At 62.3% G+C, this 56608-nt stretch carries 54 protein-coding genes and 1 pseudogene (1 of these 55 cut by a window edge); 43 read left to right on the top strand and 12 right to left on the bottom strand.

The features are described from left to right. Positions 1 to 200: the end of a Na+/H+ antiporter gene (locus MFF34_RS21795; protein WP_238216395.1), read on the top strand. The gene continues 1447 nt to the left of window position 1, outside the view; only the last 200 of its 1647 coding nucleotides appear in the window; its start codon lies off the left edge, out of view; its stop codon occupies positions 198 to 200. A 264-nt stretch (positions 201 to 464) separates the two neighbouring features. On the opposite strand, the gene dapC is transcribed toward MFF34_RS21795, so the two are convergent. From dapC to map, 3 genes are read right to left on the bottom strand one after another with little or no spacing between them, the layout of a single operon-like run. After that, positions 465 to 1661: a succinyldiaminopimelate transaminase gene (gene dapC / locus MFF34_RS21790; protein WP_186675975.1), complete on the bottom strand. Its 1197-nt coding sequence runs from the start codon at positions 1659 to 1661 to the stop codon at positions 465 to 467. Positions 1662 to 1691: 30 nt separating this feature from the next. Further along, the gene (locus tag MFF34_RS21785; protein WP_238216393.1) at positions 1692 to 4394 is read right to left on the bottom strand and encodes a [protein-PII] uridylyltransferase; all 2703 of its coding nucleotides are present in this window, start codon (positions 4392 to 4394) and stop codon (positions 1692 to 1694) included. A gap of 37 nt (positions 4395 to 4431) precedes the next feature. Further along, on the bottom strand, positions 4432 to 5214 hold the full coding sequence (map, locus tag MFF34_RS21780) for a type I methionyl aminopeptidase (protein WP_027595791.1): 783 nt from the start codon (positions 5212 to 5214) through the stop codon (positions 4432 to 4434). Between the two features lie 346 nt (positions 5215 to 5560). On the opposite strand from map, the gene rpsB reads away from it, so the two are divergent. The 23 genes from rpsB (at position 5561) to ispD (ending at position 31683) form a co-directional block, all read left to right on the top strand. Then, positions 5561 to 6298, top strand: a complete 738-nt coding sequence (gene rpsB, locus MFF34_RS21775; protein ID WP_027595792.1) for a 30S ribosomal protein S2 — start codon at positions 5561 to 5563, stop codon at positions 6296 to 6298. 186 nt (positions 6299 to 6484) lie between these two features. Beyond that, on the top strand, positions 6485 to 7348 hold the full coding sequence (gene tsf, locus MFF34_RS21770; RefSeq protein WP_027595793.1) for a translation elongation factor Ts: 864 nt from the start codon (positions 6485 to 6487) through the stop codon (positions 7346 to 7348). Positions 7349 to 7527: 179 nt separating this feature from the next. Further along, positions 7528 to 8271, top strand: coding sequence for a UMP kinase (gene pyrH / locus MFF34_RS21765; protein ID WP_009686950.1), 744 nt, complete (start codon positions 7528 to 7530; stop codon positions 8269 to 8271). Next, complete coding sequence (gene frr / locus MFF34_RS21760) at positions 8268 to 8825, top strand: ribosome recycling factor (RefSeq protein WP_027595794.1); 558 nt, start codon at positions 8268 to 8270, stop codon at positions 8823 to 8825. The genes pyrH and frr overlap by 4 nt, the downstream gene beginning before the upstream one ends. A 15-nt stretch (positions 8826 to 8840) precedes the next feature. After that, positions 8841 to 9596, top strand: coding sequence for a polyprenyl diphosphate synthase (gene uppS / locus MFF34_RS21755; protein WP_027595795.1), 756 nt, complete (start codon positions 8841 to 8843; stop codon positions 9594 to 9596). Further along, a complete protein-coding gene (locus MFF34_RS21750; protein ID WP_027595796.1) occupies positions 9596 to 10411 on the top strand; it encodes a phosphatidate cytidylyltransferase in 816 nt (271 codons plus the stop codon). The genes uppS and MFF34_RS21750 overlap by 1 nt, the downstream gene beginning before the upstream one ends. Further along, the gene (gene ispC, locus MFF34_RS21745) at positions 10408 to 11598 is read left to right on the top strand and encodes a 1-deoxy-D-xylulose-5-phosphate reductoisomerase (protein ID WP_027595797.1); all 1191 of its coding nucleotides are present in this window, start codon (positions 10408 to 10410) and stop codon (positions 11596 to 11598) included. The genes MFF34_RS21750 and ispC overlap by 4 nt, the downstream gene beginning before the upstream one ends. A gap of 60 nt (positions 11599 to 11658) precedes the next feature. Then, positions 11659 to 13011: an RIP metalloprotease RseP gene (gene rseP / locus MFF34_RS21740; protein WP_099428487.1), complete on the top strand. Its 1353-nt coding sequence runs from the start codon at positions 11659 to 11661 to the stop codon at positions 13009 to 13011. Between the two features lie 70 nt (positions 13012 to 13081). Further along, positions 13082 to 15445: an outer membrane protein assembly factor BamA gene (bamA, locus tag MFF34_RS21735; protein WP_027595799.1), complete on the top strand. Its 2364-nt coding sequence runs from the start codon at positions 13082 to 13084 to the stop codon at positions 15443 to 15445. 44 nt (positions 15446 to 15489) lie between these two features. Further along, positions 15490 to 15993, top strand: coding sequence for an OmpH family outer membrane protein (locus MFF34_RS21730; RefSeq protein ID WP_238216391.1), 504 nt, complete (start codon positions 15490 to 15492; stop codon positions 15991 to 15993). A 1-nt stretch (position 15994) separates the two neighbouring features. After that, positions 15995 to 17050 (top strand): UDP-3-O-(3-hydroxymyristoyl)glucosamine N-acyltransferase, encoded by a 1056-nt coding sequence (lpxD, locus tag MFF34_RS21725; protein ID WP_027595801.1) that lies wholly within the window; start codon positions 15995 to 15997, stop codon positions 17048 to 17050. Positions 17051 to 17163: 113 nt separating this feature from the next. Further along, complete coding sequence (gene fabZ, locus MFF34_RS21720; protein ID WP_003252314.1) at positions 17164 to 17604, top strand: 3-hydroxyacyl-ACP dehydratase FabZ; 441 nt, start codon at positions 17164 to 17166, stop codon at positions 17602 to 17604. Next, positions 17601 to 18377, top strand: a complete 777-nt coding sequence (lpxA, locus tag MFF34_RS21715) for an acyl-ACP--UDP-N-acetylglucosamine O-acyltransferase (RefSeq protein ID WP_238216389.1) — start codon at positions 17601 to 17603, stop codon at positions 18375 to 18377. The genes fabZ and lpxA overlap by 4 nt, the downstream gene beginning before the upstream one ends. A gap of 1 nt (position 18378) precedes the next feature. Then, entirely contained in the window at positions 18379 to 19506 is a 1128-nt protein-coding gene (lpxB, locus tag MFF34_RS21710; RefSeq protein ID WP_238216387.1) for a lipid-A-disaccharide synthase, read from the top strand. A 1-nt stretch (position 19507) separates the two neighbouring features. After that, a complete protein-coding gene (rnhB, locus tag MFF34_RS21705; protein ID WP_238216385.1) occupies positions 19508 to 20131 on the top strand; it encodes a ribonuclease HII in 624 nt (207 codons plus the stop codon). A gap of 187 nt (positions 20132 to 20318) precedes the next feature. Continuing rightward, positions 20319 to 23843, top strand: coding sequence for a DNA polymerase III subunit alpha (dnaE, locus tag MFF34_RS21700; RefSeq protein WP_238216383.1), 3525 nt, complete (start codon positions 20319 to 20321; stop codon positions 23841 to 23843). Between the two features lie 105 nt (positions 23844 to 23948). Continuing rightward, entirely contained in the window at positions 23949 to 24896 is a 948-nt protein-coding gene (locus MFF34_RS21695; RefSeq protein WP_099428491.1) for an acetyl-CoA carboxylase carboxyltransferase subunit alpha, read from the top strand. A 158-nt stretch (positions 24897 to 25054) separates the two neighbouring features. Then, positions 25055 to 26338, top strand: coding sequence for a tRNA lysidine(34) synthetase TilS (gene tilS / locus MFF34_RS21690; protein WP_238216382.1), 1284 nt, complete (start codon positions 25055 to 25057; stop codon positions 26336 to 26338). A 268-nt stretch (positions 26339 to 26606) separates the two neighbouring features. Then, complete coding sequence (locus tag MFF34_RS21685; RefSeq protein ID WP_027595808.1) at positions 26607 to 28235, top strand: CTP synthase; 1629 nt, start codon at positions 26607 to 26609, stop codon at positions 28233 to 28235. Positions 28236 to 28238: 3 nt separating this feature from the next. Then, positions 28239 to 29084 carry a 3-deoxy-8-phosphooctulonate synthase gene (kdsA, locus tag MFF34_RS21680; protein ID WP_027595809.1) on the top strand — a complete coding sequence of 282 codons (846 nt, stop codon included), beginning with the start codon at positions 28239 to 28241 and terminating at the stop codon, positions 29082 to 29084. 154 nt (positions 29085 to 29238) lie between these two features. Further along, complete coding sequence (gene eno / locus MFF34_RS21675) at positions 29239 to 30528, top strand: phosphopyruvate hydratase (protein ID WP_027595810.1); 1290 nt, start codon at positions 29239 to 29241, stop codon at positions 30526 to 30528. 169 nt (positions 30529 to 30697) lie between these two features. Continuing rightward, positions 30698 to 30979, top strand: a complete 282-nt coding sequence (gene ftsB, locus MFF34_RS21670; RefSeq protein ID WP_004375443.1) for a cell division protein FtsB — start codon at positions 30698 to 30700, stop codon at positions 30977 to 30979. Continuing rightward, complete coding sequence (ispD, locus tag MFF34_RS21665; protein ID WP_238216380.1) at positions 30976 to 31683, top strand: 2-C-methyl-D-erythritol 4-phosphate cytidylyltransferase; 708 nt, start codon at positions 30976 to 30978, stop codon at positions 31681 to 31683. The genes ftsB and ispD overlap by 4 nt, the downstream gene beginning before the upstream one ends. A gap of 116 nt (positions 31684 to 31799) precedes the next feature. On the opposite strand, the gene MFF34_RS21660 is transcribed toward ispD, so the two are convergent. Then, the gene (locus MFF34_RS21660; protein ID WP_027595812.1) at positions 31800 to 32696 is read right to left on the bottom strand and encodes a LysR substrate-binding domain-containing protein; all 897 of its coding nucleotides are present in this window, start codon (positions 32694 to 32696) and stop codon (positions 31800 to 31802) included. A 107-nt stretch (positions 32697 to 32803) separates the two neighbouring features. On the opposite strand from MFF34_RS21660, the gene MFF34_RS21655 reads away from it, so the two are divergent. The 8 genes from MFF34_RS21655 (at position 32804) to rpoS (ending at position 39944) form a co-directional block, all read left to right on the top strand. Further along, positions 32804 to 33916 (top strand): S-(hydroxymethyl)glutathione dehydrogenase/class III alcohol dehydrogenase, encoded by a 1113-nt coding sequence (locus tag MFF34_RS21655; protein WP_238216378.1) that lies wholly within the window; start codon positions 32804 to 32806, stop codon positions 33914 to 33916. Positions 33917 to 33924: 8 nt separating this feature from the next. Further along, positions 33925 to 34779, top strand: a complete 855-nt coding sequence (gene fghA, locus MFF34_RS21650; protein WP_238216376.1) for an S-formylglutathione hydrolase — start codon at positions 33925 to 33927, stop codon at positions 34777 to 34779. A gap of 65 nt (positions 34780 to 34844) precedes the next feature. Further along, a complete protein-coding gene (ispF, locus tag MFF34_RS21645; RefSeq protein WP_027595815.1) occupies positions 34845 to 35318 on the top strand; it encodes a 2-C-methyl-D-erythritol 2,4-cyclodiphosphate synthase in 474 nt (157 codons plus the stop codon). Further along, positions 35315 to 36373: a tRNA pseudouridine(13) synthase TruD gene (gene truD / locus MFF34_RS21640; protein WP_238216374.1), complete on the top strand. Its 1059-nt coding sequence runs from the start codon at positions 35315 to 35317 to the stop codon at positions 36371 to 36373. Before ispF ends, truD begins: the two co-directional genes overlap by 4 nt. After that, the gene (gene surE, locus MFF34_RS21635) at positions 36361 to 37110 is read left to right on the top strand and encodes a 5'/3'-nucleotidase SurE (protein ID WP_027595817.1); all 750 of its coding nucleotides are present in this window, start codon (positions 36361 to 36363) and stop codon (positions 37108 to 37110) included. The genes truD and surE overlap by 13 nt, the downstream gene beginning before the upstream one ends. Before the next feature lie 35 nt (positions 37111 to 37145). Next, entirely contained in the window at positions 37146 to 37784 is a 639-nt protein-coding gene (locus tag MFF34_RS21630) for a protein-L-isoaspartate(D-aspartate) O-methyltransferase (RefSeq protein ID WP_172960402.1), read from the top strand. Positions 37785 to 37970: 186 nt separating this feature from the next. Further along, positions 37971 to 38828 carry a peptidoglycan DD-metalloendopeptidase family protein gene (locus MFF34_RS21625; protein WP_099453149.1) on the top strand — a complete coding sequence of 286 codons (858 nt, stop codon included), beginning with the start codon at positions 37971 to 37973 and terminating at the stop codon, positions 38826 to 38828. Positions 38829 to 38936: 108 nt separating this feature from the next. Further along, positions 38937 to 39944, top strand: coding sequence for an RNA polymerase sigma factor RpoS (gene rpoS / locus MFF34_RS21620; protein ID WP_027595820.1), 1008 nt, complete (start codon positions 38937 to 38939; stop codon positions 39942 to 39944). A 648-nt stretch (positions 39945 to 40592) separates the two neighbouring features. Here rpoS and fdxA read toward each other — a convergent pair. Both fdxA and mutS read right to left on the bottom strand, forming a co-directional pair. Further along, the gene (gene fdxA, locus MFF34_RS21615) at positions 40593 to 40916 is read right to left on the bottom strand and encodes a ferredoxin FdxA (protein ID WP_027595821.1); all 324 of its coding nucleotides are present in this window, start codon (positions 40914 to 40916) and stop codon (positions 40593 to 40595) included. A gap of 140 nt (positions 40917 to 41056) precedes the next feature. Continuing rightward, the gene (mutS, locus tag MFF34_RS21610) at positions 41057 to 43630 is read right to left on the bottom strand and encodes a DNA mismatch repair protein MutS (protein WP_027595822.1); all 2574 of its coding nucleotides are present in this window, start codon (positions 43628 to 43630) and stop codon (positions 41057 to 41059) included. Between the two features lie 132 nt (positions 43631 to 43762). On the opposite strand from mutS, the gene MFF34_RS21605 reads away from it, so the two are divergent. The 4 genes from MFF34_RS21605 (at position 43763) to recX (ending at position 47084) form a co-directional block, all read left to right on the top strand. After that, positions 43763 to 44884 carry a hypothetical protein gene (locus MFF34_RS21605; protein ID WP_225876685.1) on the top strand — a complete coding sequence of 374 codons (1122 nt, stop codon included), beginning with the start codon at positions 43763 to 43765 and terminating at the stop codon, positions 44882 to 44884. A gap of 54 nt (positions 44885 to 44938) precedes the next feature. Further along, complete coding sequence (locus MFF34_RS21600; protein WP_085272752.1) at positions 44939 to 45421, top strand: CinA family protein; 483 nt, start codon at positions 44939 to 44941, stop codon at positions 45419 to 45421. A gap of 103 nt (positions 45422 to 45524) precedes the next feature. After that, positions 45525 to 46592: a recombinase RecA gene (gene recA / locus MFF34_RS21595; RefSeq protein WP_027595825.1), complete on the top strand. Its 1068-nt coding sequence runs from the start codon at positions 45525 to 45527 to the stop codon at positions 46590 to 46592. Between the two features lie 21 nt (positions 46593 to 46613). After that, positions 46614 to 47084: a recombination regulator RecX gene (gene recX / locus MFF34_RS21590; protein WP_027595826.1), complete on the top strand. Its 471-nt coding sequence runs from the start codon at positions 46614 to 46616 to the stop codon at positions 47082 to 47084. A 67-nt stretch (positions 47085 to 47151) separates the two neighbouring features. On the opposite strand, the gene MFF34_RS21585 is transcribed toward recX, so the two are convergent. After that, complete coding sequence (locus MFF34_RS21585) at positions 47152 to 48270, bottom strand: LOG family protein (protein ID WP_085272753.1); 1119 nt, start codon at positions 48268 to 48270, stop codon at positions 47152 to 47154. A gap of 303 nt (positions 48271 to 48573) precedes the next feature. Between MFF34_RS21585 and MFF34_RS21580 the strand changes: the two genes are divergently transcribed. Beyond that, positions 48574 to 48786 carry a hypothetical protein gene (locus MFF34_RS21580; protein ID WP_085272754.1) on the top strand — a complete coding sequence of 71 codons (213 nt, stop codon included), beginning with the start codon at positions 48574 to 48576 and terminating at the stop codon, positions 48784 to 48786. Between the two features lie 2 nt (positions 48787 to 48788). On the opposite strand, the gene MFF34_RS21575 is transcribed toward MFF34_RS21580, so the two are convergent. Further along, the gene (locus tag MFF34_RS21575; protein WP_238216372.1) at positions 48789 to 49208 is read right to left on the bottom strand and encodes a quorum-sensing-regulated virulence factor family protein; all 420 of its coding nucleotides are present in this window, start codon (positions 49206 to 49208) and stop codon (positions 48789 to 48791) included. Positions 49209 to 49425: 217 nt separating this feature from the next. Between MFF34_RS21575 and MFF34_RS21570 the strand changes: the two genes are divergently transcribed. The 3 genes from MFF34_RS21570 (at position 49426) to MFF34_RS21560 (ending at position 51445) form a co-directional block, all read left to right on the top strand. Further along, positions 49426 to 50136, top strand: a complete 711-nt coding sequence (locus tag MFF34_RS21570) for a tRNA-uridine aminocarboxypropyltransferase (RefSeq protein ID WP_027595830.1) — start codon at positions 49426 to 49428, stop codon at positions 50134 to 50136. A 222-nt stretch (positions 50137 to 50358) separates the two neighbouring features. Further along, a complete protein-coding gene (gene erdR / locus MFF34_RS21565) occupies positions 50359 to 51009 on the top strand; it encodes a response regulator transcription factor ErdR (RefSeq protein WP_027595831.1) in 651 nt (216 codons plus the stop codon). Positions 51010 to 51082: 73 nt separating this feature from the next. Further along, positions 51083 to 51445 (top strand): diacylglycerol kinase, encoded by a 363-nt coding sequence (locus MFF34_RS21560; RefSeq protein WP_027595832.1) that lies wholly within the window; start codon positions 51083 to 51085, stop codon positions 51443 to 51445. On the opposite strand, the gene finR is transcribed toward MFF34_RS21560, so the two are convergent. Further along, the gene (gene finR / locus MFF34_RS21555; protein ID WP_027595833.1) at positions 51442 to 52368 is read right to left on the bottom strand and encodes a LysR family transcriptional regulator FinR; all 927 of its coding nucleotides are present in this window, start codon (positions 52366 to 52368) and stop codon (positions 51442 to 51444) included. The genes MFF34_RS21560 and finR overlap by 4 nt on opposite strands. Positions 52369 to 52488: 120 nt before the next feature. Between finR and fpr the strand changes: the two genes are divergently transcribed. Continuing rightward, positions 52489 to 53268 carry a ferredoxin-NADP reductase gene (fpr, locus tag MFF34_RS21550; RefSeq protein WP_016501130.1) on the top strand — a complete coding sequence of 260 codons (780 nt, stop codon included), beginning with the start codon at positions 52489 to 52491 and terminating at the stop codon, positions 53266 to 53268. Between the two features lie 142 nt (positions 53269 to 53410). Here the strand turns inward: fpr and MFF34_RS21545 are convergent, their stop codons facing one another. Beyond that, positions 53411 to 53905 (bottom strand): SprT family zinc-dependent metalloprotease, encoded by a 495-nt coding sequence (locus tag MFF34_RS21545; protein ID WP_027595834.1) that lies wholly within the window; start codon positions 53903 to 53905, stop codon positions 53411 to 53413. Positions 53906 to 54044: 139 nt separating this feature from the next. Beyond that, complete coding sequence (locus MFF34_RS21540) at positions 54045 to 54644, bottom strand: Yip1 family protein (protein ID WP_027595835.1); 600 nt, start codon at positions 54642 to 54644, stop codon at positions 54045 to 54047. 262 nt (positions 54645 to 54906) lie between these two features. On the opposite strand from MFF34_RS21540, the gene ttcA reads away from it, so the two are divergent. Beyond that, on the top strand, positions 54907 to 55731 hold the full coding sequence (gene ttcA, locus MFF34_RS21535; protein WP_027595836.1) for a tRNA 2-thiocytidine(32) synthetase TtcA: 825 nt from the start codon (positions 54907 to 54909) through the stop codon (positions 55729 to 55731). A gap of 4 nt (positions 55732 to 55735) precedes the next feature. Next, positions 55736 to 56407, top strand: a complete 672-nt coding sequence (locus MFF34_RS21530; RefSeq protein WP_099428499.1) for a DNA-3-methyladenine glycosylase I — start codon at positions 55736 to 55738, stop codon at positions 56405 to 56407. A gap of 72 nt (positions 56408 to 56479) precedes the next feature. Here MFF34_RS21530 and MFF34_RS21525 read toward each other — a convergent pair. Continuing rightward, positions 56480 to 56608, bottom strand: a pseudogene (locus tag MFF34_RS21525) (DUF2069 domain-containing protein); the annotation flags it as partial.

Genomic DNA, 56608 nt, shown 5'->3' with positions numbered 1-56608 from the left:
GTTACAACGACACGGCGGAGGCACGGGCCATGGCTGAGCAGATGGACCTGCTTGAGCGGCGTTTGCGCTTGCGTGCGCTGCGGGCGCAGCGGCTGGAGTTGTACAACCTGCATCGCCAGCACCTGGTGGGCGATGAGGTGGTGCGGCAGGTGCTGGGTGAGCTGGATATGAGCGAGGCGAACCTGGGCGCTGTCCGGTAGGTCGCAGGGGCTGCTCTGCAGCCCGTGAGAATCCCTGTGGGGGCAACTGTCTTGCGCAATTTCTAAAAATTGACGCATTACGTGGGAGCGGGCTTGCCCCGCGAACACCGGCGAAGCCGGTGCCATGCACCGCGTAGCCCCATTCGCGGGACAAGCCCGCTCCCACAGGGTCCTCACAAGGTCTGAGCCTGCGCAGTTACCTGTGGGCGCGGGCTTGTCGGGGCGCCGAGCCGCTGCGATGGGGCGCAAAGCGCCCCTGCCTAATCAGCGGTTCTGCAGGAACGCGCGAATCCGCTCGGCGGCCTCGATGCACTCGGCCAGCGGCGCAACCAACGCCATGCGCACTCGGCCAGCGCCAGGGTTCACGCCATCCACGTCACGCGACAGGTACGACCCCGGTACCACGGTCACATGCTGGGCTTCGAACAGGTCGCGGGTGAACGCGGCGTCGCAGCCCGGCACCTTGGCCCACAGGTAGAAGCTGCCATCCGGGCGTTGCACATCCATCACCGGCTGCAGGATATCCAGCACGGCATCGTACTTGGCGCGGTACTGGTCACGGTTTTCACGCACGTGCGCCTCGTCCTGCCAGGCAGCGATGCTGGCCAGCTGGGTCTGCACGGGCATGGCGCAGCCGTGGTAGGTGCGGTACAGCAAAAATGGCTTGATGATCTCGGCATCGCCCGCGACGAAGCCCGAACGCAGGCCTGGCAGGTTGGAACGCTTGGACAGGCTGTGGAACACCACGCAGCGTTTGAAATCGCTGCGGCCCAGTTCTGCGCAGGCGCTGAGCAGGCCCGGTGGCGGGGCGTCTTCGTCGAAGTACAGCTCGCTGTAGCATTCGTCGGCGGCGATCACGAAATCATGCTCGTCGGCCAGGGCAATCAGCTTCTTCAGGGTGTCCATCGGCACCAGTGCGCCGGTAGGGTTGCCTGGCGAGCACAGGAAGAGGATTTGGCAACGCTGCCAGACATCAGCCGGCACGGCGTCGAAGTCAGGGTTGAAACCGTTGTTTTCAAGGCACGGCAGGTAGTGCGGGGTGGCGCCTGCCAGCAGCGCCGCGCCTTCGTAGATCTGGTAGAACGGGTTAGGGCTGACCACCAGGCCATCATCGGCCCGGTTGACCACGGCCTGGGTGAAGGCGAACAGTGCTTCACGGGTGCCGTTGACCGGCAGGATGTGACGGTCGGCATCCAGCCAGCCGGTTGGCACGCCGAAACGGCGCTCGCACCACTGGCCGATGGCCTGGCGCAGCCCTGGCAGGCCGAGGGTGCTGGGGTACACCGCCAGCTTGTCGAGGTTGTCGGCCATGGCCTGGGCGACGAACGCCGGCGATGTGTGCTTCGGCTCACCGATCGACAGCGCGATGGCGCGCTTGTCTGCCGCTGGTTTCACACTGCCCAGCAGGGCGCGCAGTTTCTCGAACGGGTAGGGCTGAAGCTGGGTCAGGGCATGGTTCATCGGCGCAAGGTCTCGTCAATCGTCTAATCGTTAAAAGGTCACGCGGGTCGGGCTGGCGTCGCTCGCCTGGCCAGCCTGCAGCTGCTGGACGATAGCCTCCTGCAGGCGGCTGCACAGCTGCGGGTCGGACAGCGGCTGGTTGTCGGCATCGGTGATGAAGAACACGTCTTCCACGCGCTCGCCGAGGGTGGCGATCTTGGCGTTCTGCAACGACAGGTCGAACTCCAGGAAGATGCGGCCGATCCGGGCCAGCAGGCCCGGCCGGTCGGGCGCGGTGATCTCAAGGATGGTCACCGGCCGCTGGGCATCGTTGAGGATGGTCACCTGCGGCGGGAAATTGAAGTGCTTGAGCTGGCGTGGCACCCGGCGCTGAATGATCGTCGGGTAGTCCTCGGGGTTGCGCAGCGCTTCGGTGAGGCCATCGCGAATCTGCTTGACGCGCTGCGGGTTGTCGCCGATCGAGCCGCCATCGTTGTCGAGCACGATATAGGTGTCGAGGGTGAACTGGCTGCTCGAGGTGATGATGCGCGCGTCATGGATGTTCAGGTTCAACTGCGACATGGCCGCCACGGTCACGGCGAAGAAGTCGTGCTGGTCGGGGGCATAGATGAAGATCTGCGTACCGCCCTCGAACTCGCGCTGGGTGGTTTCCTTGATCAGCACCAGCGGCCCGCCGTCGGCCGGCTGCTGGAGGATGGCGTCGGTGTGCCAGGCCACATCGGCCGCGTTGTGCTTGAGGAAGTAGTCGTCGCCCAGCTGCGACCAGAGTTGCTCGACGTCGTCCGGGTCGACGCCTTCGCGTACGAGGATGTCCAGCGCGGCGCTTTGGGTCTGGCGGATCTGCTCTTCGCGGTCCAGTGGGTTTTCCAGGCCACGGCGCAGAGCGCGCTTGGTCTCGGTGTACAGCTGGCGCAGCAGGCTGGCGCGCCAGGAGTTCCACAGGCTGGGGTTGGTGGCGTTGATGTCGGCCACGGTCAGCACATAGAGGTAATCCAGGCGAGTCTCGTCCCCCACATGCAAGGCAAAGTCGTTGATCACCTGTGGGTCGGACAGGTCTTTGCGCTGTGCGGTGGTGGACATCACCAGGTGGTTCAGCACCAGCCAGACGATCAGGCGGCTGTCCCAGGCTGGCAGTTGGTGGCGCTCGCAGAACGTCTGTGCGTCCACCGCGCCCAGCTCCGAGTGGTCACCCTGGCGGCCCTTGCCGATGTCGTGGTAAAGCCCGGCCAGGTAGATCAGCTCGGGTTTGGGCAGGCGGCCCATGAGCTTGCTGGCCAGCGGGAATTTCTCGGAAACCGGCGTGTACTGCAGCTTGCGCAGGTGCTTGATCAGGTTGAGCGTGTGCGCATCGACCGTATAGATGTGGAACAGGTCATGCTGCATCTGCCCGACGATCAGGCCGAATTCCGGCAGGTAGCGGCCAAGGATGCCGTAGCGGTTCATGCGGCGCAGGTTGCGGTGGATGCCGATCTCGCATTTGAACAGCTCGATGAACAGGCTGGTGTTGCGGATATCGTGACGGAAGGTTTCGTCGATCAGGTGCCGGTGCTCGCGCAGCAGGCGCACGGTATCGGCGCGTACCCCTTTGATCTCCGGGTGCTGGGCCATCAGTACGAAAATTTCCAGCATGGCGAACGGCGTGCGTTTGAATACGTTCGGCTTGGCGGCTTCTATATAGCCGTCATGCAGGCGGAAGCGCGCATTCAAGGGTTGGGTGGTGCCGCTGTCATCGTCGGCGAGGATGACTTCCTCGAAGTGCTGGATGATCAGGTCGCACAACTGGCTGATGCTCATCACCACCCGGTAGTACTGCTGCATGAACTGCTCGATCGCGCGCTTGGGGTTCTCGTCGCTGTAGCCCAGCAGGGCGGCGATGCTGCGCTGGTGGTCGAACAGCAGGCGGTCTTCCGAGCGCCCGGCCAGCATGTGCAGGGCATAGCGCACCTTCCACAGGAAGTCCTGGGAGGAGGCCAGCAGTTCGTTCTCGCTTTCCAGCAAAAAACCTTCGCCGGCCAGGGCGTGCAGGTTCAGCGTGCCGTATTGGCGGCGCGCCACCCACAACACGGTCTGAATGTCGCGCAGGCCACCAGGTGAGCCCTTGACGTTGGGCTCAAGGTTGTACTCGGTGTCGTTGTACTTGTGGTGGCGGGCCTTGAGCTCGGCGCGCTTGGCCAGGAAGAACTCCTTGCTCGGCCACATGTGCTCGGTGCTGGTGACGTCCAGCATGCGCTGGCGCAAGGCTTCGGGGCCGGCGACGGTGCGGCTTTCCATCATGTTGGTGATGACCGTCAGGTCGGCACGCGCCTGCTCGGCACATTCGTCGACGGTGCGCACGCTCTGGCCCACTTCCAGGCCGATGTCCCAGAGCAGGGTGAGGAAGCGCTCGATGGCCTCGCGGTACTGCTCGTGTTCGGCTGCACCCAGCAAAATCAGCAGGTCGATGTCGGAATGCGGGTGCAGTTCACCGCGCCCGTAACCGCCTACCGCGACCAGGGCGATGCCACTCTGGTCGCCCCAGTCGAACTGGTTCCAGGCCTGCTGCAGGATGTTGTCGACGAGCCAGGCGCGGTCCTCGATCAAACGGCGGATTTCGCGGCCTTCGCGAAAACGCCGGTCGAGCACCTCGCCCGCCTGGCGGATGGCTTTCTTGAAGGCGGCGATAGGGCTCGCCTTGAGGGCCAGTTCCGCCTGGAACTGGCCGCGGTCGAACAGCTCGGGATCCACCTGGGGCATTGCGTCGCGTTCCTGTCGTGGTGTGCCTGGCGCGGACTCAGGCCGAGGTGCGCGCGATGGTGTCGTCCTTGCGCAGGGTGAAGATCTCGTAACCGGTCGCTGTCACCACCAAGGTGTGTTCCCACTGGGCCGAGAGCTTGCGGTCCTTGGTAATGGCGGTCCAGCCATCGCCCAGCACCTTGGTGTCGGCCTTGCCCTGGTTGATCATCGGCTCGATGGTGAAGGTCATGCCTTCTTTGAGCTCCATGCCAGTGCCGGCGCGGCCGTAGTGGAGGATCTGCGGTTCTTCGTGGAACACTTTGCCAATGCCGTGGCCGCAGAATTCGCGCACCACCGAGAAGCCGTTCTTTTCAGCGTGCTTCTGGATCACTTCGCCGATGTCGCCCAGGCGGCAGCCCGGCTTGACCAGCTCGATGGCCTTGTACATGCATTCCTGGGTGACCTTGGACAGGCGCTCGGCCCAGACCGGCACGTTACCGACGTGGAACATGCGGCTGGTGTCGCCGTGGTAGCCGTCCTTGATCACGGTGACATCGATGTTGAGCGTGTCACCGTCCTTGAGCGGCTTGTCGTTGGGGATGCCGTGGCAGACCACATGGTTGATCGAGGTGCAGATCGACTTAGGGTAACCCTTGTAGTTGAGCGGCGCCGGGATGGCCTGCTGGACGTTGACGATGTAGTCGTGGCACAGGCGGTCCAGTTCTTCGGTGGTGACACCGGGCTTGACGTGCTCTTCGATCATTTCCAGCACCTCGGCGGCCAGGCGGCCGGCGATGCGCATCTTCTCGATGTCTTCTGCGGTCTTGATGGTGACGGTCATTACAGGCTCTCTACGGCGCCGTGCACGGCGCGAACAAACGGGAAAGGCCGGATTCTAGCAGAGCAGGGCGGCAATCGGTCGGGATAAAGCCGGCCATCCTGCTGTCTATAGAGGGCATTTTGGCCTGAAAGCCTGGGTGCTGCAAAAACCGCTGACGGACGCGACAGTATTCGGGTTCCGTTCGCTCGCGGTCTGTGGTATAAAATGCGCCGCTTTCGGGGTCGACCCCGTAAGCCCTAAACCCACACACGTGTCGACACGATGACCTGGGTGCCCCGGATTCTAGAATCTGTGGGTTGGTCATTGGGATGCGTGGAGGCCCAACCCGACTTATCAAGGAACTATCATGTCCCAAGTCAACATGCGCGATATGCTGAAGGCCGGTGTGCACTTCGGCCACCAGACCCGTTACTGGAACCCGAAAATGGGCAAGTACATTTTCGGCGCGCGTAACAAGATCCACATCATCAACCTGGAAAAAACCCTGCCAATGTTCAACGAAGCTCTGGCTTTCGTAGAGCGTCTGGCCCAGGGCAAGAACAAGATCATGTTCGTCGGCACCAAGCGTTCCGCCGGCAAGATCGTCGCCGAGCAAGCTGCTCGTGCCGGTTCGCCATACGTTGACCACCGCTGGTTGGGCGGCATGCTGACCAACTACAAAACCATCCGTGCTTCGATCAAGCGTCTGCGCGACCTGGAAACTCAGGCCGAAGATGGCACCTTTGCCAAGCTGACCAAGAAAGAAGCCCTGATGCGTTCGCGCGATCTGGAAAAGCTGGACCGCAGCCTGGGTGGTATCAAGGACATGGGCGGCCTGCCTGATGCCCTGTTCGTGATCGACGTTGACCACGAGCGCATTGCTATCACCGAAGCCAACAAGCTGGGCATCCCGGTTATCGGCGTTGTCGATACCAACAGCAGCCCGGAAGGTGTTGACTACATCATCCCAGGTAACGATGACGCCATTCGCGCTATCGAGCTGTACATGACTTCGATGGCTGACGCCATCATCCGCGGCCGCAACAACGTTGCTGGCGGCACCGAAGTCTACGCTGAAGAAGCGGCTGCACCTGCTGCTGAGTAATTGACGCCTGGCGTCTACTTGGCACGCAAAAAGGGGGCTTTGCCCCCTTTTTGCCACCTTGAAATCCTGCTGTCAGCAACCGCCCCGCACTATGGGCCTGCTGAGATAAAAACAGCGGATTTGCAGAATTGAACGCCCGTGATGAGCGGGTGGAATGGTTGAAAAACTTTCCAAGAGGATTTTGAAATGGCAGCAATTACTGCAGCGCTGGTCAAAGAACTGCGCGAGCGTACCGGCGAAGGCATGATGGATTGCAAAAAGGCCCTGGAAAAGGCCGGCGGCGACATCGAAAAAGCCATTGACGACATGCGTGCCTCTGGCGCCATCAAGGCCGCCAAAAAGGCTGGCAACGTCGCTGCTGAAGGCGCTATCGCCGTCAAGACCGACGGCAAAGCCGCCGTTCTGCTGGAAGTCAACTCGCAGACCGACTTCCTGGCCCTGCAAGACGACTTCAAAAACTTCGTAGCCGAAAGCCTCGAAGAAGCCTTCGCCCAGAAGCTGACCGACGCTGCGCCGCTGATCGCTTCGCGCGAAGCAGCCCGTGAAGCCCTGGTCGCCAAGTGCGGCGAAAACGTCAACATCCGCCGCCTGGCGCGCGTTGAGGGTGACGTTGTTGGTGCTTACCTGCACGGCAACAAGATCGGTGCCGTTGTTGTCCTGAAAGGCGGCGACGTCGAGCTGGCCAAGAACATCGCCATGCACGTTGCTGCTTCGAACCCGGAGTTCCTGGATGCATCGGAAATCTCCGCCGAGGCCATCGAGCGCGAGAAGAATGTCTTCCTGCAGCTGAACGCCGACAAGATCGCCGGCAAGCCGGAAAACATCGTTGAGAACATGATCAACGGCCGTATCACCAAGTTCAAGGCTGAAGCTTCGCTGAAAGAGCAAGCCTTCGTCATGAACCCGGAAGTCAAGGTTGGCGAGCTGGCGAAGAAAGCCGGTGCTGAAATCGTTTCCTTCACCTACTTCAAGGTCGGCGAAGGCATCGAGAAGCCAGTCGACAACTTCGCTGAAGAAGTTGCCGCTCAGGTAGCTGCTGCCAAGCAGTAAGACAGACACGTCTGTCGCCCCAAAGAGGCTGCCCGCTCACGCGCGCAGCCTCTTTGTCAAAGCGGGAGCGGTTTTCCAAACCGCTGTTCGCTGACGCAGTCGCTGCGTCACGTTAGAGTTACACGCAGGCTCAAGCAGCCCGCCAGAATTTTTTACAAACGCCGCAGGAGAGATTCGCAATGGCTCAGCAGGGCAGTGGTCATCAGGCTCGCTATAAACGCATTCTACTCAAACTTAGCGGCGAGGCCCTGATGGGCTCGGAAGAGTTCGGGATCGACCCCAAGGTCCTGGATCGCATGGCGCTGGAAGTCGGCCAACTGGTCGGCATCGGTGTGCAAGTCGGTCTGGTGATCGGCGGTGGCAACCTGTTCCGTGGTGCGGCGCTCAGTGCAGCCGGCATGGACCGCGTCACCGGTGACCACATGGGCATGCTGGCGACCGTCATGAATGCCCTGGCCATGCGCGACGCGCTGGAGCGGGCAAACATTACCGCCATCGTCATGTCGGCGATTTCCATGGTGGGCGTGACCGATCACTATGATCGCCGCAAAGCCATGCGCCACCTGAACGCCAAAGAAGTCGTAATCTTCGCTGCCGGTACCGGCAACCCGTTCTTCACCACCGACTCCGCCGCTTGCCTGCGCGCCATCGAAATCGATGCCGACGTGGTATTGAAGGCAACCAAGGTCGATGGTGTATACACTGCAGATCCATTCAAGGACCCGCATGCCGAGAAGTTCGATCATCTGACCTACGATGAAGTGCTGGATCGCAAGCTGGGCGTGATGGATCTGACGGCAATCTGCCTTTGCCGCGACCACAAGATGCCGCTGCGCGTCTTCAACATGAACAAGCCGGGCGCCCTGCTGAACATCGTGCATGGCGGCGCGGAAGGAACCCTGATCGAGGAAGTTCAAAAATGATCAACGCTATCAAGAAAGACGCCCAGGACCGCATGGGCAAGTCCATCGAGGCGCTGGGTCGCCACCTGGCTGCCATCCGCACCGGCCGTGCCCACCCAAGCATCCTGGACAGCGTCAGGGTCACTGCCTGGGGTAGCGAAATGCCGCTGAACCAGGTGGCCGCGATTACCGTCGAGGACGCGCGCACCCTGAAGATCGTTGCGCACGACAAGAACCTCAGCGCTGCCATCGAAAAAGCCATCCTGACCTCCGACCTGGGCCTGAACCCGTCCAGCGCCGGTACCACCATCCGCGTCCCGATGCCGGCCCTGACCGAGGAAACCCGCAAGGGTTACACCAAGCAGGCCAGCGGCGTTGCCGAAGATGCCAAGGTAGCCGTGCGTAACGTGCGCCGTGACGCACTCGCCGACCTGAAGAAGCTGACCAAGGACAAGGAAATCAGCGAAGACGAAGAACGTCGCGCCGCTGACGAGATCCAGAAGCTGACCGACAAGTTCGTCGCCGAAATCGACGCTGCGTTCAAGGCCAAGGAAAAGGACCTGTTGGCCGTCTAAGGCCGAGGTTTTTTAATGGAAAAGACCAAGCCAGCGGCGCCGTCCTCGGTGCCGCGACACGTCGCGATCATCATGGATGGCAACAACCGCTGGGCGAAGAAGCGCTTGCTGCCCGGCGTTGCCGGGCACAAGGCTGGCGTCGATGCCGTGCGTGCGGTCATCGAAGTCTGCGCCGAATCGGGGGTCGAGGTACTGACCCTGTTCGCCTTCTCCAGCGAAAACTGGCAGCGCCCCGCCGAAGAGGTCGGTGCGCTGATGGAGTTGTTCTTCTCGGCCCTGCGCCGTGAGGCGCGTCGCCTCAACGAGAACAACATCAGCTTGCGCATCATTGGTGATCGCTCGCGCTTTCACCCTGAGCTGCAGGCTGCCATGCGTGAGGCCGAGGCACTGACCGCCGGCAACAACCGCTTCATCCTGCAGATCGCGGCCAACTACGGTGGCCAGTGGGATATCGCCCAGGCTGCCCAGCGCCTGGCGCGTGAAGTACAGGCGGGCCATCTGCGTCCGGACGATATCACGCCGGGTCTGCTGCAGACGTGCCTGTCCACCGGTGAGTTGCCGTTGCCGGACCTGTGCATCCGCACCGGGGGCGAACGCCGCATCAGCAATTTCCTGCTGTGGCAGCTGGCCTATGCCGAGCTGTATTTCTCCGACCTGTACTGGCCGGACTTCAAACACGAGGCCATGCGCAATGCCCTGGCCGATTTCGCTTCGCGCCAGCGCCGCTTCGGTAAGACCAGCGAGCAGGTCGAGGCTGGAGCTCGTGCTTAATGCTTAAACAACGCATCATTACCGCGCTGATCCTGCTGCCGGTCGCGCTGGGTGGCTTCTTCCTGCTCAACGGTGGGGATTTCGCCCTGTTCATCGGCTTCGTGGTCACCCTCGGTGCCTGGGAGTGGGCGCGCCTGGCGGGGTTGATGACCCAGCCACTGCGCATTGCCTACGCCGCGGTCGTCGCCGGAGCGCTGATGCTGCTGCACCTGATGCCCGACCTGGCACCGTGGGTGCTGGGTGCGTCAGTGATCTGGTGGGGGCTGGCCACCTGGCTGGTGCTGACCTATCCGCGCAGCAGCGAGCTATGGGCCAGTGCGGCCTGCCGCTTGCTGATTGGCCTGCTGGTGTTACTGCCGGCGTGGCAAGGCTTGGTGCTGCTCAAGCACTGGCCGCTCGGCAACTGGCTGATTCTATCGGTCATGGTGCTGGTGTGGGCCGCCGACATCGGTGCCTACTTCTCCGGCCGTGCCTTCGGCAAGCGCAAGCTGGCGCCGCAGGTCAGCCCTGGCAAAAGCTGGGAAGGCGTCTATGGCGGCCTGGCTGTCAGCTTGGTCATTACGCTGGTGGTCGGTATCAGCCGCGACTGGGGTGTTGGCCAGATCCTGCTGGGTCTGATGGGCGCGGCACTGGTGGTCATGGCCTCGGTGATTGGTGACCTGACTGAAAGCATGTTCAAGCGCCGCTCGGGCATCAAGGACAGCAGCAACCTGCTGCCCGGCCATGGTGGCGTGCTCGACCGCATCGACAGCCTGACGGCGGCCATCCCGCTCTTTGCCGTGCTGTTGTGGGCTGCCGAATGGGGTGTGATGTGAGTACGTTGCAGCGCATTACCGTGCTGGGTGCCACGGGCTCCATTGGCCTGAGCACGCTGGATGTGATTGCACGTCACCCTGAGCGTTATTCGGTATTTGCCCTGAGCGGTTACTCGCGCATCGACGAGCTGCTGGCGTTGTGCGTCCGGCATCGCCCGGAGTACGCAGTAGTGCCGAATGCCGAAGGCGCTGCGCGCTTGCGCGACGGCCTGGCGGCCGTCGGTTGCGCCACCCAGGTGCTGGAAGGCGAGGCGGGGCTTTGCCAGGTTGCCGCAGCGCCTGAGGTGGATGCGGTGATGGCCGCCATCGTGGGTGCAGCAGGGCTGCGACCGACCTTGGCTGCCGTCGAGGCGGGCAAGAAAGTGTTGCTGGCCAATAAAGAGGCGCTGGTCATGTCTGGCGCGCTGTTCATGGAGGCGGTGCGGCGCAGTGGTGCCGTGCTGCTGCCGATCGACAGCGAGCACAATGCAATCTTCCAGTGCCTGCCCGGCGACTATGCCCGCGGCCTGAGCCAGGTGGGGGTGCGCCGCATCCTGCTGACGGCATCGGGTGGCCCGTTCCGCGAAACACCGTCCGCCGCATTGGCCGATGTCACGCCGGAGCAGGCGTGCGCGCACCCTAACTGGTCCATGGGGCGCAAGATTTCTGTGGATTCGGCCAGCATGATGAACAAAGGGCTCGAGTTGATCGAGGCCTGCTGGCTGTTCGATGCTTCGCCCGCCAAGGTCGAGGTGGTGGTGCACCCGCAGAGCGTGATCCACTCGCTGGTGGATTACGTGGACGGTTCAGTGCTCGCCCAGCTGGGCAACCCGGACATGCGCACGCCGATCGCCAATGCGCTGGCCTGGCCAGAGCGCATTGATTCTGGCGTCGCACCGCTGGACCTGTTTGCTATCGCACGCCTGGATTTCCAGGCGCCCGACGAACAGCGCTTCCCGTGCCTGCGCCTGGCGCGGCAGGCTGCCGAGGCCGGCAACAGTGCACCTGCCGTGCTCAATGCGGCCAACGAAGTGGCTGTCGAGGCATTTCTCCAGCGGCGTATCCGCTTCCCGGAGATCGCGGGTATGATCGAACAAGTGCTCGATCAGGAGCCTGTAGTGCCACTGGCCTCGTTGGACGCGGTATTTGCCGCCGACCAGCGTGCCCGGGAGCTGTCCCGTGAGTGGTTGCGGCGTCACGGTCGATGATGCAGGCCTGCCAGGGCTTGTGCGAAAAGTCGTTCTGCTGAACGTCATCTGGAGAAAGATATGACTGCGCTCTACATGATTGTCGGCACCCTGGTGGCCTTGGGTGTTCTGGTCACGTTCCACGAATTCGGCCACTTCTGGGTGGCCCGACGCTGCGGCGTCAAGGTGCTGCGTTTTTCGGTGGGCTTCGGTACGCCGTTGTTGCGCTGGCATGACCGCCAGGGCACCGAATTCGTGGTGGCGGCGATTCCGCTGGGCGGCTACGTCAAGATGCTCGATGAACGCGAGGGCGATGTCCCGCCTGCGTTGGCCGACCAGTCGTTCAACCGTAAAAGCGTGCGTCAGCGTATCGCCATCGTTGCCGCTGGCCCGATTGCCAACTTCTTGCTGGCCATCGTGTTCTTCTGGCTCTTGGCCATGCTCGGCACCCAGCAGATTCGCCCGGTCATCGGTGCGGTCGAAGCGGGCAGCCTGGCAGCGTCGGCAGGCCTGACCGCAGGTCAGGAAATTGTATCCATCGATGGCAAGGCGACCAGCGGTTGGTCTGCGGTCAACCTGCAACTGGTTCGCCGTCTGGGCGAGAGCGGCACCCTGCAGGTAGGCGTGCGCGACGAAGGCGCCAGCGCCGAGCAGCACTTGCAGATCAAGCTGGACCACTGGCTGAAAGGCGCCGACGAGCCAGACCCTATCCAGTCCCTGGGCTTGCGCCCTTGGCGCCCGGTGATCGTGCCGGTGCTGGCCGAGATCGATTCGAAAGGGCCGGCCGCTGCCGCCGGCTTGAAGACAGGTGACAAGCTGCTGGCCCTCGATGGCGTGGCAGTGAGCGACTGGCAGCAGGTGGTCGACACCGTGCGCGCCCACCCGCAAGCCAAGGTCGTGGTACGTGTCGAGCGCGATGGCGCTGCGCTGGATGTACCGGTAACCCTGGCCCGCAAGGGTGAGGGCAAGGCCGCGGGCGGTTACCTGGGCGCGGGGGTAAAAGGTGGCGAATGGCCTGCCAACATGCTCCGCGAAGTCAGTTATGGCCCGTTGGACGCGGTAGGTGAGGGCTTGTCGCGCACCTGGAACATGAGCGTCCTGACGCTCGAGTCGCTGAAGAAAATGCTGTTCGGAGAGCTCTCGGTAAAAAACTTGAGCGGACCGATAACCATTGCTAAAGTGGCGGGCGCTTCAGCCCAGTCCGGCGTGGGGGATTTCCTGAATTTCCTGGCCTACCTGAGCATAAGCCTGGGGGTTCTTAACCTGCTGCCCATTCCAGTACTGGATGGGGGGCATTTGCTGTTTTACCTGGTCGAGTGGGCGCGCGGTCGTCCGCTGTCAGATCGGGTGCAAGGTTGGGGGGTCCAGATCGGTATCAGTTTGGTCGTAGGGGTGATGTTGCTCGCCCTGATCAACGATCTGGGTCGACTATAAAGCTTCGCATTGCGAACCTGCCGCCACTTCGCGGCGGGTTGTTTATTGCCAGTTGGAATAAAAGGACTTCATGAAACGTCTGCTGCTAACTGCGGTCCTCTCCGCACTGATGATCGCTGAAGTTCACGCCGAGTCCTTCACCATCTCCGATATTCGTGTCAACGGCCTGCAGCGGGTTTCCGCCGGCAGCGTCTTCGGTGCCTTGCCGCTCAACGTCGGCGATCAGGCCGATGATCGGCGCCTGGTGGATTCGACCCGTTCCCTGTTCAAGACTGGCTTCTTCCAAGACATCCAGCTGAGCCGCGATGGCAATGTCCTGATCATCAACGTGGTCGAGCGCCCGTCGGTTTCCAGCATCGAGATCGAAGGCAACAAGGCGATCAGCACCGAAGACCTGATGAAGGGTCTGAAGCAGTCTGGCCTGGCCGAAGGTGAAATCTTCCAGCGCGCCACCCTTGAAGGTGTGCGTAACGAGCTGCAGCGCCAGTACGTGGCCCAGGGCCGCTACTCGGCCGAGGTCGACGCCGAAGTCGTGCCGCAGCCGCGCAACCGCGTCGCGCTGAAAATAAAGATCAACGAAGGCACCGTCGCGGCCATTCAGCACATCAACGTGGTGGGCAACAACGTCTTCGACGACGAAGAGCTGTCGCAGCTGTTCGAGCTGAAAACCACCAACTGGCTGTCGTTCTTCAAGAACGACGACAAGTACGCCCGTGAAAAACTCTCCGGTGACCTGGAGCGTCTGCGTTCCTACTACCTGGACCGTGGCTACATCAACATGGATATCGCCTCTACCCAGGTATCCATCACGCCAGACAAGAAACACGTCTACATCACCGTCAACATCAACGAAGGCGAGAAGTACACCGTCCGTGACGTGAAGCTCTCCGGTGACCTCAAGGTGCCGGAAGACCAGGTCAAGTCGCTGCTGCTGGTGCAGCCGGGCCAGGTATTCTCGCGCAAGGTGATGACCACCACGTCCGAGCTGATCACCCGTCGTCTGGGTAACGAAGGCTACACCTTCGCCAACGTCAACGGCGTGCCACAGCCGAACGACCAGGACCACACCGTCGATATCATGTTTGTGGTCGACCCGGGCAAGCGTGCCTACGTCAACCGCATCAACTACCGCGGCAACACCAAGACCGAAGACGAAGTGCTGCGTCGCGAAATGCGTCAGATGGAAGGCGGCTGGGCGTCGACTTACCTGATCGACCAGTCCAAGACCCGTCTGGAACGCCTGGGCTTCTTCAAGGAAGTCAACGTCGAGACCCCGCCGGTGCCTGGCACCGATGACCAGGTCGACGTCAACTACAGCGTCGAGGAACAAGCGTCCGGCTCCATTACGGCGTCGGTCGGTTTCGCCCAGAGCGCCGGTCTGATCCTGGGTGGTTCGATCAGCCAGAGCAACTTCCTGGGTACCGGTAACAAGGTCTCCATCGGCCTGACCCGTTCCGAATACCAGACCCGCTACAACTTCGGCTTCGTGGACCCCTACTTCACGGCTGACGGTGTCAGCCTGGGTTACAACGCCTTCTACCGCAGCACCGACTACGACGACCTCGATGTCGACGTTGCCAGCTATGCGGTCGACAGCCTGGGTGCCGGTGTCAGCCTGGGTTACCCGATCAGCGAAACCTCGCGCCTGACCTATGGCCTGAGCGTTCAGCAGGACAAGATCAAGACCGGTAAATACACCGTTGACGAGATCTTCGACTTCCTCGATCAAGAGGGTGACAACTTCCTGAACTTCAAGGCGTCGATCGGCTGGTCCGAATCGACCCTGAACAAAGGCGTGCTGGCGACTCGTGGTCACTCGCAAAGCCTGACCCTGGAATCGACCATTCCGGGCAGCGACCTGTCGTTCTACAAGCTCGACTACCGCGGCCAGCTGTTCAAGCCAATCAACAACGACTACACCCTGCGCCTGCACACTGAACTGGGCTATGGTGATGGCTACGGCAGCACCTCGGGCCTGCCGTTCTACGAGAACTACTACGCGGGCGGCTTCAACTCTGTCCGTGGCTTCAAGGACAGCAGCCTGGGCCCACGCAGTACGCCTAGCCGTGGTGAAGGCAACCCGGGTGGCAAGCCGGGTACCATCGCCGACCCGGATCAGGATCCGCTGCCGTTCGGTGGCAACGTGTTGGTCCAGGGTGGTGTCGAACTGCTGTTCCCTCTGCCGTTCGTCAAGGACCAGCGTTCGCTGCGCACGTCGGTATTCTGGGACGTGGGTAACGTGTTCGATACCAACTGCGGCAGCAAGCCAGATTGCGAGAAGGTCGGTTTCTCGGGTATGGCCAGTTCGGTGGGTCTGGGTGTGACCTGGATCACTGCACTGGGCCCGTTGAGCTTCAGCCTGGCGATGCCGGTCAAGAAGCCGGACGATGCCGATACCCAGGTGTTCCAATTCTCTCTGGGCCAGACCTTCTAAGGTCGGCCCTTGCATAACGACAACGGTTTATCCAGGAGTGCATCGTGCGTAAGTTGACTCAACTGGCCATTTTGGCCACGGCGCTGGTCGCCACCCCGGCTTTCGCCGAAATGAAGGTTGCCGTCCTGAACTATCAGATGGCCCTGCTGGAATCGGATGCCGCCAAGAAGTATGCGGTTGATGCAGAGAAAAAATTCGGCCCGCAACTGACCAAGCTGAAAAGCCTGGAAAGCAGCGCCAAGGGCATCCAGGACCGCCTGATCAAAGGTGGCGACAAGATGCAGCAGCAGGAGCGTGAGCGCCTGGAGCTCGAGTTCAAGCAAAAGGCCCGTGACTTCCAGTTCCAGTCCAAGGAACTGAACGAAGCCAAGGCCGTTGCTGACCGTGACATGCTCAAGCAACTGAAGCCGAAGCTGGACGGCGCTGTCGAGGAAGTGATCAAGAAGGGCGGTTTCGACCTGGTTCTCGAGCGTGGCGCGGTCATCGATGTCAAACCTCAGTACGACATCACCCGCCAAGTCATCGAGCGCATGAACCAAGCCCGTTGATATGACCTTGAACATGACGCTTGGCCAGTTGGCCGAAGCCCTCGGCGCCACCCTCAAGGGGCCCGAGGCGCTGCAGATTACCGGGCTGGCCACCTTGCAGGAGGCCGGCCCCGGTCAATTGAGCTTCCTCGCCAACCCGCAGTACCGCAAATTCCTGGATAACAGCCAGGCGGCAGCGGTGCTGCTCAAGGCTGCGGATGCTGAAGGCTTTGCCGGCAATGCACTGATCGTCGCTGATCCGTACCTGGCCTATGCGCGCATTTCCCACCTGTTCGATCCCAAGCCCAAGGCTGTGGCGGGAATTCATCCCAGCGCCGTAGTGGCTGAAGATGCCCAGGTGGATGCCAGTGCGAGCATCGGCCCGTTCGTCGTCATCGAAAGTGGTGCGCAGGTTGCTGCCAATGTCAGCATCGGTGCCCACTGCGTGGTCGGTGCCCGTTGCGTCATCGGTGAGGGCGGCTGGCTGGCGCCACGGGTCACCCTGTACCATGACGTGACCATCGGCAAGCGTGTGGTGATCCAGTCTGGCGCAGTGATCGGTGGCGAGGGCTTCGGCTTCGCCAACGAGAAGGGCGTATGGCGCAAGATTGCCCAGATCGGCGGCGTGACCATCGGCGATGATGTAGAAATCGGCGTCAACACGGCAATCGACCGTGGTGCGTTGTCGGACACGCGCATTGCCGACGGGGTCAAGCTCGACAACCAGATCCAGATCGCCCATAACGTTCAGATCGGTGAGCACACGGCCATGGCCGCCTGTGTCGGCATTTCCGGCAGCACGCGCATTGGCAAGCACTGCACCATTGCTGGCGGTGTCGGCATGGTGGGTCATATTGATGTCTGTGATAACGTTTTCGTGTCCGGGATGACCATGGTGACCCGATCGATCACCGAACCGGGTGCCTATTCTTCCGGCACAGCCATGCAGCCATTGGCTGACTGGCGCAAGAGCGCCGCGCGTATCCGCCACCTGGACGACATGGCCAAGCGTCTCCAGCAGGTTGAAAAGCGCATCGATACCGTGACCTCAGGTGGCCAGCCGGCATCAGAAGGCTGATACCATTCCCTGAGCAAGAGTGAACAGACGCTAGCTGGCTCCTCTTTGGACTGCAAAAGGAGCGCGTGGTCAGCACCTGCGCTCCCTATTCTTATTACAGGCTTCCCCCCGAAATGATGGACATCAACGAGATTCGCGAATACCTGCCTCACCGTTACCCGTTCCTGCTGGTGGATCGCGTGACGGATCTGGACTTCGAGGCCCAGAGCATTCGTGCCTACAAGAATGTCAGCATCAACGAGCCGTTCTTCAATGGCCACTTCCCGGCCCACCCGATCATGCCGGGCGTTCTGATCATCGAGGCCATGGCCCAGGCGGCCGGCATCCTCGGTTTCAAGATGCTCGATGCCAAGCCGGCAGATGGCACCCTGTATTACTTTGTCGGGTCCGACAAATTGCGTTTCCGTCAGCCGGTATTGCCGGGTGACCAACTTGTGCTGGAAGCCAAGTTCCTCAGCCGCAAGAGCATGATCTGGAAATTCGAGTGCCGCGCCCTGGTCGACGGCAAGCCTGTCTGCTCGGCAGAAATCACCTGCGCGGAACGCTCCCTATGAATTTGATTGATCCTCGGGCCATCATCGACCCGTCGGCCAAGCTGGCCGACGGTGTCGAGGTGGGCCCCTGGTCGATCGTTGGCCCTGATGTCGAAATCGGGGAGGGCACCGTCATTGGCCCGCATGTGGTGCTCAAGGGGCCGACCCGTATCGGCAAGCACAACCGCATCTACCAGTTTTCCTCGATCGGCGAAGACACCCCTGACCTCAAGTACAAGGGTGAGCCGACGCGCCTGGTGATCGGTGATCACAATGTGTTCCGCGAAGGTGTGACCATTCACCGCGGTACCGTTCAGGACCGTGCAGAAACCACCGTCGGCGATCACAACCTGATCATGGCCTACGCCCACATCGGTCACGACAGTGTCATCGGCAATCATTGCATTCTGGTGAACAACACCGCGTTGGCGGGGCATGTTCATGTGGGTGACTGGGCAATTCTGTCCGGGTACACCCTGGTGCACCAGTACTGCCATATCGGTGCACATGCGTTTTCCGGCATGGGCACGGCGATCGGCAAAGACGTACCGGCCTTCGTCACGGTGTTCGGCAGCCCGGCCGAAGCACGCAGCATGAACTTCGAAGGCATGCGTCGTCGGGGTTTCAGCGACGAGGTCATTCATACCCTGCGTCGTTGCTACAAGATCGTCTACCGTCAGGGCCTGACCGTCGAAGACGCGATCAAGGCGCTGGACGAACTGGCAGCCCAGCACCCTGAGGTCGATCTGTTCCGTCAGTCGATCCTGAATTCTGCCCGCGGCATCACCCGCTGACATGGCCCAGCTTTGCGTAGCCCTGGTCGCGGGTGAGGCCAGCGGCGATATTCTCGGGTCTGGCTTGATGCGCGCCCTCAAGGCGCGCCATCCCGACGTCCGCTTCATCGGCGTTGGCGGCCCCTTGATGGAAGCCGAAGGCCTGCAATCCTATTTCCCCATGGAACGTCTGGCGGTCATGGGCCTGGTCGAGGTACTGGGACGGCTGCGTGAGCTGCTCAAGCGCCGCAAGTTGTTGATCCAGACCCTCATCGCCGAAAAGCCCGATGTGTTCATCGGCATCGACGCACCGGATTTCACCCTCAACATCGAATTGAAACTGCGTCAGGCCGGTATCAAGACCGTGCACTACGTCAGCCCATCCGTATGGGCGTGGCGGCAGAAGCGCGTGCTGAAGATCCGCGAAGGCTGCGACCTGATGCTGACGCTGTTGCCGTTCGAAGCCCGGTTCTACGAGGAGCAGGGGGTGCCGGTACGTTTCGTCGGCCACCCACTGGCCGATACCATTCCGCTTGAGGCCGACCGACAGGCGGCGCGTGCTGCGCTTGGCCTGGGCCCAGGCCCGGTGGTGGCCTTGATGCCTGGCAGCCGCGGCGGCGAAGTCGGGCGCCTGGGGGCGCTGTTCCTCGATGCCGCCGAGCGCCTGCGCGAACGAGTACCGGGTGTGCGCTTCGTGCTGCCCTGCGCCAACGCCGCACGGCGTGCCCAGGTCGAGCAGATGCTCGAAGGGCGCGCGCTGCCGCTGACTCTGCTCGACGGCCAGTCGCACCAGGCCCTGGCGGCCTGCGATGCGGTGCTTATCGCGTCGGGTACCGCCACCCTGGAGGCGCTGTTGTACAAGCGCCCCATGGTGGTGGCTTATCGCCTGGCGCCGTTGACCTACTGGATTCTCAAGCGCCTGGTCAAAAGCCCTTACGTGTCGTTGCCCAACCTGCTGGCCCAGCGCGAACTGGTGCCTGAACTGCTGCAGGATGACGCCACCAGCGAAGCCCTGGCGCAAACCTTGGCCCCCTTGGTGGCCGATGGCAGCCAGCAGACCGAACGTTTTGACGAGATTCACCGCACCCTGCGCCGGGATGCTTCCAACCAGGCCGCCGAGGCGGTACTGGCCTTGCTCAAGGACCGCTGAGATGCAAATAGGACTGGATTTCAACCTGGTCGAAGACCTGGTCGCCGGGGTCGATGAAGTCGGCCGTGGCCCGTTGTGTGGCGCGGTGGTGACGGCTGCAGTGATCCTCGACCCGGCACGGCCGATCCTCGGCCTCAACGATTCGAAGAAACTCACCGAAGCCAAGCGCGAGGCGTTGTTCGACGAAATCTGCGAGAAGGCGCTGAGCTTTTGCATTGCCCGCGCCGAGGTTGAAGAAATCGACCGGCTGAACATTCTTCAGGCCACCATGCTGGCCATGCAGCGTGCGGTCGAGGGGCTGCATGTCACGCCCAAGCTGGCACTGATCGACGGCAACCGCTGCCCCAAGCTGGCGGTGCCCGCGGCACCAGTCGTAAAAGGTGATAGCCAGGTACCGGCCATCGCGGCTGCGTCGATCCTGGCCAAGGTGACGCGTGATCGGGAGATGAGTGCGTTCGAGCTGATCTACCCCGGATACGGCATCGGTGGGCACAAGGGTTATCCGACGCCGGTGCACCTCCAAGCCCTGGCACGGCTTGGGCCTACGCCCATTCACCGACGCTCCTTTGCGCCGGTACGGGCGGCCTGGGAGGCCCGTGAGGGTATTACCGATTCTTTGATCTAGTGCGTTGGGGCCGCTGTGCGGCCCATTCGCGGGGCGAGCCCGCTCCCACAGGGCCCGCACAGTATTCAAGCTGGGTGCAGAACCTGTGGGGGCGGGCTCGCCCCGCGAATGGGCTGCACAGCAGCCCCAAATCCTGCACTCATTTACGCTACAATCCCGCCCTTGTCGTTCTGCTACAGGATCACCCATGTCGGTTCCCTTCGTTCACCTTCGCGTGCACTCCGAATTCTCGCTGGTCGACGGCCTGGTGCGGATCAAACCGCTGGCCAAGGCGCTGGCGGGGATGAACATGCCGGCGGTGGCGATCACCGACCAGAGCAACATGTGCTCGCTGGTGAAGTTCTACAAGACCGCCATGGGCGCCGGGATCAAGCCGATCTGTGGTGCCGACCTGTGGCTGGCCGGGCCCGACCCGGAAGCCCCGTTGTCCCGTGTCTGCTTCCTGGCGATGAACCCCCAGGGCTATCGCAACCTCACCGAGCTGATTTCGCGCGGTTGGGTTGAAGGCCAGCGCAATGGCCTGGTGATTTTGCAGCGCGAGTGGATCGCCCCCGCCAGCGAAGGCCTGATCGCCTTGTCTGCTGGCAAGGAAGGCGACATTGGCGCCGCGCTGCTCTCTGGTCGGGTTGAAGAGGCCGAAGCGCTGTTGCGCGACTGGCTGGGCATGTTTCCCGAGCGCTTCTACGTTGAAGTGCAGCGCACCAACCGCGCCCGCGACGAAGAATACGTGCACGCTGCTGTGGCCCTGGCCGACAAGGTCGGCGCGCCGCTGGTGGCGACCAACGATGTGCGCTTCATCAAGCAGGCCGACTACGATGCCCACGAAACCCGTGTCTGCATCGGCGAGGGCTGGACCCTGGACGACCCGCGTCGCCCGCGCAACTACAGCGATCAGCAGTACCTCAAGAGCGCGGACGAAATGGCCGAGCTGTTCAGCGACTTGCCCGACGCCATCGCCAACACTGTCGAGATCGCCAAGCGCTGCAACATCCAGGTTCAATTGGGCAAGCACTTCCTGCCCGATTTCCCGACGCCCAATGGCATGGGCATCGACGATTACCTGCGCCATGTCTCCCATGAAGGCCTGGAGGAGCGCCTGGCGGTGCTCTGGCCCAAAGAGACCACGCCAGACTATGAGGAAAAGCGCCAGGTCTACCTGGACCGCCTGAAGTTCGAGCTGGATATCATCATCCAGATGGGCTTCCCGGGCTACTTCCTGATCGTTATGGACTTCATCAAGTGGGCCAAGAACAACGGCGTGCCGGTCGGCCCAGGCCGAGGCTCGGGTGCCGGTTCGCTGGTCGCCTACGTGTTGAAGATCACCGACCTCGACCCGCTGGCCTATGACCTGCTGTTCGAGCGCTTCCTCAACCCTGAACGGGTATCCATGCCCGACTTCGACGTCGACTTCTGCATGGATGGCCGTGACCGGGTCATCGAGTACGTGGCCGATGCCTACGGGCGCAACGCGGTCAGCCAGATCATCACCTTCGGTACGATGGCCGCCAAGGCGGTGGTGCGCGACGTGGCGCGGGTGCAGGGCAAGTCCTACGGCCTGGCCGATCGCCTGTCGAAGATGATCCCCTTCGAAGTTGGCATGACCCTGGAAAAAGCCTACGAGCAGGAAGAAATCCTGCGCGACTTCCTCAAGGGCGACGAAGATGCCCGCGAGATCTGGGAGATGGCCCTCAAGCTCGAGGGTGTCACGCGGGGTACCGGCAAGCACGCCGGTGGTGTGGTCATCGCCCCGACCAAGCTCACCGACTTCTCGCCGATCGCCTGTGACGAAGAGGGCGGCGGCCTGGTAACCCAGTTCGACAAGGACGATGTCGAGGCCGCCGGGCTGGTCAAGTTCGACTTCCTCGGCCTGCGTACGCTGACCATCATCAAGTGGGCGATGGAGACGATCAACCGCGAGCAGGCCAAGCAGAGCCTGCCGGACCTGAACATCGACTTCATTCCGCTGGATGACCGCAAGACCTACGAGTTGCTGCAAAAAGCCGAGACCACGGCGGTGTTCCAGCTCGAATCGCGCGGCATGAAGGAGCTGATCAAGAAGCTCAAGCCAGACTGCCTGGAAGACCTCATCGCACTGGTGGCGCTGTTCCGCCCAGGCCCGCTGCAGTCGGGCATGGTAGACGACTTCATCAACCGCAAGCACGGCCGCGCCGAGCTGGCCTACCCGCACCCAGACTACCAGTATGACGGCCTGCAGCCGGTACTGGCGCCGACCTACGGCATCATCCTGTATCAAGAGCAGGTGATGCAGATTGCCCAGGTCATGGCCGGCTATACCCTGGGCGGTGCCGACATGCTGCGGCGGGCCATGGGTAAGAAAAAGCCCGAAGAGATGGCCAAGCAGCGCGGCGGCTTCATCGAAGGTTGCGCGAACAACGGCATCGATGGCGATCTGGCAGGTAACATCTTTGACCTGGTAGAGAAATTCGCCGGTTACGGCTTCAACAAATCTCACTCTGCCGCCTATGGCCTGGTGTCCTACCAGACCGCCTGGCTGAAAACCCACTACCCGGCGCCGTTCATGGCCGCGGTACTGTCGGCGGACATGCACAACACCGACAAGGTGGTGGTGCTGATCGAGGAAGTGCGCAGCATGAAGCTGCGCCTCGATGCGCCCGATGTGAACACCTCCGACTTCAAGTTCACCGTTAATGACGACGGCCGTATCGTCTATGGCCTGGGTGCGATCAAGGGCGTGGGCGAGGGGCCGGTGGAAGCCATCGTCGAAGTGCGTGCGCAGGGCGGCCCGTTCAAGGACCTGTTCGACTTCTGCGAGCGCGTCGACCTCAAGCGTGTCAACAAGCGCACCCTCGATGCGTTGATCCGCAGTGGTGCACTGGACCGTCTGGGCCCGTACTTCCATGACGAGATCAAGGCCTACCAGGCCAACATCGACCGTAACCGTGCAACCTTGCTGGCGGCGCTGGAAGAGGCGATCAAGTCGGCCGAGCAGACCGCACGTACTGCCGACAGCGGCCACGTCGACCTGTTTGGCGGCTTGTTCGTCGAGGCAGACTCGGACGTTTATGCCAACCACCGCAAGGTCCGCGAGCTGACGCTCAAAGAGCGCCTCAAAGGCGAGAAGGACACACTGGGCCTGTACCTGACCGGTCACCCGATCGACGAGTACGAAAGCGAGATTCGCCGTTTTGCCCGGCAGCGCATCATTGACCTGAAGCCGTCCCGTGAGTCCCAGACGATCGCCGGCATGATCATTGCGTTGCGGGTCATGAAGAACAAGAAGGGCGACAAGATGGGCTTCGTCACCCTCGATGACCGCTCGGGGCGCATCGAGGCGTCGCTGTTTGCCGACTCCTTCATGGCGGCCCAGTCACTGCTGCAGAACGACGCCATGGTCGTGGTCGAAGGGGAGGTCAGTAACGATGACTTCTCGGGCGGCCTGCGCCTGCGGGTGAAGCAGGTAATGACCATGGAAGACGCGCGCACGCGCCTGGCCGAAAGCCTGCGCCTGAAAGTCGCCCATGACGCGCTCAAGGGCGACCGCCTGAACTGGCTGGGTGAGCTGATCACCCGTCACCGCGGCGGCTGCCCGATTACCCTGGAATACACCGGCAGTGACGCCAAGGCCATGCTGCAGTTTGCCGATGAGTGGTCAATCGACCCGGCTGACGGCCTGATTCAGGCACTGCGTGACCAGTTCGGACGTGAGAACGTCTTCCTGCAATATCGTTGAATCGACGAATTTTAATCTCGACCTGAATGCGCCCGATCCCTTAAGGTAGGGCGCCAAACGGATCAACCGGCCGGCCGCCTGGCCGTAGACCCAAGACGGATGCCTATGAACCCGAATTTCCTCGATTTCGAACAGCCGATTGCCGACCTGCAAGCCAAGATCGAAGGCCTGCGCCTGGTGGGTAACGACAACTCGCTGAACATCAGCGATGAAATTGCCCGTCTGCAAGACAAGAGCAATACCCTGACCGAAAGCATCTTCGGCAACCTGACCAGCTGGCAGATCGCCCGCCTGGCGCGTCACCCGCGTCGTCCTTACACCTTGGACTACCTGCAGCACATCTTCACTGAATTCGAAGAGCTGCACGGTGACCGCCATTTCTCCGATGATGCCGCGATCGTGGGTGGTACCGCCCGCCTGGATGGCAAGGCAGTGATGGTCATCGGCCACCAGAAGGGCCGCGAAGTACGTGAGAAGGTACGCCGCAACTTCGGCATGCCGCGCCCTGAGGGCTACCGTAAGGCGTGCCGCCTGATGGAAATGGCCGAGCGTTTCAAGATGCCGATCCTGACGTTCATCGACACCCCAGGTGCCTACCCAGGTATCGACGCCGAAGAGCGCAACCAGAGCGAGGCGATTGCCTGGAACCTGCGTGTCATGGCGCGCCTGAAGACGCCAATCATCGCCACCGTGATCGGTGAGGGTGGTTCTGGCGGTGCACTGGCCATTGGTGTGTGCGACCAGCTGAACATGCTGCAGTACTCCACCTACTCGGTGATTTCGCCGGAAGGCTGCGCCTCGATCCTGTGGAAGACCGCCGACAAGGCGGCCGATGCCGCCGAGGCCATGGGCATCACGGCCGAACGCCTGAAGAGCCTGAACATCGTCGACAAGGTCATCTCGGAGCCGCTGGGCGGCGCCCACCGTGACCCGGCCGCCATGGCTGAAAGCATCCGTGCCGACCTGGTGCAGCAGCTGGACATGCTGGGCAAGCTCGACAATGACGCGCTGCTGGCACGTCGTTACGAGCGCCTGATGAGCTACGGCCTCTGATACATCCCGGGGCCGCTTTGCGGCCCCTGTGGGGGCGGGCTCGCCCCGCGAAGAGGCCGGCTCTGGCAACGGAGTCGTATGGCAAGGGCTTCGCCCTTGTTCGCGGGGCAAGCCCGCTCCCACAGTGCCCCGGCGATTGCGAATCATGTGAGGCGCCCTTGATCAACCTCACCCCCTGGCTCCAAGCCCCCGCCTGGCACATCGCCTTCTCTGGCGGCCTGGACTCCACCGTCCTGCTGCACCTGCTGGCCGATTACGCCCGCACCCACCCCGCGCCCCCGTTGCGCGCCATCCATATCCATCACGGCCTGCAGCCCGCCGCTGACGCGTGGCCAGCCCATTGCAAGCACATCTGCGCCCACCTCGGCGTCGAACTTCGTGTGGTCCACGTCCAGGTCGCCCCCGGCGCCAGTCTCGAACAGGCGGCCCGTGATGCCCGTTATGCGGCATTCACGAACATGCTCGGCCCCGGTGAGGTGCTGTTCACCGGCCAGCACCGCGATGACCAGGCCGAAACCCTGCTGTTTCGTTTGCTGCGCGGTGCCGGGCTACGTGGCCTGACCGCAATGCCGGCGCAGCGTCCGCTGGGGCAGGGCAGCCTGGCCAGGCCGTTGCTGGCGATTGCCCGCCAGCAGCTGCATGCGTATGCCCAGGCCCAAGGCCTGACCTGGATCGAAGACCCCTCGAACAGCGACACCGCCTTTGCCCGCAATTATTTGCGCGGCGAAGTGTTGCCGGTGCTGCAGCAGCGTTGGCCGCAAGCCAGCCAGAACCTTGCCCGTTGCGCAGCGCACCTGGGCGAAGCGCAGGGTTTGCTGGACGAGGTGGCTCAGGCCGATCTGGCCAAGGCCGAAGAGGGGGCTGCCGCTGCATGGGTGGGGCTGGATTCCCTGGCGCTTGCGGTGCTCGCGGCGTTGTCACCCGCTCGTCAGCGCAATGCCCTGCAATACTGGCTCAGCCATCGCACTCGGCTGCCGGATGCGCGCCACTGGGCTGGCTGGGCCGACCTGCGCGATGCCGCGGCCGACGCCCAGCCGACCTGGCGCTTGGCCGACGGCCGGTTGCTGCGCAGCAACGGCCGTATCTGGTGGCTGAGCGGTGACTGGCTGCAGGCGCCGCAAGGCGAATTCGCCTGGGCAGACTCGGCTTGCGAGCTGGCCTTGCCGGGCAACGGCAGTGTTCGGCTGACTGCGCCCAAGCCCCTGGCGGGCCTGACTGTCCGCTATCGCCAGGGCGGTGAAGTGCTTGAACTTGCCGGGCGCGGCCGACGCGACCTCAAACGCCTGCTCAACGAGCTGCAGGTGCCGCCTTTCATGCGTTCGCGCCTGCCATTGCTGTATCAAGGCGAGCGCTTGCTGGCCGTGGCCAACCTGCCGGCGCTGGGGCAGGCAGATTGCCAACTGCACTGGCAGTTACCGACGAACGCGCAAGGTTTGAGCTGAAGGGTACATTCCGGTAGACTACCCTCCCTTCTTGATACAACTTCTGTGGGTTCCTCGAAAACACAGCAGTTGCCGATTACCACGCAGTTTTTTGCTGGGCTGATTCTGGAAATGACGAGCGAGCTCCATGCCGGGGATACCCTGGTTTGTACAGACGCGGCAGTTTTTCGAGATGCACTGTGATTGACGCAGGTGATCGGGGGCTTCGGCCTTCCTTCGCTTTCTCCGGCGGCGCTGGCCGCCTTAACGCAGACTTCTAGGGTTTTTCATGACGCGCTACATATTCGTCACGGGCGGTGTTGTTTCTTCATTGGGGAAAGGCATTGCCTCGGCTTCCCTGGCGGCCATCCTGGAAGCGCGGGGACTCAAGGTCACCATGCTCAAGCTGGATCCGTACATCAACGTCGATCCTGGCACCATGAGTCCGTTCCAGCACGGTGAAGTCTTCGTCACCCAGGACGGCGCCGAGACTGACCTTGACCTGGGCCACTACGAGCGGTTCATCCGCACGACCATGACCCAGAACAACAACTTCACCACCGGCCGTATCTACGAGCACGTGCTGCGCAAGGAGCGCCGTGGTGACTACCTGGGCGCGACCATCCAGGTCATCCCGCACATCACCGACGAAATCAAGCGTCGCATCATCAAGGGTGCCGGCGATGCCGACGTGGCCCTGGTTGAAATCGGCGGTACCGTCGGCGACATCGAGTCGCAGCCGTTCCTCGAGGCCATCCGCCAGCTGCGCGTCGAAGTGGGCTCCAAGCGCGCCATGCTGATGCACCTGACCCTGGTCCCGTACATCGCTACCGCAGGCGAAACCAAGACCAAGCCGACCCAGCACTCGGTCAAGGAGCTGCGCTCCATCGGCCTGCAGCCTGACGTGCTGATCTGCCGCTCCGACCACCCGGTTGATGCCTCGTCGCGCCGCAAGATCGCCCTGTTCACCAACGTTGAAGAGCGTGCGGTCATTTCGCTCGAAGACGTCGACACCATCTACAAGATTCCGGGCGTGTTGCATGCCCAGGGCCTGGATGACTTCGTCACCGAGCGCTTCGGCCTGCAGTGCGACAGCGCCGACCTGTCCGAGTGGGACAAGGTCGTCGATGCCAAGCTCAACCCAGAGCACGAAGTGACCATCGCCATGGTCGGCAAGTACATGGAGCTGCTGGATGCGTACAAGTCGCTGATCGAAGCGATGAGCCACGCCGGCATCACCAACCGTACCAAGGTCAACCTGCGCTACATCGACTCCGAAGACATCGAGAACCAAGGCACCAGCCTGCTCGAAGGCGCCGACGCCATTCTGGTACCGGGCGGTTTCGGCCTGCGCGGTGTCGAAGGCAAGATCACTGCGGTGCAATACGCCCGTGAGAACAAAGTGCCTTACCTGGGTATCTGCCTGGGCATGCAAGTTGCCGTGATCGAGTTCGCCCGTAACGTGATGGGCTGGAAAGACGCCAACTCCACCGAGTTCGACCGCAACAGCGGCCACCCGGTTGTCGGCCTGATCACCGAGTGGGCCGATTCTACCGGCGCGGTCGAGACCCGTACCGAAGCTTCCGACCTGGGCGGCACCATGCGCCTGGGCGCGCAGGACTGCCAGATCGTTTCGGGCTCCAAGGTTCACGATTGCTACGGCAAGGACGTGATTACCGAGCGTCACCGCCACCGCTACGAAGTGAACAACAACCTGCTGCCACAACTGGTCGACGCTGGCCTGGTGGTTTCCGGTCGTTCCGAAGACGGCGCGCTGGTTGAAGTGGTCGAGTCCAAGGACCACCCATGGTTCGTCGCTTGCCAGTTCCACCCAGAGTTCACCTCGACCCCGCGTGACGGCCACCCGCTGTTCAGCGGTTTCGTCAAGGCAGCCCTGGCTCAGAAGAACAAGGCCTGATCAATGACCCAGAAGATCATTCGCGTCGGTAACATCGAGATCGCCAACGACAAGCCGTTCGTCCTGTTCGGCGGCATGAACGTCCTGGAATCCCGTGACCTGGCAATGAAGGTCTGCGAAGAGTACGTGCGGGTGACCGAGAAGCTCGGTATCCCGTATGTGTTCAAGGCCAGCTTCGACAAGGCTAACCGTTCGTCGGTGACGTCCTACCGTGGCCCGGGCATGGAAGAGGGGCTGAAGATCTTCGAGGAGATCAAGCGCACCTTCAATGTGCCGGTGATCACCGATGTGCACGAGCCTTACCAGGCCGAGCCGGTGGCCAAGGTCTGCGACATCATCCAGTTGCCGGCCTTCCTGTCGCGCCAGACTGACCTGGTGGTGGCCATGGCCAAGACCGGCGTGGTGATCAACATCAAGAAGGCCCAGTTCCTCGCGCCCCAGGAGATGCAACACATCCTGGCCAAGTGCGAAGAGGCGGGTAACGACCAGTTGATCCTCTGCGAGCGTGGTTCGAGCTTCGGCTACAACAACCTGGTGGTGGACATGCTCGGCTTCGGCATCATGAAGCAGTTCGAGTACCCGGTCTTCTTCGACGTGACCCATGCCCTGCAGATGCCGGGCGGTCGCTCGGACTCTGCCGGTGGCCGTCGTGCCCAGGTCACCGACCTGGCCAAGGCTGGCATGAGCCAAGGCCTGGCCGGCCTGTTCCTCGAGGCTCACCCTGATCCGGACAATGCCAAGTGCGATGGCCCTTGCGCCTTGCGCCTGGACAAGCTGGAGCCGTTCCTGACCCAGCTCAAGCAACTGGACGAGCTGGTGAAAAGTTTTCCGACGGTAGAAACCGCGTAAAGCTCATTTCTCGGGTAAAGTACCGCCCGTTCTCTCCCTGACCAAACGGTCAGGGAGCGCTTTCATCAGGCCTGCCTGCTGCATACCCTGCCTGATGAAGTGCAAGGATTTCCTAAGCTGCGTTGTTTTCGTCAATTCTGGAGTGCTTACAACAATGGCAAAAATCGTCGACATCAAAGGTCGTGAAGTTCTCGATTCGCGTGGCAACCCCACCGTGGAAGCCGATGTACTGCTCGACAACGGCATCATCGGCAGTGCTTGCGCGCCGTCCGGTGCTTCCACCGGCTCGCGCGAAGCGCTGGAGCTGCGTGATGGCGACAAGAGCCGTTACCTGGGCAAGGGCGTGCTGAAAGCCGTCGCCAACATCAACGGCCCGATTCGCGACCTGCTGCTGGGCAAGGACCCTTCCGACCAGAAGGCTCTGGACCGCGCCATGATCGACCTGGACGGTACCGAGAACAAAGCCAAGCTGGGCGCCAACGCCATCCTGGCTGTTTCCCTGGCTGCCGCCAAGGCCGCTGCCCAGGACCAGGACCTGCCGCTGTACGCGCACATCGCCAACCTGAACGGCACCCCGGGCCAGTACTCGATGCCGGTTCCGATGATGAACATCATCAACGGTGGCGAGCACGCCGACAATAACGTCGACATCCAGGAGTTCATGGTGCAGCCGGTTGGCGCCAAGACCTTCTCCGATGGCCTGCGCATGGGCACCGAAATCTTCCATCACCTGAAGGCTGTACTGAAGGCTCGCGGCCTGAACACTGCCGTCGGTGACGAAGGTGGCTTTGCGCCGAACCTGGCGTCTAACGAAGACGCGCTGGCCGCCATCGCCGAAGCCGTTGAAAAAGCCGGCTACAAGCTAGGCACCGACGTGACCTTGGCCCTGGACTGCGCAGCGTCCGAGTTCTATGAAGACGGCAAGTACAACCTGTCTGGCGAAGGCAAGTCGTTCGACGCCGAAGGTTTTGCCGAGTACCTGAAAGGCCTGACCGAGCGCTTCCCGATCATCTCGATCGAAGACGGCCTGGACGAGTCCGACTGGGCTGGCTGGAAGATCCTCACCGACAAGATCGGCGAGAAGGTGCAACTGGTCGGTGACGACCTGTTCGTGACCAACACCAAGATCCTCAAGGAAGGCATCGAGAAGGGCATCGGTAACTCGATCCTGATCAAGTTCAACCAGATCGGTTCGCTGACCGAGACCCTGGAAGCCATCCAGATGGCCAAGGCTGCAGGCTACACCGCGGTGATTTCGCACCGTTCCGGTGAAACCGAAGACTCGACCATTGCCGACCTGGCTGTAGGCACCGCTGCTGGCCAGATCAAGACCGGCTCGCTGTGCCGTTCCGACCGCGTCTCCAAGTACAACCAACTGCTGCGCATCGAAGAGCAACTGGGTGCCAAGGCGGTTTACCGTGGTCGTGCCGAGTTTCGCGGTTAAGCAAGAGATGGTAAAAAGACAGCAGCCGGAGCTGTAGGAGCTTTCGTACTGAATTTTCCTACACTTGCAAAGGGTTTCTGTCGACGAAGCCTGGCCTCGGCCAGGCTTCGTGCTATTCGAGGCCCCGAAGTGAACAGTAAGCGGCGGTCTTTTTAACCTGGATACCTTGATGCGCAGTCCCTATTGGTTGTTCCTCGTTCTGCTTCTGCTGTTGGGTGGCCTGCAGTACCGCCTGTGGGTGGGCAATGGCAGCCTGGCGCAAGTGACCGAGCTCAAGCAGCAGATCGCCGAGCAGCACGCCGAAAACGAGCGTCTGCTTGAGCGTAACCGCGTGCTTGACGCAGAAGTCCTGGAGTTGAAGAAAGGTATGGAGACCGTGGAAGAACGGGCTCGTCATGAATTGGGGATGGTCAAAGAGGGTGAAACCCTCTTCCAGTTGCCGCAAAAATGACTGACACATTACCGGCCTTCTGGGCCGTGATTCCTGCTGCGGGCGTGGGTGCCCGCATGGCTGCCGACCGCCCCAAGCAGTACTTGCAACTGGGTGGGCAGACCCTTCTCGAGCATAGCCTCGACTGTTTTCTTGGCCATCCAACGCTCAAGGGCGTGGTGGTCAGCATTGCCGCAGACGACCCTTACTGGCCCAGCCTGCGCTGTGCCAGCGACCCGCGCATCCAGCGCGCGGCGGGCGGTCGCGAGCGTGCCGACTCGGTACTCAACGCGTTGCTGTTGCTGCATGCCCAAGGGGCTTCGGACAGCGACTGGGTGCTGGTGCACGATGCCGCGCGGCCGAACCTGGCGCGCAGTGACCTGGACAAGCTGCTGTCGGAGCTGGCAGATGACCCGGTGGGTGGCCTGTTGGCGGTGCCGGCGCGCGATACGTTGAAGCGTGCCGACAGCCATGGCCGGGTGAGCGCTACCGTAGACCGCAGCACCATCTGGCAGGCGTATACGCCGCAGATGTTCCGCCTGGGGGCCTTGCACCGCGCGTTGGCCGAGTGCCTGGTGTCGGATGTGGTGGTCACCGACGAGGCTTCGGCCATCGAGTGGTCCGGCCAGGCGCCGCGGCTGATCGAAGGGCGCAGCGATAACATCAAGGTGACCCGGCCGGAAGACCTTGAGTGGTTGCGCCAGCGCTGGGCGGGGCGCCGCTGACACTGCAATCCTGTGCTGGCCTCTTCGCGGGCAAGCCCGCTCCTACAGGGAATTGCGATCTCTTGTAGGAGCGGCCTTGTGTCGCGAAAGGGCCGCAAAGCGGCCCCAGCGCACTATCAAGCCACACGATATTCCGGCAACCCCGCCAACCCTTCCTTCAGATAATCCACCAGCCGCCTTACCTTCGGCGACAGATGCCGCTGCTGCGGGTACAGCGCCCACACCGCCGTATTCGGCGGCTGATGCCCCTCCAGCAGCGATACCAGTGCCCCCGTGTTCAGGTGCTCCAGCACGTAATAGTCCGGCAACTGGCATAAGCCCATCCCCAGCAACGCGGCGTCGAGCACGGCCTGCCCGCTGTTGCAGCGCCAGTTTCCCTGCACCCGCTGGCTGATCTCGCGGCCATCCTGCTGCAGCGCCCACAAGTCCGAACTGCCAATCAGGCAGTTGTGCCGCGCCAGTTCCGACAGGCTGTGTGGCCGGCCGTAACGCTCCAGATACGCCGGTGAGGCGCACAGGTACATGCGCCGCGGCGCCAGGCGGGCGGCAACCAGCCTGGAGTCGGCAAGCCGGCCGAGGCGAATGGCCAGGTCCATGCCTTCATGCAGCAGGTCCAGCGTGCGGTTGCTCAGTTCCACTTCCACCCTCAACTGCGGGTACAGCGCCATGAAGCGGGTCACCAGCGGCACGATGAAGCGCTCGCCGTAGGCCACTGCACAGGTCATACGCAGCAGCCCCTTGGGCTCGCTGGCCAGGTCGCCCATCGCTCGCAGGGCTTCTTCACGGCCATCTTGCAGACGCTGGCAATGCTGCAGGAAGGTCTGCCCGGCCTCACTCAAGGTGACACGCCGTGTGCTGCGGTACAGCAGGCGCGTTTGCAGGCGTTCTTCCAGGCGGGCGATCTGCCGGCTGATGTGCGAAGACGATACGCCCAGGCGCTCCGCCGCCGCGGTGAACTGGCCAGACTCGGCCACCGCCACGAATTCGTCGATGCCTTCCCAGCGGCTACTCATTGATTGTCCCTGTGCAGCAATAATGTTTTGTCTTTACCTGGATTATTCATCAAAACACCCTGAATTACACTGCAAGTCTGAATTGACCCCTTGTCTGGAGACCGTTGATGATCAAATCCCGTGCTGCCGTAGCCTTCGAAGCCAAGAAACCCCTGGAAATCGTCGAAGTGGACGTGGCCATGCCCAAGGCTGGCGAAGTGCTGCTGCGCGTGGTTGCCAGCGGTGTCTGCCATACCGACGCCTACACCCTGTCCGGCGCCGACCCGGAGGGTATCTTCCCGGCGATCCTTGGCCACGAAGGCGGCGCGATCGTCGAGGCAGTGGGCGAGGGCGTGACCTCGGTGGCTGTGGGTGACCATGTGATCCCGCTGTACACCCCTGAGTGCGGCCAGTGCAAATTCTGCCGTTCGGGCAAGACCAACCTGTGCCAGGCCATCCGTGCGACCCAGGGCAAGGGCCTGATGCCAGACGGCACCACGCGCTTCTCGTATAAAGGCCAGCAGCTGTTCCACTACATGGGCACCTCGACCTTCTCCGAGTACACCGTGTTGCCAGAAATCTCCGTGGCCAAGATCCAAAAGGAAGCCCCGCTGGAGAAGGTCTGCCTGCTCGGCTGTGGCGTCACCACCGGTATCGGCGCGGTCATCAACACCGCCAAGGTCCAGCCGGGTGACACCGTGGCCATCTTCGGCCTCGGCGGCATCGGCCTGTCGGCGATCATTGGCGCCGTCAAGGCCAAGGCCTCGCGCATCATCGCCATCGACATCAACCCAGCCAAGTTCGAGATCGCTCGTCAGCTGGGTGCCACCGATTGCATCAACCCGAAAGAATACGACCGCCCGATCCAGGAAGTGATCGTCGACCTCACCGACGGCGGCGTGGACTTCTCCTTCGAGTGCATCGGCAACGTCCAGCTGATGCGTGCGGCCCTGGAATGCTGCCACAAGGGGTGGGGCGAGTCGGTCATCATCGGCGTTGCCGGTGCCGGCCAGGAAATCGCCACCCGTCCGTTCCAGCTGGTCACCGGTCGCGTCTGGCGCGGCTCGGCGTTCGGTGGCGTACGCGGCCGCAGCGAGCTGCCAAGCTATGTCGAAATGGCCGAGAAGGGCGAGATCCCGCTGGACACCTTCATCACCCACACCATGGGCCTGGAAGACATCAACAAGGCCTTCGACCTGATGCATGAAGGCAAGAGCATCCGCAGCGTGATCCACTTCTGAGGTCTGCCATGAGCCTGGACAACATTTCTTGCCAGAAAAGCTTCGGCGGCTGGCACAAGCGGTACCGGCACCCGTCCAAGGTGCTCGGCTGCGACATGGTGTTCGCGGTGTATCTGCCTCCTCAGGCCGAACAGGGGGCCAAGCTGCCGGTGCTGTACTGGCTGAGCGGCCTGACCTGCACCGACGAGAACTTCATGCAGAAGGCCGGCGCCCAGCGCCTGGCCGCCGAGCTTGGGTTGATCATCGTTGCGCCCGACACCAGCCCGCGTGGCGAGCAGGTGCCGGGCGACCCGGATGGCGCCTGGGACTTTGGCCTGGGGGCCGGCTTCTACCTCAATGCCACCCAGCAGCCGTGGGCGCAGCACTACCGCATGCATGACTACGTGGTAGAGGAGTTGCCCGCGCTGATCGAGGCGCACTTCCCGGCCTCGGATCAGCGCAGCATCAGTGGCCACTCGATGGGCGGGCATGGCGCATTGGTGTGCGCCTTGCGTAACCCGGGGCGCTACCGTTCGATCTCGGCGTTCTCGCCCATCAGTAACCCGATGGACTGCCCGTGGGGTGAAAAGGCCTTCAGCCGCTACCTGGGCGAGGACCGTGCGCGTTGGCGCGAGTGGGATGCCAGCGTGCTGCTCGCCGAGACACCCGCGGGCAGTTGCCCGCCGGTGCTGGTGGACCAGGGCGACCGTGATGACTTCCTCGAGAAGCAGCTCAAGCCTGAGGCACTGGAGCAGGCCGCGCGCAAAGGGGGGCATGCACTGACCCTGCGCCTGCAGCCTGGCTATGACCATAGCTACTACTTCATTGCCAGCTTCATCGAAGACCACCTGCGCCATCATGCGGTGGCGTTGGGCCGGGTGTAAGGCGCAGCCCCAATACCGCACAAAGCAGGTAGAATCACGCCCTGACTCAATCAGGGCGTTTTTCTATGCGTATTGGCCACGGCTACGATGTGCACCGTTTCTGCGACGGTGATTTCATTACCCTGGGCGGGGTCCGTATCCCCCACAAACACGGCCTCCTGGCCCACTCCGACGGTGACGTGCTGTTGCACGCCCTGAGCGATGCCTTGCTGGGCGCTGCGGCGCTGGGTGATATCGGCAAGCACTTCCCCGACACCGACCCGCAGTTCAAGGGTGCCGACAGCCGTGCCTTGCTGCGTCATGTGGTCGCTATCGTCCAGGCCAAGGGCTGGAAGGTCGGCAATGTCGACGCCACCATCGTTGCCCAGGCGCCGAAAATGGCGCCGCACATCGAGACCATGCGCCAACTGATCGCCGAAGACCTGCAAGCCGAGCTCGACCAGGTCAACGTCAAAGCGACCACCACTGAAAAGCTGGGCTTCACCGGCCGTGAGGAGGGTATTGCCGTGCATGCGGTCGCCCTGTTGCTGCCAGCATGACCGAACTGGAACTGCTGGGCCCGCGTGCATCGGGTGAAGTGCTGGGCACTGCGGTGCTCAAGGCCGTGGCTGAAGACTTTCAGGTCGACGAGGTGCTGGATATCCCGCTGTCGGGCCAGGGTGAGCACCTATGGCTGTGGGTCGAAAAGCGCGACCTCAACACCGAAGAAGCGGCCCGCCGACTGGCCCGCGCCGCAGGCGTCCCGGCCCGTTCGATCAGCTATGCCGGCCTCAAGGACCGCCAGGCCCTGACCCGTCAGTGGTTCAGCCTGCACCTGCCCGGCAAGGCCGACCCAGACCTGTCGCGTGCCGAGGATGCCAGCCTGCGCGTGCTCAAGCAGGTGCGTCACCAGCGCAAGCTGCAGCGTGGCGCGCATTCGGCCAACGGTTTCACCCTGCGCCTGACGGCCCTGGCGGCTGATCACGCTGCACTGGACGCGCGCCTGGATGCGCTCAAGCAGCACGGCGTGCCGAACTACTTCGGCAGCCAGCGGTTTGGCCATGGCGGCGGTAATGTCCATGACGCGCTCGACTGGGCGGCCCGCAAGGCGCTGCCAGAGCAACGCAATGTGCGTTCGCGTTTGCTTTCGGCAGGGCGCAGCTACCTGTTCAACCAGATTCTCGCCGCCCGTGTTGCCGACGGCAGTTGGGCCCGTGCGCAAGTCGGGGACCTGCTGGCCTTCACCGATAGCCGTAGTTTCTTTCCCGCGACCGAGCAGGAATGTTCCGATCCGCGCTTGGCGATTCTCGACCTGCATCCCACCGGTGCGCTGTGGGGCGAGGGCGAAACCCCCGCCGCAGGCGCCACTGCCGCGTTGGAAAGCGCAGTCGCCGCACGGCAACCGGCACTGTGCCATTGGCTGGCCCAGGCGGGCATGGATCACGAACGGCGCATTCTGCGGCTCCCTATTGGCGGCCTGACGTGGCATTATCCCGAGCCTGATATCCTGCAACTGGAATTCGTCCTTCCGGCCGGATGCTTCGCCACCGTGGTGGTGCGCGAAGTCGTGGATCTGGTGCCGGCAGGGCAGACGGACAGCCCATGCGTATTCTGATTTCGAACGACGACGGTGTTACCGCACCTGGCCTCGCCGCGCTGCACGCTGCGCTGGTGGATTATGCCGAGTGCGTGGTAATCGCCCCGGAGCAAGACAAGAGCGGCGCCAGCAGTTCGCTGACGCTGGACCGGCCACTGCATCCGCAGACCCTGGCCAACGGTTTCATCAGCCTCAATGGCACGCCGACCGATTGCGTGCACCTGGGGCTCAATGGCCTGTTGCCGCAGACCCCAGACATGGTGGTGTCGGGGATCAACCTGGGCGCGAACCTGGGCGACGACGTGCTGTATTCGGGCACCGTCGCCGCTGCGTTGGAAGGCCGCTTCCTGGGCAACACGTCGCTGGCGTTTTCGTTGCTCTCGCGCCAGCCGGACAACCTGCCCACGGCGGCCTACATCGCCCGCCGGCTGGTGGAGGCGCAGTCGCGTCTCACACTGCCGCCGCGCACCGTGCTCAACGTCAATATCCCCAACCTGCCGTTGGAGCACATCCGCGGCATCCAGCTCACCCGCCTGGGTCACCGGGCGCGGGCGGCGGCGCCGACCAAGGTGGTCAACCCGCGCGGCAAGGAGGGGTACTGGATTGCCGTGGCCGGCGATGCCGAAGACGGTGGCCCGGGCACGGACTTCCACGCGGTGATGCAAGGTTATGTATCGATCACACCGCTGCAGCTTGACCGCACCTTCAACGATGCTTTCGAACAGCTCGACGGTTGGCTGGAGGGCCTGCTCTGATGCGTGAGGACGATATGTTGCGCCGGGGTATCGGCATGACCTCCCAACGGACCCGGGAGCGGCTGATCCAGCGCCTGTGCGAAGAAGGCGTGGCGAACCCCAAGGTGCTCGATGCGATCCGCCGCACCCCGCGCCACCTGTTCGTCGACGAGGCCCTGGCGCATCGCGCCTACGAAGACACGGCGCTGCCGATCGGCCACAACCAGACCATCTCGCAGCCGTTCATGGTTGCGCACATGAGCGAGCTGCTGCTTGAGGCCGGGCCGCTCGACAAGGTGCTGGAGATCGGCACGGGCTCCGGCTATCAGACGGCGATACTTGCCCAGCTGGTGGAACGGGTGTTTTCGGTGGAGCGCATCAAGGTGCTGCAGGATCGCGCCAAGGAGCGCCTGGTAGAGCTGAACCTACGTAACGTGGTGTTCCGCTGGGGCGATGGTTGCGAGGGCTGGCAGGCGCTGGCACCCTACAACGGCATCATCGTCACCGCCGTGGCGCCCGAGGTGCCACAGGCACTGCTCGATCAACTGGCGCCGGGGGGGCGCATGGTGATTCCGGTGGGCCCGGCAGGCGAGACACAGCAGTTGATGCTGATCGTGCGTGAGGAGCATGGGTTTTCCCGGCGTGTGCTAGGCGCCGTGCGCTTCGTGCCATTGCTCAATGGCCCGCTGGCCTGAACCACGGAATATTTACGCCAGCGACGAATTCTTGCGCCATTGCCCTGTCTATCTGGCGGGGTGATCTGCTATAGCACGAGTGGCCTTTGCAGCCGTCCACCCAATACAGGTGGGCTCGGTTATAATTGCAACAATATTGCATTTCTTATCGTTATTTCGGTATTCGGCACCATGAGGGGAGCGCGGGTGGGTCACACAGTCATTCGGCAGCGCAAGGATTGGGCGGGTTTCAAGCTTCTGGTGATTGCACTGGCCATGGGCACCTTGCTGGCGGGTTGTTCCAGCACCAGCTCGACAAGCGCGCGGGTGGTCGACCGTAACAATGCAGCGCCCAAGCGGCCGACGGTGACCTCCGGTCAGTACATCGTCAAGCCGGGCGATACGTTGTTCTCCATCGCCTTCCGTTACGGCTGGGACTACAAGGAGCTGGCTGCCCGCAATGGCATCCCGGCGCCTTACACCATTCGCCCTGGCCAGCCGATTCGCTTCAGCAGCGGCGCCACGGGTAGCACCACGGTGGTGTCCAACCCTTCGTCCTCGAGCAAAACCACGGTCATTCGTCGCCCCGTTGGTAGCACCGGCACCGCCCCTAGCGGTAGCACCAAGCCGGCTACGACGGCCCCGACAACCAGTGCGCCGGTGGTCGCAACCGTGCCGGCCGCAGAGCGCGCGGTAGGCGGTTGGACCTGGCCGGCCAACGGCGTGCTAATTGGAAAATTTGCTTCAAACGGTAGTTTGAATAAAGGCATTGATATCGCCGGTGATTTGGGACAGCCTGTTTTTGCTGCGTCTGATGGTGCAGTGGTCTACGCCGGGAGTGGCTTGCGGGGCTACGGCGAGCTGATCATCATCAAGCACAGCGATACCTACGTCAGTGCCTACGGTCACAACCGCAGGCTGTTGGTTCGGGAGGGGCAGCAGGTCAAGGCTGGGCAGTCGATTGCTGAAATGGGGTCCACGGGCACTGATCGGGTGAAGCTGCATTTCGAGATTCGCCGCCAGGGCAAACCCGTCGATCCGCTCCAGTTCCTGCCACGTCGTTGATTGTTGTACCTGGCCTGTTCCTCTGATGTAGAGGGGACAGGCTCCAGCGCTGCCAGGGATACAGGTGCCGCTCGAGTCTGAGTTCGAACTCAGCAAAGGACTATAACAATGGCTCTCAATAAAGAAGCGCCGGAGTTTGACATCGACGATGACGTCCTCCTGATGGAGACGGGCATCGTTTTGGAAACGGATGTGGTGTCAGACGAACCTGCTGTATCTTCGGTTCGGACAAGGGCCAAGACCGGCTCTTCGCTCAAGCAGCACAAGTACATCGATTACACTCGGGCACTTGATGCTACTCAGTTGTACCTCAATGAGATTGGATTCTCGCCTCTGCTGTCGCCAGAAGAGGAAGTGCATTTTGCGCGCCTGTCGCAAAAAGGCGACCCCGCCGGCCGCAAGCGCATGATCGAAAGCAACCTGCGCCTGGTTGTGAAAATTGCCCGTCGTTACGTGAATCGTGGCCTGTCGTTGCTCGACCTGATCGAGGAGGGCAACCTGGGGTTGATTCGTGCGGTCGAGAAATTCGACCCGGAACGTGGTTTCCGGTTCTCGACCTATGCGACCTGGTGGATTCGCCAGACCATCGAACGGGCGATCATGAACCAGACCCGTACCATTCGCCTGCCGATCCATGTGGTCAAGGAGCTCAACGTCTACCTGCGGGCTGCGCGGGAGCTGACCCAGAAGCTCGATCACGAGCCCTCGCCAGAAGAAATCGCCACCCTGCTGGAGAAGCCTGTCGCTGAGGTCAAGCGGATGCTGGGGCTGAACGAGCGGGTGTCTTCGGTGGATGTTTCGCTCGGGCCGGACTCGGACAAGACCCTGCTCGATACCCTTACCGATGACCGCCCGACCGACCCGTGTGAGCTGCTGCAGGACGACGACCTGTCGCAGAGCATCGATCAGTGGCTGGGTGAGCTGACTGACAAGCAGCGTGAGGTGGTGGTGCGCCGCTTTGGCCTGCGTGGGCATGAGAGCAGCACCCTGGAAGATGTTGGCCTGGAGATCGGCCTGACGCGTGAGCGTGTACGGCAGATTCAGGTAGAGGGGCTCAAGCGCTTGCGCGAGATCCTCGAGAAGAATGGCCTGTCTAGCGAGTCGTTGTTCCAGTAACAAGCTGTTCGCCAGCATAAGACGCCCCGATAGCCTCGGGGCGTTTTTGTGTGCGCGGTGCAGCGCAGAATAACGCGCCTCCCTGTAAACGCGCCCCCCTGTAGGAGCAGCCTTGTGCTGCGAAGAGGCCGGTGGCAACAGTGCAAATTCGCGCTGGGATCACTGGCCTCTTCGCAGCACAAGGCTGCTCCTACAGGGGTGATGCACGGGTCAGAAACGCAGATTCGCCATCCAGCATTTGTGTACCGCGCCACCCCAGTAACATCGCGTGTAAGAGATCGCTTACTTGTTTTGTAAGCTATCTATGCAACCAACAGTAAATCATTGTCGTTTTCAGCTCCGCCGTAATCCCAACTCACTGAAAATCATGGATTATTTGGATGTGAGGAAAAGTGTCCGCGGTAATATCTTGAGAGGTGCCTCGCTTGTCTCGCCCGCTGAAGTCGCTAGTATTCGAACTGTGCACACGGACATGCACAGGCTTTCAGGGAGAAGGCCAAGGACATCGCAAGAAGCGATTTCATCAGGATGATGTTTGGGACAATCAGGGACTACGGAAAAAAATGTGGGCGGGTCATACCGCCCCTTTTTTTTGCCTGCTGAAAATGAAAAAAGGCCCGAATGGGCCTTTTTCGTATCCGCGCGCTATCAGCGCTCCAGATCTGCAATCTTGCCAGTCTTGCCATCCCACTCTTCAGCGTCCGGCAGGGCGTCCTTACGCTCGGTGATGTTTGGCCAGATTTCCGCCAGTTCGGCGTTCAGCTCGATGAAGTTTTCCATGCCCGATGGCACTTCGTCTTCCGAGAAGATGGCTTGCGCTGGGCATTCCGGCTCGCACAGTGCACAGTCGATGCACTCGTCCGGGTGGATGACCAGGAAGTTCGGGCCTTCGTAGAAGCAGTCCACCGGACAGACTTCCACGCAGTCGGTGTATTTGCATTTGATGCAGTTGTCGGTGACGACGAAGGTCATTTCTAGTTCTCTCCTCAGGCGACGGCGGCGGCCCTTCCTCTCGGGGCCGCGCGGTTTACGGGTATGTGGCTGCAGGCCAGGCTAATAACCTGCAGCACCAGCAAACCGCGGCGGATTCTACCAGCTTGTAGTGGGCGCCGTTATAACAGGTTCTTTAGTTGATATAGCATTTCGATAGCTTGGCGCGGGGTCATGTCGTCCAGGTCCAGCTTGCCCAGCTTCTCGATGGCCGGGTGTGGCAGGCTGGCGAACAGATCGCTCTGGTGCGGGACGTGTGGCTCATCCTTGGCCTGCTTGCCCAGCGGCTGCTCGTGCGGCAGGCTCGCGGTTTCCAGGCGGCCCAGGTGCTCGCGGGCGCGCTGAATGACCGGTGTGGGCACGCCGGCCAGTTGGGCCACGGCCAGGCCGTAGCTTTGGCTGGCAGGGCCTGGCAGCACATGGTGCAGGAAGACGATGCGCTCGTTGTGCTCGGTGGCGTTCAGGTGCACGTTGGCCACCAGCGGCTCGTTTTCCGGCAGTACAGTGAGCTCGAAGTAGTGCGTGGCGAACAGCGTGTAAGCACGCAACTGGGCCAGGCGCTCGGCGGCGGCCCAGGCCAGCGACAGGCCGTCGAAGGTGCTGGTGCCGCGGCCGACTTCGTCCATCAGCACCAGGCTGCGGTCGGTGGCGTTGTGCAAAATGTTGGCGGTTTCACTCATCTCGACCATGAAGGTCGAGCGCCCGCCGGCCAGGTCGTCACTGGAGCCGATGCGGGTGAAGATGCGGTCGACCAGCGACAGCTCGCACTGGGCTGCCGGCACGAAACTGCCGATGTGCGCCATCAGCACGATCAAGGCGGTCTGGCGCATGTAGGTAGATTTACCGCCCATATTCGGGCCGGTAATGATCAGCATACGGGTGCTGTTGTCCAGGTTCAGGTCGTTGGCCACGAACGGCGTGGTCAGCACCTGCTCGACCACCGGGTGACGGCCCTGGTCGATGCGCAAGCACGGCTCGTCGACGAAGCGAGGGCAGTTCAGGTCGAGGTTCAGGGCACGCTCGGCGAGGTTGCTCAGCACGTCCAGTTCGGCCAGGGCGGCGGCGCTGTCTTGCAGCGGTGCCAAGTGGCTGATCAGGGTTTCGAGCAGGGCATCGTAAAGCATCTTCTCGCGGGCCAGGGCGCGGCTCTTGGCCGACAGTGCCTTGTCCTCGAACGCCTTGAGCTCTGGGGTGATGAAGCGCTCCGCACCCTTGAGGGTCTGGCGGCGAATGTAGTCGCCCGGGGCTTGTTCGGCCTGCTTGGTCGGCAGCTCGATGAAGTAGCCATGCACGCGGTTGTAGCCGACCTTGAGATTGGCCAGGCCGGTACGGGCTTTTTCACGGGCTTCCAGGTCAATCAGGAACTGGCCAGCGTTCTCGCTGATCGCCAGCAACTCGTCCAGCTCGTTGTCGTAGCCGGCCTTGAGCACGCCGCCGTCACGGATTACCGCGGGCGGGTTGTCAATGATCGCCCGTTCCAGCAGGCTGGCCAGCTCTGGGTAGGTGCCGGTAATGGCGGCCAGGCGCGCCAGGTGCGGGGCTTCCAGCTCGGCCATGGCGTTTTGCAGCTCGGGCAGGGCGCCGAGGGCATCACGCAGGCGTGCGAGGTCGCGTGGGCGGGCATTGCGCAGGCCGATACGGGCGAGGATCCGCTCGATATCGCCAATTTCCTTGAGCTGCGGCTGCAGTTTTTCGAAACGGTAGCCGTCGAGCAGGCAACGAATCGAATCCTGACGCGCCTGCAGGACCTTGAGGTCACGCAGTGGGCGGTTCAGCCAGCGGGTCAGCAAGCGGCTGGCCATGGCGGTCTGGCAGCGGTCGATCACCGACTGCAGGGTATTGTCGCGCCCACCCGCCAGGTTAACGTCCAGCTCCAGGTTGCGGCGGCTGGCGCCATCCAGGATGACTGTGTCGTCCAGGCGCTCGTGGCGCAGGCTGCGCAGGTGTGGCAGGGCGGTGCGCTGGGTTTCCTTGGCGTAGGTCAGCAGGCAGCCGGCGGCGCCGATGGCCAGGGTCAGCTTGTCGCAGCCAAAGCCTTTGAGATCCTTGGTCGCGAATTGCTGGCACAGGGCCTTGCGCGCCGAATCGCGGTCGAAGTCCCACGGGGCGCGGCGGCGTGCGCCAGGGCGTTTTTCGGCCGGCAGGTCGCGTGGCCAGTCGTCGGGGATCAGCAGTTCGACCGGGTTGAGGCGGTCGAGCTCGGCCAGCAGGTTTTCCCAACCTTTGATCTCTTGTACGCCGAAGTTGCCACTGGTGATGTCCAGCACCGCCAGGCCAAACAGGCGTTCATCGCCCAGCAGCGCGGCAATCAGGTTGTCGCGGCGCTCGTCGAGCAGTGCTTCGTCGCTGACCGTGCCGGGGGTGATGATGCGCACCACCTGGCGCTCTACCGGGCCCTTGCTGGTTGCCGGGTCGCCAATCTGTTCGCAGATCACCACCGATTCGCCGAGCTTGACCAGTTTGGCCAGGTAGCCCTCCAGCGAATGGAACGGAATGCCGCACATGGGGATGGACTGGCCGGCCGACTGGCCGCGCGCGGTCAGGGTGATATCCAGCAGTTTTGCGGCTTTCTTCGCATCTTCGTAGAAGATCTCGTAGAAATCGCCCATGCGGTAGAACATCAGCTGGTCCGGGTGCTGGTTTTTCAGCTTCCAGTACTGCTGCATCATCGGGGTGTGTGCGGAGAGATCTGACATTCAGGGCCTTACAGCGGGTGATCTGGTTGGCGATGGTAAAACCGGCAATGGTACAGGCTTTTTCATCCAGATGCAGGCGGCCGCAGTGGGCCATGTGCGCGCAGTTCGGCGGGCCATCATGGAGCTTCGTCCTTGACTGCACTAGAATGCGCGGCCTTTTTGAATGCCCCTAGCCGTGACGTAGTGATGAACCTGTCCAGCCGTATCCCTTATGTAAAGCAGCAACTGATCTACCTCCTGTACGGTGATCGGCGGATTTACCAGCTGGAAGCCAAGCTCAGCATCCTCACCGCCCTGGCGCGCTGCAAGCCGGCGGAGCTGCCGGTGATTCGTGTGTTGACCGACCAGCCGCAGGCATTCGCCGGTTGGCCGGTAGAGGTGATCGCGCTGGATGACGCGACCCTGCAAGCCTGGACCGGGGAGGGCGGCTACACCCATCGGCGCAAGGCCTGCGCCATTGCGCAGGCTGGGCAGTGGGCGGACAAGACTGTGTTCATCGACACCGACACGGTGTTCCTGCAGTCACCGCTGAAGCTGTTTGGCCAGGTGGATGCCGGGCAGTACCTGGTGGACGAGGTCGAGATGAGCTGGGCCGAGGCGTCGCACCGTGAGGACTACCTCGGCTTCAGCGCAGGGCTTGCGCGTGCGGGCGCTGTGCCGAGCGACGACCTGCGGCTGTGCAACAGCGGTGTCCTGGGCTTCACCCGTGAGAATGCCGGCATTGCCGAACGGGCCATCCAGCGCATCGATGCGTGGACGCCTTACGCCCGTGAGTTGCACACCATCGAGCAGATCGCCTTTTCGTTCGAGTTGCAGGGCGCGCAGATCAACCAGGCGCGTGGCGTGATCAGCCACTACTTTGCGATGAAGCAGTACATCCACGCCATTCTGGAGATTTTCTTCGCCCGCCACGGCGAGCGCTTTACGGCGAAGATGCCTGGCCTGGCCTTGAAGGTGCCTGCGCATCGCCCGGTGCCATCCTGGCTCAACCGCCTTTCGGTCAAGTGGAGCCTTACGCGCGTGCCCCCAGAGCTCCGGGGTGTCGGCCGCAAGCTTTTATATGGCAGTGTCATCGGCAGCGACGATTACCAGCGCGCCTGCAAGGTGGTCTGGTGGCGTTCGGCGATTGAGGACATGCGCCATTTGCGTGGCCTGGACTGGACCCAGGGCTGGCCAGCCGGCCTACCGCGTCTTGGGCGGCGCGACGAGCGTGCGTTCAGCGCCATTGCCCGCGATAGCCTGAAGGTTTCCTGAAGCCGCGCCGCGCATGGGGTGGTAGGGTAGTGCGCAGTCTTCAAGGAGCCTGACATGGACCCGATCACCGCACTTTCCGCCCGCCTGGGCGAGCACCTGCGCCGCTTCAATGCCCAGGTGACCACCGCCGAATCCTGCACGGGCGGTGGCATCGCCGAGGCCATTACCCGTATCCCCGGCAGTTCGGCCTGGTTCGAGGCCGGGTACGTGACCTACTCCAATGCCCAGAAGACCCGCCAGCTGGGGGTGCCCGCGGCACTGTTCGGCCAGGTGGGGGCGGTCAGCCAGGAGGTGGTCGAAGCCATGGCCCGCGGGGCGCAGGCGGCCAGCGGCGCGCGCTTTGCGGTGGCGGTGAGCGGTGTGGCCGGGCCGGACGGTGGCTCGCCGGCAAAACCGGTGGGTACCGTGTGGCTGGCCTGGGCCGATGGCAGCCGTGTCTTCAGCGAGCGCCGCCAGTTCGACGGCGACCGTGATGCGGTGCGCCGACAAACGGTGATCGCCGCGTTAGACGGCTTGTTACAGCTTGGTGCCGAGTAAATCGACGACAGGGGTTTGCGCGCGCGCTTCGCTGTGGAATAATACTGGCTACTTATACAGGTATTCCGGCCATCAGGGCCAAGTCGAACACGTGAGGGTTTCAATGGACGACAACAAGAAACGCGCCTTGGCTGCGGCCCTGGGTCAGATCGAACGCCAATTCGGCAAAGGCGCAGTCATGCGCATGGGCGACCACGAGCGCACCGGCATCCCGGCTATCTCCACCGGTTCCCTGGGCCTGGACATCGCCCTCGGCATTGGCGGCCTGCCAAAAGGCCGTATCGTCGAAATCTACGGCCCGGAGTCCTCGGGTAAAACCACGCTGACCCTGTCGGTCATCGCCGAAGCCCAGAAGAACGGCGCCACCTGCGCCTTCGTCGACGCCGAGCACGCCCTCGACCCGGAATACGCCGGCAAGCTGGGCGTCAATGTCGACGACCTGCTGGTGTCGCAGCCAGACACCGGTGAGCAGGCGCTGGAAATCACCGACATGCTGGTGCGCTCCAACGCGGTCGACGTGATCATCGTCGACTCCGTGGCAGCCCTGGTGCCCAAGGCCGAGATCGAAGGCGAGATGGGTGACATGCACGTGGGCCTGCAGGCTCGTCTGATGTCGCAAGCGCTGCGCAAGATCACCGGTAACATCAAGAACGCCAACTGCCTGGTCATCTTCATCAACCAGATCCGTATGAAGATCGGTGTGATGTTCGGCAGCCCGGAAACCACCACCGGCGGTAACGCCCTGAAGTTCTACGCCTCTGTGCGCCTGGACATCCGCCGTACCGGCGCGGTCAAGGAAGGCGACGAAGTGGTCGGCAGCGAAACCCGCGTCAAGATCGTCAAGAACAAGGTCTCGCCGCCGTTCCGTCAGGCCGAGTTCCAGATCCTCTACGGCAAGGGTATCTACCGCAACGGCGAAATCATCGACCTGGGTGTTTCTCAGGGTCTGGTGGAGAAATCCGGTGCCTGGTACGCCTACCAGGGCAACAAGATCGGCCAAGGCAAAGCCAACGCCGCCAAGTACCTGGCTGAGAACCCGGCCATTGGTGCCGAGATCGAGAAGCAGATCCGCGAGAAGCTGCTCAAAGCTGGTGCTGCCGCCGAAGCGGGCAAGGCTGCCGCTGCCGAAGCCAGTGCCGACGACGTGGCTGATGCCGACGCCGGTTATTGATCACTGTTGTAGATAGCGACTATGTCCGCCGTACTCGACACCCCCGTCGCCATTCGGCGGACAGCCATGGACCTGCTCGCGCGACGTGAGCATGGTCGCGTCGAGCTGACGCGCAAACTGCGTCAGCGAGGCGCTCTGGATGAGATGATCGAGCCTGAGCTCGATCGGCTCGCCGAAGAAGGGTTGCTCAGCGAAGCCCGCTACCTCGAAAGCTTCATCAGGTACCGCTCCAATTCCGGCTATGGCCCTGCGCGTATACGCGAAGAGCTGGGCCAGCGTGGCCTGGACCGTGGCGATATCGATCAGGCGTTACGGGAAAGCGGTGTGGATTGGGCGCAGCGTTTGATGGATGTCTGGCAACGCAAGTTTGCCGGGCAACGCCCGCATGACCCCCGCAGCCGTGCCCAGCAAACCCGATTCCTTGCCTACCGTGGGTTCTCCCTGGAAATGATCGGCCGCCTGCTCAGCGGTCGGGATCTCGACGACTACTAAAACGGTGTGAGAGCCGGCTTCGCCGGTGATCGCTGGAAAGCTAGCTCCCACAAGGTTGCTCCGACGCTCAACTAACCTTCAACGCCTCCCTGGCCCGCTGAGTCGTGTGCATAGGCTGAGGCTTGGCCCAGTTCTCCGGTAGGTTGATAAAGTCCACCAGTTCGCGCAGGCGGCCCTGGTCGCGGCCGTTGAAGGCGAACGACAACCGGGTCAGATGGCTGAAATTACCCACCTCGTGTTCCGCGCCGCTGTCGGCGTGCTGATGGTATTTGCCGCTCAGGCGCAAATCGGCGAAGCCCTCCTGGATGTCGTACAGCGCCGCCTCGCTGAGCGGGTGATGCATGCGGATCACGAACTGGTTTTTCAGCCAGCGGCTGGAGTGGTAGTTGCTGTAGAACTGGTTGATTTCCTCCACCGCCTCATCGGCGCTGTGCACCAGGCGCACCAGCTTGAGGTCGCTGGGCAGGATGTAGCGGTTTTCTTCGAGCTGACGGCTGATGAAATCAAGGCAGTCGCGCCAGAAGGTGCCCCCGGGTGAGTCAAGCAACACCACCGGCACCAGCGGGCTCTTGCCGGTCTGGATCAGCGTGAGCACTTCGAGTGCTTCATCCAGCGTGCCGAAGCCGCCAGGGCAGAGCACCAGCCCATCAGCCTCCTTGACGAAGAACAGCTTGCGAATGAAGAAGAAGTGGAACGGCAGCAGTTTGTCGGTGCCATCCACCGTGGGGTTGGCATGCTGTTCAAACGGCAGGGTGATGTTGAAGCCCAGGCTGTGATCGCTGCCGGCCCCTTCATGCGCCGCTGCCATGATGCCGCCGCCAGCGCCGGTGATGACCATCAGGTCGGAGCGTGCCAGGGTGGCGCCCAGTTCCCGGGCCAAGGCGTACATCGGGTGTTCCAGCGGGGTTCGGGCCGAGCCGAACACCGTGACCTTGCGACGGCCCTTGTAGCGCTCCAGGGCGCGGAATGAATGATCAAGCTCGCGCAGCGCCTGCAGGGTGATCTTGGCGCTCCAGCGATCCGTGTCGTCGTGGGCCATGCGCAGGATGGTCAGCATCATGTCCCGGTACAGCGGCAAGTTGGGGCTGTTTGGTGCAACCAGTTGCAGCTGTTCGTCAATCTTGCTCAGGTCGATGTTGTTGTCCCTGAAGTGATTGAACAACAGCTCGTTGGGTTGGTAAGGCATTCAACGTCTCCTTCTGCAGCAAAACCTCTGACCGGGTCGATGGTGTGTCCCGGCCGCGACACTGCGTGCGTCGCTGGCTGCTCAGGCTCGAGTGTGTATCTCGAGCGTTGCAGTAGGCCTTCAAGGCCATGGTGCAGTGGCAAAAATCCATCTGGGCGTTTTTGGCGCTCTCGCTATCAATCTAGACCGTTGCGCCTGATCGTGCCGAAGTGATGGCGAACGCCGCTCGTCGGCGCGCAGCCTACGGGGGTGAGGGTTTGGTTAACTGGGAAAGCGAATCGTATCGATGCAGGAGGTGGCGGTATGCATCGCTTGACCATCGAAGTGGACCGGCAGCTGTATCAGCAGCTGGAACATGCAGCTCAGGTGCATCACCTGAGCCTTGAGGCAGAGTGCCGTCGCAGGCTTTCGGGGCTGGAGTGCCAGTCACGCTACCTGCAAGCGCTTCTGGCAGAGTTGCGCGCCGATGCCGAGGAGGAGCAGTGGCGCGCCCCTGATGACCACCCCGTGGTCTAGGTTTACTTCTTCTTGCTGCCCGCGACGCAGCTGGCGGCGTCAAATGCCTGGTCCATGACTGGCTGGTTGGTCTTGTAGATCGTGAAGCGATAGACCATGACGGCGCCCTTGGACATCAGGTTGCGGAAGCCGCTGTTACGGCAGACGCTGTCGCCCAACTGGCTGCGCACTTGCTCGGGGTTGGCCTGCATGCGCTCGGCGTGGCTCTGGCGCACGCTCAGGTGGTTGACCAGCGCCTTGCCTTCGACGGTATAACCCTGGTCGAGGATGTCTTCGTTGATGGCGCGCGGCGTGCCGACGCTGCTTTCCGTAGCGACCTTCTGCAGCATCTTGTTCAGGTCGTAGTCCTGTTTGGACGCCGCCTGGGCCGCCAGGGGCAGGGTGAGCAAAAGGCTCAGGGTCGGGACGATAAGACGCAGCATGTATCTCTCCTGGTTCAATGACTGGCGGTTTGACATGCGCCGGCAGGTGGCGTTCCCTGAAGCGCTCTTTTGCGCGCGTCAGGCTCGCCAAAGTGTCGATTATAAGGGGCCAGCCCGTCCCGCTGCACGGCAAATGACGCCTGCTCTGGTAGACTTGCGTTTTGTGTATCCGAGCCGTCGCAGTGTGCATTTTCAACCTGTTCAAAGGCCTGCCAGCATGAGCCACGCGGTAGCGCGCTTGCGCGCCGAACGCCTGGCCCGCAGCAACAAGCCGTTCATTGCCCGTGGTTCACGGGCCGTCCGTTGCCCGCATTGCCGGGTCATTGCCAGCCATTGCCTGTGCGCCTGGAAGCCCCGGGTGCCGGCGGAGTCGGGCGTGTGCCTGCTGATGCACGACACCGAGCCACTGAAGCCGACCAACACCGGTTGGCTGATCGCCGACCTGGTCGAGGACACCTCGGCCTTTGGCTGGCAGCGTACTGCGGTGGACGACAACCTGCTGGCGCTGCTCGAACAGCCCCAGTGGCAGCCCTATATCGTCTTCCCTGGCGAGTTCGTTGCCCAGGAGCGGGTGGTCAACGAGGTGGTGCGCGAACCCGGCAAGCGGCCGTTGTTCATCCTGCTGGACGCCACCTGGACCGAAGCGCGCAAGATGTTCCGCAAGAGCCCCTACCTGGACCGCTTCCCGGTGTTGAGCCTGGAGGCCGAGCAGATGTCGCGCTACCGCCTGCGCCGTTCCAAACGTGACGATCACTTCTGCACGGCGGAAGTGGCGGCCATGTGCCTGGAACTGGCCGGCGACCAGCGCGCCTCCCAGGCTCTGGACGCTTACCTGGACGTGTTCAGCCTGCACTACCTGAGCGCCAAGCGGCATTTGCCGCTGGATGAACAGGACGACGCGCATCAGCGTTTGCATACCTTCCTATAGTCCAAGGGGCAGTCGGGCCGGTTTGGTTCATAATGTCGGGGCTGGCAGCCAGGGTGGGCGAGTGCGGCAGGGCAATTGGCTTGACCACCCCGACCGTGCTCGGCATCCTTGGCGCCGATTCGGGCACGCCGAAGGTGCCGTTACCCCGGACTTCGCCGTGCCTTTCCGCCAAGCGCCCTTACTACCCCGCAGCGCCTGGCACAGAACAGGATCCTTAGATCGATGGCCACTTACGAAATCCTGATTGCCGATGACCACCCACTGTTTCGTGGCGCCCTGCGCCAGGCTGTTACCCTCGGCCTTGGCGCCGATGTACGCCTGGTTGAAGTGGCGAGCATTGCCGAACTGGAAACCCGACTGAGCGAAAAAGCCGACTGGGATCTGGTCCTGCTGGACTTGAACATGCCGGGCGCCTACGGGTTCTCCGGGCTGGTCCTGCTGCGTGGGCAATACCCGCAGATCCCCGTGGTCATGGTGTCGGCGCAGGAAGAGGCAGCCGTCGTGGTGAAGTCCCGCGAGTTTGGTGCCAGTGGTTTCATTCCCAAATCCAGCCCGCTGGAAGTGATTCAAGACGCCGTGCGCAAGGTGTTGGACGGTGAGGTCTGGTGGCCGCCGCAAGCCTTCGAAAAAGTCGACGTTTCGGCTGAAGCCAAAGCGGCCAGCGAAGGCCTGGCCAGCCTCACGCCGCAGCAGTTCCGCGTGCTGACCATGGTCTGCGAAGGCTTGCTGAACAAGCAGATCGCCTATGAGCTGAGTGTCTCGGAGGCCACCATCAAGGCCCACGTGACGGCGATCTTCCGCAAGCTGGGCGTGCGCACCCGCACCCAGGCGGCCTTGCTGCTGCAACAACTTGAATCGGTTGCCAGCCACTAACTGGCTGCTTCTTCACGCTTTTTTGACCCCAGCTGGACTAGTCTGCCGGCCTTTCATCGGTGAAGTGACGCACATGTCGCCATTTAAAGGCCAGACCGGCCTCAAACGTATCTTCAACGCCGCCGGCTACTCGCTGGATGGTTTGCGCGCCGCCTTCAAGGGCGAGGCCGCGTTCCGTCAGCTGGTACTGCTCAATGTGCTGCTGATCCCGACCGCCTTCTGGCTGCCGGTCAGCCGCGCGGAGCGGGCGATCATGATCGCGGTGTGCCTGCTGGGCTTGATCGTCGAGCTGTTCAACTCGGCGGTAGAGGCTGCCATCGACCGCATTTCGCTGGAGCGTCACCCCTTGTCGAAAAACGCCAAGGACATGGGCAGCGCCGCGCAGTTGGTGGCACTCACCATGGTTGCGCTGGTCTGGGGCGTGATTCTGCTCTAGGCAATAGGCGGCAAGACGATCTCATCACTGCGGGTGAAGCCCGCGGTGAAGTTGCGGCATAGCTCCAGAAACTCGCGCATGGCCGAGGTCTGGTACTTCTGCTTGTGCCAAATGAAATAGAACTGACGCATCAGGTCCAGCTCCGGGGTTTCGACCGGTACCAGGCTGCCGCGGCGGAAGGCATCGCGCAGGGCCAGGCGCGAAATGCAGCCGATGCCCAGGCCAGATTCCACTGCACGCTTGATGGCCTCGGTGTGTTCGAGCTCCAGGCGAATGTTGAGGTTGGCGCGGTGGTGGCGCATGGCTTGGTCAAAGGTCAGGCGCGTGCCGGAGCCTTGCTCGCGAAGGATCCAGGCCTCCTGCGACAACGTTTGAATGTTCGCGCTGCCCAGCGTTGCCAGTGGGTGCTGGGGCGCGCAGAACACGACCAGCTCGTCTTCGACCCAAGGCTGAACCTCCAGGTCCGGGTGGTTGCAATCACCTTCGATCAGACCCAGATCAATTTCGTAATGGGCGACCTGTTGCACAATATGCGCTGTGTTCTGCACATGCAGCTTGACCTGGCTTTCCGGGTGCACCTGCATGAAGCTGCCGATCAGCAGGGTCGCCAGGTAGTTGCCGATGGTCAGCGTGGCGCCCACCGCCAGCGAGCCGAAGGCGGACTTGCCGTTGAGCAGGTCTTCGATTTCCTTGGCCTGGTCGAGCAGGGCGACAGCCTGTGGCAGCAGCTGATGGCCCAGGGCGTTCAGGCTCAGGCGTTTACCGGCGCGATCGAACAGCTGGCAGCTGGATTGGCGCTCGAGTTCGGTGATGGACGTGCTGGCGGCCGACTGCGAGAGCGCAAGCAGGCCAGCGGCCCGAGAGACGCTTTGATGCTGGGCTACGGCGACGAACACCTGAAGCTGACGGAGAGTGAATCGCATATCTATATAACCGATAACACATATCTTGATAATTCAGTTAACAGATATTGTCGCTGCCCCTAAACTATCGCGCAACTGCGCGTCTTGCGCGCGCTGCGTCTTTCTTCAGGAGCCCCATCGATGAGCAACATGAACCACGAACGTGTCCTCAGTGTGCACCACTGGAACGACACCCTGTTCAGCTTCAAGTGCACCCGTGATCCGGGCTTGCGCTTCGAGAACGGTCAGTTCGTGATGATCGGCCTGCAGCAGGAAAGCGGCCGCCCGCTCATGCGCGCCTATTCCATCGCCTCGCCGAACTGGGAAGAGCACCTGGAATTCTTCAGCATCAAGGTGCCGGACGGCCCGCTGACTTCCCAGTTGCAGCACCTGAAGGAAGGCGACGAGATCATCATCAGCAAGAAGCCTACCGGCACCCTGGTCCTCGACGACCTGAACCCGGGCAAGCACCTGTACCTGCTGAGCACCGGCACTGGCCTGGCGCCGTTCATGAGCGTCATCCAGGACCCGGAAACCTACGAGCGCTTCGAAAAAGTGATCCTGGTTCACGGCGTGCGTTACGTGAACGAAGTGGCCTATCGCGAGTTCATCACCGAGCACCTGCCGCAGAACGAGTTCTTCGGTGAGTCGGTGCGTGACAAGCTGATCTACTACCCGACCGTGACCCGCGAGCCGTTCGAGAACCAGGGCCGCCTGACCGACCTGATGCGCAGCGGCAAGCTGTTCAGCGACATCGGCCTGCCGCCGATCAACCCGCAGGATGACCGTGCGATGATCTGCGGTAGCCCAAGCATGCTGGACGAAACCAGCGAAGTGCTCGACAGCTTCGGCCTGAAAGTCTCTGCCCGCATGCGCGAGCCGGGTGACTACCTGATCGAGCGCGCCTTCGTCGAGAAGTAACCCGCCGTTAAGCTTCATCAGCTGGAATTGGGGCTGCTGCGCAGCCCATCGCAGGCAAGCCAGCTCCTACAGGATCGCACATACCTGTAGGAGCTGGCTTGCCTGCGATGGGCCGCGCAGCGGCCCCCTTGGCCTGTCTGGCCTATTCGACACGCGTCTCGCCGCTGTATTCCAATATCGCCCGACACCGCCTGCACAGGTAGCGCCGCCCCTGGCGCACCAGCTTGTGCCGCTGAGCAGTAAACGGAAAGTCGCTCTGCGGGCAGGGGCAGCGGTAGATGTAGCGCGTGACCACCCGCCGTTGCACTGCGTAGTTATGGCAGCGGTTGGGCGGCAATTCATACACCCCTCGCATGATCAATTGCCATTCCTCGCCATGGGCCTGGATGCGCTCGCCAAACAGCTGGTGAGCCACCAGGTGCGCCACCTCGTGGGCCACGGTCTGGCGCAGGAAGTCCTCCTGGTTTTCGCGGTACAACTGCAGGTTGAAGCGCAGCAGGTTCTCGTGCAGGTGAGCGACGCCGGCCTTCTGGCCGCGCAGCTTGAAGCTGATTTCCGGGCGCGGGAAGGGGCGTTTGAAGAAGGTTTCGGCTTGCTGGTAACAGGTTTCGACGCGTTGTTTGAGCAGCTCGGGCATGGCGGGGTAATTCTCCTGACCAGGCATTATGCCGCAAGCCCTGGCGGCTTGCCGAGCCACCGGTCAGCACACAGCCAGAAGCCGCCTTGCGGCGGCCTCTGACTTGATGCCCCAGTGTTGGTTCTGTGTAGTTATCGCGCTAGTTGGTATAGACGGGCCCCACGCCCAGTCCCCAGATGATCACGGTAGCGGCCATGATCGCTACCAGCACCACAAGGCCCACCGCCAGCACCGAGCTGGAAAACAGGAAGCCTTCATCGGACGGAATGTTCATGAACGTCGGCAAGCCGACATACAGCAGGTACACGGTATAACAAATGGCCGCAGTGCCGATCAGCATGCCCAGCCACAGGTGCGGGTAAAGGGCTGCCAGGCCGCCAAGGAACAACGGGGTGGCGGTGTAGGTGGCAAAGGCAATGCACTGCGCCATGGAGGGGTTGGCATCGTAGGTGCGGGCCATCCAGTGGATGAACGCGCCCATCACCGCCACCCCGGCGAGCATCGCCAGGTAGGACATGATGCTCATCCAGATTGCGCTTTCCATGGTCAGCATCACTGCCGGCCGGTCGCCAATCACCCAGCCCACCTGGGTAGTACCGATGAATGCGGAAACGGCAGGGATCGCCGCCAGGATCAAGGTGTGCGTCAGGTACATGTGGCTGATGGTTTCTTCTTCGCCACGAATCTCCCGCCACTCCTGATCGGGATGGGTAAACAGCCCCACAACGTGATGAATCATGCCGATCACTCCTCTCAATGTTGCCAAACGCCCCCCAGATGGAGCGCAAGCGGCCCGAGGCCCGAACACCGATGCAAGCGGTAATGTGGCCTTATGTCGCAGTATAGGAAGCGGTTACCGGCACAAACCGTGCTTTTTAGAGCAAATTGCGCTGTCAGGCGTGCTGTTGATTACAACGAAGTCTTTATCGGAATGCCTACAGCGCCGCGTAGTTTGTGCGTAAAATAGTCGGCTTTTGTCACACCTCGCGGATCCAAGCGCTATGGGCACCCTCTCGGTCAACCAGAACAAACTGCAAAAACGCCTGCGTCGTCTCGCCGGCGAAGCCATCACCGACTTCAACATGATCGAGGATGGCGACAAGGTCATGGTCTGCCTGTCCGGCGGCAAGGACAGCTACACCATGCTCGACGTTCTGTTGCACCTGCAGAAGGTGGCACCGATCAAGTTCGAGATCGTGGCGGTGAACATGGACCAGAAGCAGCCGGGCTTCCCCGAGCACGTGCTGCCGGCCTACCTCAAAGAGCTGGGCGTCGAGTACCACATCGTCGAGAAAGACACCTACTCGGTGGTCAAGGAACTGGTGCCCGAGGGCAAAACCACCTGCTCGCTGTGTTCGCGCCTGCGCCGTGGCACCCTGTACACCTTCGCCGACGAAATTGGCGCGACCAAGATGGCCCTGGGGCACCACCGCGACGACATCGTCGAGACGTTCTTCCTCAACATGTTCTTCAACGGCTCGCTCAAGGGCATGCCGCCCAAGCTGCGTGCCGACGATGGCCGTAACGTGGTGATTCGCCCGCTGGCCTACTGCAGCGAGAAGGATATCCAGGCCTACTCGGACATGCGTGAATTCCCGATCATCCCGTGCAACCTGTGCGGCTCGCAAGAGAACCTGCAGCGCCAGGTGGTCAAGGACATGCTGGTGGAGTGGGAGCGCAAGCACCCGGGCCGCACCGAAAGCATCTTCCGCGCGCTGCAGAACGTCGCGCCGTCGCAGTTGGCAGACCGTAACCTGTTCGACTTCACCAGCCTGAAGATCGACGAAAACGCCACGCCGCGTTTCCTCGATGTGCTGAACATCTGACGCCATGCGCGATTATCAGTGGCTGCATGAGTACTGCCTGAACCGCTTCGGCTCGGCCCAGGCCCTCGAGGCCTTTCTGCCGCAGCCACGCACGCCTGCGCAACTGCGCGACATCAGCGACGATCGCTACCTGTCCACCCTGGCCCTGCGCGTGTTCCGCGCCGGGCTCAAGCACAGCCTGGTGGATGCCAAGTGGCCGGCGTTCGAGCAGGTGTTCTTCGGTTTCGACCCGGAGAAGGTGGTGCTGATGAGCGCCGAGCACTTGGAGCGGTTGATGCAGGACGAGCGCATCATCCGCCACTTGGGCAAGCTCAAGAGCGTGCCGCGCAATGCGCAGATGGTGCTGGATGTGGCGAAGGAGAAGGGCAGTTTCGGTGCGTTCATCGCCGACTGGCCGGTGACCGATATCGTCGGCCTGTGGAAGTACCTGGCCAAGCATGGCAACCAGCTGGGTGGCCTATCGGCGCCGCGGTTCTTGCGCATGGTCGGCAAGGACACGTTTATCCCGACGGAGGATATGGCGGCAGCGTTGATTGCGCAGAAAGTGATCGACAAACAGCCGACCAGCCAGCGTGACCTGGCGTTGGTGCAGCAGGCGTTCAACCAGTGGCATGCCGAGAGTGGGCGACCCCTGTGCCAGCTGTCGGTGATGCTGGCGCATACCGTCAACCACTGAGATTGTCGGGGCGACGCGGTCTCTGTGGGAGCGGGCTTGTCCCGCGAAGGGGCTGCAAAGCAGCCCCCTGAATCAACTCCCTTCGCCCGCCATGCGCCGCTCATACTGGAACTTCCAGCGCACAAACAGCAGCCCGCTGACGAACAACCCCAGGCTTACCACCACCTCAACCCAGCCAAACAGCGCCCGGGCGCATGCCTG

The sequence above is a fragment of the Pseudomonas sp. PAGU 2196 genome (assembly GCF_022179005.1).
GTDB classification, from domain to species: domain Bacteria; phylum Pseudomonadota; class Gammaproteobacteria; order Pseudomonadales; family Pseudomonadaceae; genus Aquipseudomonas; species Aquipseudomonas kermanshahensis.
Note: the sequence above shows the minus strand (reverse complement) of the source record. Positions and strands in the feature narration are given on the sequence as shown.

Coding starts and splice junctions, on each gene's coding strand:
- ispD (WP_238216380.1), top strand. CDS start 30,976: ATGACTGACACATTACCGGCCTTCTGGGCCGTGATTCCTGCTGCGGGC.
- MFF34_RS21545 (WP_027595834.1), bottom strand. CDS start 53,905: ATGCCCGAGCTGCTCAAACAACGCGTCGAAACCTGTTACCAGCAAGCC.
- rpsB (WP_027595792.1), top strand. CDS start 5,561: ATGTCCCAAGTCAACATGCGCGATATGCTGAAGGCCGGTGTGCACTTC.
- ttcA (WP_027595836.1), top strand. CDS start 54,907: ATGGGCACCCTCTCGGTCAACCAGAACAAACTGCAAAAACGCCTGCGT.
- MFF34_RS21575 (WP_238216372.1), bottom strand. CDS start 49,208: ATGCTGCGTCTTATCGTCCCGACCCTGAGCCTTTTGCTCACCCTGCCC.
- map (WP_027595791.1), bottom strand. CDS start 5,214: ATGACCGTCACCATCAAGACCGCAGAAGACATCGAGAAGATGCGCATC.
- dnaE (WP_238216383.1), top strand. CDS start 20,319: ATGTCGGTTCCCTTCGTTCACCTTCGCGTGCACTCCGAATTCTCGCTG.
- finR (WP_027595833.1), bottom strand. CDS start 52,368: ATGCGATTCACTCTCCGTCAGCTTCAGGTGTTCGTCGCCGTAGCCCAG.
- fpr (WP_016501130.1), top strand. CDS start 52,489: ATGAGCAACATGAACCACGAACGTGTCCTCAGTGTGCACCACTGGAAC.
- erdR (WP_027595831.1), top strand. CDS start 50,359: ATGGCCACTTACGAAATCCTGATTGCCGATGACCACCCACTGTTTCGT.
- fabZ (WP_003252314.1), top strand. CDS start 17,164: ATGATGGACATCAACGAGATTCGCGAATACCTGCCTCACCGTTACCCG.
- rpoS (WP_027595820.1), top strand. CDS start 38,937: ATGGCTCTCAATAAAGAAGCGCCGGAGTTTGACATCGACGATGACGTC.
- eno (WP_027595810.1), top strand. CDS start 29,239: ATGGCAAAAATCGTCGACATCAAAGGTCGTGAAGTTCTCGATTCGCGT.
- uppS (WP_027595795.1), top strand. CDS start 8,841: ATGGAAAAGACCAAGCCAGCGGCGCCGTCCTCGGTGCCGCGACACGTC.
- bamA (WP_027595799.1), top strand. CDS start 13,082: ATGAAACGTCTGCTGCTAACTGCGGTCCTCTCCGCACTGATGATCGCT.
- MFF34_RS21655 (WP_238216378.1), top strand. CDS start 32,804: ATGATCAAATCCCGTGCTGCCGTAGCCTTCGAAGCCAAGAAACCCCTG.
- pyrH (WP_009686950.1), top strand. CDS start 7,528: ATGGCTCAGCAGGGCAGTGGTCATCAGGCTCGCTATAAACGCATTCTA.
- lpxB (WP_238216387.1), top strand. CDS start 18,379: ATGGCCCAGCTTTGCGTAGCCCTGGTCGCGGGTGAGGCCAGCGGCGAT.
- ispF (WP_027595815.1), top strand. CDS start 34,845: ATGCGTATTGGCCACGGCTACGATGTGCACCGTTTCTGCGACGGTGAT.
- lpxA (WP_238216389.1), top strand. CDS start 17,601: ATGAATTTGATTGATCCTCGGGCCATCATCGACCCGTCGGCCAAGCTG.
- rnhB (WP_238216385.1), top strand. CDS start 19,508: ATGCAAATAGGACTGGATTTCAACCTGGTCGAAGACCTGGTCGCCGGG.
- MFF34_RS21580 (WP_085272754.1), top strand. CDS start 48,574: ATGCATCGCTTGACCATCGAAGTGGACCGGCAGCTGTATCAGCAGCTG.
- MFF34_RS21685 (WP_027595808.1), top strand. CDS start 26,607: ATGACGCGCTACATATTCGTCACGGGCGGTGTTGTTTCTTCATTGGGG.
- frr (WP_027595794.1), top strand. CDS start 8,268: ATGATCAACGCTATCAAGAAAGACGCCCAGGACCGCATGGGCAAGTCC.
- truD (WP_238216374.1), top strand. CDS start 35,315: ATGACCGAACTGGAACTGCTGGGCCCGCGTGCATCGGGTGAAGTGCTG.
- MFF34_RS21540 (WP_027595835.1), bottom strand. CDS start 54,644: ATGATTCATCACGTTGTGGGGCTGTTTACCCATCCCGATCAGGAGTGG.
- MFF34_RS21530 (WP_099428499.1), top strand. CDS start 55,736: ATGCGCGATTATCAGTGGCTGCATGAGTACTGCCTGAACCGCTTCGGC.
- fdxA (WP_027595821.1), bottom strand. CDS start 40,916: ATGACCTTCGTCGTCACCGACAACTGCATCAAATGCAAATACACCGAC.
- surE (WP_027595817.1), top strand. CDS start 36,361: ATGCGTATTCTGATTTCGAACGACGACGGTGTTACCGCACCTGGCCTC.
- mutS (WP_027595822.1), bottom strand. CDS start 43,630: ATGTCAGATCTCTCCGCACACACCCCGATGATGCAGCAGTACTGGAAG.
- MFF34_RS21585 (WP_085272753.1), bottom strand. CDS start 48,270: ATGCCTTACCAACCCAACGAGCTGTTGTTCAATCACTTCAGGGACAAC.
- tsf (WP_027595793.1), top strand. CDS start 6,485: ATGGCAGCAATTACTGCAGCGCTGGTCAAAGAACTGCGCGAGCGTACC.
- lpxD (WP_027595801.1), top strand. CDS start 15,995: ATGACCTTGAACATGACGCTTGGCCAGTTGGCCGAAGCCCTCGGCGCC.
- MFF34_RS21630 (WP_172960402.1), top strand. CDS start 37,146: ATGACCTCCCAACGGACCCGGGAGCGGCTGATCCAGCGCCTGTGCGAA.
- recA (WP_027595825.1), top strand. CDS start 45,525: ATGGACGACAACAAGAAACGCGCCTTGGCTGCGGCCCTGGGTCAGATC.
- MFF34_RS21660 (WP_027595812.1), bottom strand. CDS start 32,696: ATGAGTAGCCGCTGGGAAGGCATCGACGAATTCGTGGCGGTGGCCGAG.
- recX (WP_027595826.1), top strand. CDS start 46,614: ATGTCCGCCGTACTCGACACCCCCGTCGCCATTCGGCGGACAGCCATG.
- ftsB (WP_004375443.1), top strand. CDS start 30,698: ATGCGCAGTCCCTATTGGTTGTTCCTCGTTCTGCTTCTGCTGTTGGGT.
- MFF34_RS21560 (WP_027595832.1), top strand. CDS start 51,083: ATGTCGCCATTTAAAGGCCAGACCGGCCTCAAACGTATCTTCAACGCC.
- fghA (WP_238216376.1), top strand. CDS start 33,925: ATGAGCCTGGACAACATTTCTTGCCAGAAAAGCTTCGGCGGCTGGCAC.
- MFF34_RS21785 (WP_238216393.1), bottom strand. CDS start 4,394: ATGCCCCAGGTGGATCCCGAGCTGTTCGACCGCGGCCAGTTCCAGGCG.
- MFF34_RS21600 (WP_085272752.1), top strand. CDS start 44,939: ATGGACCCGATCACCGCACTTTCCGCCCGCCTGGGCGAGCACCTGCGC.
- MFF34_RS21570 (WP_027595830.1), top strand. CDS start 49,426: ATGAGCCACGCGGTAGCGCGCTTGCGCGCCGAACGCCTGGCCCGCAGC.
- rseP (WP_099428487.1), top strand. CDS start 11,659: ATGACTGCGCTCTACATGATTGTCGGCACCCTGGTGGCCTTGGGTGTT.
- MFF34_RS21750 (WP_027595796.1), top strand. CDS start 9,596: ATGCTTAAACAACGCATCATTACCGCGCTGATCCTGCTGCCGGTCGCG.
- MFF34_RS21695 (WP_099428491.1), top strand. CDS start 23,949: ATGAACCCGAATTTCCTCGATTTCGAACAGCCGATTGCCGACCTGCAA.
- kdsA (WP_027595809.1), top strand. CDS start 28,239: ATGACCCAGAAGATCATTCGCGTCGGTAACATCGAGATCGCCAACGAC.
- dapC (WP_186675975.1), bottom strand. CDS start 1,661: ATGAACCATGCCCTGACCCAGCTTCAGCCCTACCCGTTCGAGAAACTG.